The organism is Pseudomonas sp. MF5691 (assembly GCF_016405645.1).
GTDB lineage: Bacteria > Pseudomonadota > Gammaproteobacteria > Pseudomonadales > Pseudomonadaceae > Aquipseudomonas > Aquipseudomonas shahriarae.
This window is the reverse complement of the sequence record NZ_JAEKDC010000009.1, coordinates 1-57,671: the sequence shown is the minus strand read 5'-3', so window position 1 is coordinate 57,671 and position 57,671 is coordinate 1. Positions and strand designations below refer to the sequence as shown.

The 57,671-nt window shown below is 54.8% G+C and carries 49 protein-coding genes, 1 tRNA gene and 4 pseudogenes (1 of these 54 running past the window's edge); 24 read left to right on the top strand and 30 right to left on the bottom strand.

From position 1 onward, the window contains the following. The 11 genes from infC to JFT44_RS14780 form a co-directional block, all read left to right on the top strand. On the top strand, nt 1–287 hold the 3' portion of the coding sequence (gene infC / locus JFT44_RS14830; protein ID WP_169960276.1) for a translation initiation factor IF-3. Its footprint begins 265 nt before the window's first position; only the last 287 of its 552 coding nucleotides appear in the window; the start codon falls outside the window, past its left edge; the stop codon is at nt 285–287. 60 nt (nt 288–347) lie between these two features. Beyond that, nucleotides 348–542, top strand: coding sequence for a 50S ribosomal protein L35 (rpmI, locus tag JFT44_RS14825; protein ID WP_002553160.1), 195 nt, complete (start codon nt 348–350; stop codon nt 540–542). A 29-nt stretch (nt 543–571) separates the two neighbouring features. Beyond that, nucleotides 572–928, top strand: coding sequence for a 50S ribosomal protein L20 (gene rplT / locus JFT44_RS14820; RefSeq protein ID WP_003174975.1), 357 nt, complete (start codon nt 572–574; stop codon nt 926–928). Nucleotides 929–1,036: 108 nt separating this feature from the next. Further along, nucleotides 1,037–2,053, top strand: a complete 1,017-nt coding sequence (gene pheS / locus JFT44_RS14815) for a phenylalanine--tRNA ligase subunit alpha (RefSeq protein WP_057438636.1) — start codon at nt 1,037–1,039, stop codon at nt 2,051–2,053. Between the two features lie 26 nt (nt 2,054–2,079). Next, nucleotides 2,080–4,458 (top strand): phenylalanine--tRNA ligase subunit beta, encoded by a 2,379-nt coding sequence (gene pheT, locus JFT44_RS14810; protein ID WP_057960164.1) that lies wholly within the window; start codon nt 2,080–2,082, stop codon nt 4,456–4,458. 3 nt (nt 4,459–4,461) lie between these two features. Beyond that, complete coding sequence (ihfA, locus tag JFT44_RS14805; RefSeq protein ID WP_002553164.1) at nt 4,462–4,764, top strand: integration host factor subunit alpha; 303 nt, start codon at nt 4,462–4,464, stop codon at nt 4,762–4,764. Beyond that, entirely contained in the window at nt 4,745–5,101 is a 357-nt protein-coding gene (locus JFT44_RS14800) for a MerR family transcriptional regulator (RefSeq protein WP_003174972.1), read from the top strand. The genes ihfA and JFT44_RS14800 overlap by 20 nt, the downstream gene beginning before the upstream one ends. Before the next feature lie 90 nt (nt 5,102–5,191). Further along, nucleotides 5,192–5,268: transfer RNA gene (locus JFT44_RS14795), tRNA-Pro, on the top strand. Between the two features lie 802 nt (nt 5,269–6,070). Beyond that, a complete protein-coding gene (locus JFT44_RS14790; RefSeq protein WP_233098364.1) occupies nt 6,071–7,108 on the top strand; it encodes an ABC-three component system protein in 1,038 nt (345 codons plus the stop codon). Continuing rightward, entirely contained in the window at nt 7,101–7,583 is a 483-nt protein-coding gene (locus tag JFT44_RS14785; RefSeq protein WP_198830856.1) for an ABC-three component system middle component 2, read from the top strand. Before JFT44_RS14790 ends, JFT44_RS14785 begins: the two co-directional genes overlap by 8 nt. After that, nucleotides 7,580–9,385 (top strand): hypothetical protein, encoded by a 1,806-nt coding sequence (locus tag JFT44_RS14780; RefSeq protein ID WP_198830855.1) that lies wholly within the window; start codon nt 7,580–7,582, stop codon nt 9,383–9,385. Before JFT44_RS14785 ends, JFT44_RS14780 begins: the two co-directional genes overlap by 4 nt. A gap of 309 nt (nt 9,386–9,694) precedes the next feature. Here the strand turns inward: JFT44_RS14780 and brxL are convergent, their stop codons facing one another. The 12 genes and pseudogenes from brxL to JFT44_RS14720 form a co-directional block, all read right to left on the bottom strand. Next, the gene (gene brxL, locus JFT44_RS14775) at nt 9,695–11,734 is read right to left on the bottom strand and encodes a protease Lon-related BREX system protein BrxL (protein ID WP_198830854.1); all 2,040 of its coding nucleotides are present in this window, start codon (nt 11,732–11,734) and stop codon (nt 9,695–9,697) included. A 14-nt stretch (nt 11,735–11,748) separates the two neighbouring features. Next, entirely contained in the window at nt 11,749–14,373 is a 2,625-nt protein-coding gene (pglZ, locus tag JFT44_RS14770) for a BREX-1 system phosphatase PglZ type A (RefSeq protein WP_198830853.1), read from the bottom strand. 109 nt (nt 14,374–14,482) lie between these two features. Continuing rightward, entirely contained in the window at nt 14,483–16,273 is a 1,791-nt protein-coding gene (locus JFT44_RS14765) for an Hsp70 family protein (RefSeq protein WP_198830852.1), read from the bottom strand. Beyond that, nucleotides 16,258–17,469 carry a hypothetical protein gene (locus tag JFT44_RS14760; protein ID WP_198830851.1) on the bottom strand — a complete coding sequence of 404 codons (1,212 nt, stop codon included), beginning with the start codon at nt 17,467–17,469 and terminating at the stop codon, nt 16,258–16,260. Before JFT44_RS14760 ends, JFT44_RS14765 begins: the two co-directional genes overlap by 16 nt. A 3-nt stretch (nt 17,470–17,472) precedes the next feature. After that, the gene (locus JFT44_RS14755) at nt 17,473–18,537 is read right to left on the bottom strand and encodes a hypothetical protein (RefSeq protein ID WP_198830850.1); all 1,065 of its coding nucleotides are present in this window, start codon (nt 18,535–18,537) and stop codon (nt 17,473–17,475) included. Nucleotides 18,538–18,597: 60 nt separating this feature from the next. After that, nucleotides 18,598–22,155, bottom strand: a complete 3,558-nt coding sequence (gene pglX, locus JFT44_RS14750) for a BREX-1 system adenine-specific DNA-methyltransferase PglX (protein WP_198830849.1) — start codon at nt 22,153–22,155, stop codon at nt 18,598–18,600. Between the two features lie 85 nt (nt 22,156–22,240). Next, on the bottom strand, nt 22,241–25,912 hold the full coding sequence (gene brxC, locus JFT44_RS14745) for a BREX system P-loop protein BrxC (RefSeq protein WP_198830848.1): 3,672 nt from the start codon (nt 25,910–25,912) through the stop codon (nt 22,241–22,243). A gap of 18 nt (nt 25,913–25,930) precedes the next feature. Next, a complete protein-coding gene (locus JFT44_RS14740) occupies nt 25,931–26,506 on the bottom strand; it encodes a DUF1788 domain-containing protein (protein ID WP_047303169.1) in 576 nt (191 codons plus the stop codon). Nucleotides 26,507–26,528: 22 nt separating this feature from the next. Continuing rightward, nucleotides 26,529–27,140, bottom strand: a complete 612-nt coding sequence (locus tag JFT44_RS14735) for a DUF1819 family protein (RefSeq protein ID WP_073844629.1) — start codon at nt 27,138–27,140, stop codon at nt 26,529–26,531. Nucleotides 27,141–27,142: 2 nt separating this feature from the next. Then, entirely contained in the window at nt 27,143–28,012 is an 870-nt protein-coding gene (locus tag JFT44_RS14730) for a WYL domain-containing protein (RefSeq protein ID WP_010656372.1), read from the bottom strand. Between the two features lie 231 nt (nt 28,013–28,243). Continuing rightward, nucleotides 28,244–28,516, bottom strand: a pseudogene (locus tag JFT44_RS29155) (hydrolase or metal-binding protein); the annotation flags it as partial. A gap of 17 nt (nt 28,517–28,533) precedes the next feature. Further along, nucleotides 28,534–29,406 (bottom strand): WYL domain-containing protein, encoded by an 873-nt coding sequence (locus tag JFT44_RS14720; protein WP_073844631.1) that lies wholly within the window; start codon nt 29,404–29,406, stop codon nt 28,534–28,536. 118 nt (nt 29,407–29,524) lie between these two features. Between JFT44_RS14720 and JFT44_RS14715 the strand changes: the two genes are divergently transcribed. Then, on the top strand, nt 29,525–29,782 hold the full coding sequence (locus tag JFT44_RS14715; RefSeq protein ID WP_073844633.1) for a hypothetical protein: 258 nt from the start codon (nt 29,525–29,527) through the stop codon (nt 29,780–29,782). A gap of 10 nt (nt 29,783–29,792) precedes the next feature. Then, complete coding sequence (locus JFT44_RS14710) at nt 29,793–30,845, top strand: ADP-ribosylglycohydrolase family protein (protein WP_073844635.1); 1,053 nt, start codon at nt 29,793–29,795, stop codon at nt 30,843–30,845. Nucleotides 30,846–31,077: 232 nt separating this feature from the next. Here the strand turns inward: JFT44_RS14710 and JFT44_RS14705 are convergent, their stop codons facing one another. The 11 genes from JFT44_RS14705 to JFT44_RS14655 form a co-directional block, all read right to left on the bottom strand. Further along, nucleotides 31,078–31,389: a YkgJ family cysteine cluster protein gene (locus JFT44_RS14705; protein ID WP_073844637.1), complete on the bottom strand. Its 312-nt coding sequence runs from the start codon at nt 31,387–31,389 to the stop codon at nt 31,078–31,080. An 83-nt stretch (nt 31,390–31,472) separates the two neighbouring features. Continuing rightward, entirely contained in the window at nt 31,473–32,501 is a 1,029-nt protein-coding gene (locus tag JFT44_RS14700) for a hypothetical protein (RefSeq protein ID WP_106118409.1), read from the bottom strand. A gap of 10 nt (nt 32,502–32,511) precedes the next feature. Beyond that, nucleotides 32,512–33,147 (bottom strand): hypothetical protein, encoded by a 636-nt coding sequence (locus JFT44_RS14695; RefSeq protein ID WP_073844641.1) that lies wholly within the window; start codon nt 33,145–33,147, stop codon nt 32,512–32,514. 49 nt (nt 33,148–33,196) lie between these two features. Next, a complete protein-coding gene (locus JFT44_RS14690; protein WP_073844643.1) occupies nt 33,197–34,762 on the bottom strand; it encodes a hypothetical protein in 1,566 nt (521 codons plus the stop codon). Beyond that, nucleotides 34,759–35,829, bottom strand: coding sequence for a YafY family protein (locus tag JFT44_RS14685; protein WP_073844645.1), 1,071 nt, complete (start codon nt 35,827–35,829; stop codon nt 34,759–34,761). Before JFT44_RS14685 ends, JFT44_RS14690 begins: the two co-directional genes overlap by 4 nt. Before the next feature lie 120 nt (nt 35,830–35,949). Continuing rightward, nucleotides 35,950–36,093, bottom strand: coding sequence for a hypothetical protein (locus tag JFT44_RS14680; protein ID WP_155678135.1), 144 nt, complete (start codon nt 36,091–36,093; stop codon nt 35,950–35,952). A 510-nt stretch (nt 36,094–36,603) separates the two neighbouring features. Further along, nucleotides 36,604–37,101, bottom strand: a complete 498-nt coding sequence (gene radC / locus JFT44_RS14675) for a DNA repair protein RadC (protein WP_073844647.1) — start codon at nt 37,099–37,101, stop codon at nt 36,604–36,606. Nucleotides 37,102–37,148: 47 nt separating this feature from the next. After that, the gene (locus JFT44_RS14670) at nt 37,149–38,075 is read right to left on the bottom strand and encodes a hydrolase or metal-binding protein (protein WP_073844649.1); all 927 of its coding nucleotides are present in this window, start codon (nt 38,073–38,075) and stop codon (nt 37,149–37,151) included. 106 nt (nt 38,076–38,181) lie between these two features. Further along, entirely contained in the window at nt 38,182–39,186 is a 1,005-nt protein-coding gene (locus tag JFT44_RS14665; protein WP_073844651.1) for a YqaJ viral recombinase family protein, read from the bottom strand. Between the two features lie 115 nt (nt 39,187–39,301). Further along, nucleotides 39,302–40,270, bottom strand: a complete 969-nt coding sequence (locus JFT44_RS14660; protein WP_198830847.1) for a DUF932 domain-containing protein — start codon at nt 40,268–40,270, stop codon at nt 39,302–39,304. Between the two features lie 71 nt (nt 40,271–40,341). Further along, nucleotides 40,342–40,671, bottom strand: a complete 330-nt coding sequence (locus JFT44_RS14655; RefSeq protein WP_032902032.1) for a hypothetical protein — start codon at nt 40,669–40,671, stop codon at nt 40,342–40,344. Between the two features lie 355 nt (nt 40,672–41,026). Between JFT44_RS14655 and JFT44_RS14650 the strand changes: the two genes are divergently transcribed. Continuing rightward, on the top strand, nt 41,027–42,079 hold the full coding sequence (locus JFT44_RS14650) for an HlyD family secretion protein (protein ID WP_052673020.1): 1,053 nt from the start codon (nt 41,027–41,029) through the stop codon (nt 42,077–42,079). After that, nucleotides 42,076–43,716 carry an MFS transporter gene (locus JFT44_RS14645; RefSeq protein ID WP_127882194.1) on the top strand — a complete coding sequence of 547 codons (1,641 nt, stop codon included), beginning with the start codon at nt 42,076–42,078 and terminating at the stop codon, nt 43,714–43,716. Before JFT44_RS14650 ends, JFT44_RS14645 begins: the two co-directional genes overlap by 4 nt. 414 nt (nt 43,717–44,130) lie before the next feature. Here JFT44_RS14645 and JFT44_RS14640 read toward each other — a convergent pair whose 3' ends face one another. Next, nucleotides 44,131–44,994: a TetR/AcrR family transcriptional regulator gene (locus JFT44_RS14640; RefSeq protein WP_233098363.1), complete on the bottom strand. Its 864-nt coding sequence runs from the start codon at nt 44,992–44,994 to the stop codon at nt 44,131–44,133. Between the two features lie 50 nt (nt 44,995–45,044). Between JFT44_RS14640 and JFT44_RS14635 the strand changes: the two genes are divergently transcribed. After that, complete coding sequence (locus JFT44_RS14635) at nt 45,045–45,452, top strand: carboxymuconolactone decarboxylase family protein (protein WP_010562376.1); 408 nt, start codon at nt 45,045–45,047, stop codon at nt 45,450–45,452. 222 nt (nt 45,453–45,674) lie between these two features. Here the strand turns inward: JFT44_RS14635 and JFT44_RS28685 are convergent. Both JFT44_RS28685 and JFT44_RS14630 read right to left on the bottom strand, forming a co-directional pair. After that, a pseudogene (locus JFT44_RS28685) lies at nt 45,675–45,830 on the bottom strand (IS5/IS1182 family transposase); the annotation flags it as partial. Between the two features lie 439 nt (nt 45,831–46,269). Further along, nucleotides 46,270–46,893: a glutathione S-transferase family protein gene (locus JFT44_RS14630; protein WP_169878815.1), complete on the bottom strand. Its 624-nt coding sequence runs from the start codon at nt 46,891–46,893 to the stop codon at nt 46,270–46,272. A gap of 403 nt (nt 46,894–47,296) precedes the next feature. On the opposite strand from JFT44_RS14630, the gene JFT44_RS14625 reads away from it, so the two are divergent. The 8 genes from JFT44_RS14625 (at nt 47,297) to JFT44_RS14585 (ending at nt 55,944) form a co-directional block, all read left to right on the top strand. After that, on the top strand, nt 47,297–47,890 hold the full coding sequence (locus tag JFT44_RS14625; RefSeq protein WP_010562379.1) for a TetR/AcrR family transcriptional regulator: 594 nt from the start codon (nt 47,297–47,299) through the stop codon (nt 47,888–47,890). 119 nt (nt 47,891–48,009) lie between these two features. Further along, nucleotides 48,010–49,044: an NADP-dependent oxidoreductase gene (locus JFT44_RS14620; RefSeq protein WP_010562380.1), complete on the top strand. Its 1,035-nt coding sequence runs from the start codon at nt 48,010–48,012 to the stop codon at nt 49,042–49,044. Nucleotides 49,045–49,506: 462 nt separating this feature from the next. Next, nucleotides 49,507–49,968, top strand: coding sequence for a (2Fe-2S)-binding protein (locus tag JFT44_RS14610; protein WP_010562382.1), 462 nt, complete (start codon nt 49,507–49,509; stop codon nt 49,966–49,968). A 1-nt stretch (nt 49,969) separates the two neighbouring features. Further along, nucleotides 49,970–52,162, top strand: a complete 2,193-nt coding sequence (locus tag JFT44_RS14605) for a molybdopterin cofactor-binding domain-containing protein (protein WP_010562383.1) — start codon at nt 49,970–49,972, stop codon at nt 52,160–52,162. Between the two features lie 10 nt (nt 52,163–52,172). Further along, nucleotides 52,173–53,393, top strand: coding sequence for a cytochrome c (locus JFT44_RS14600; RefSeq protein WP_038443637.1), 1,221 nt, complete (start codon nt 52,173–52,175; stop codon nt 53,391–53,393). 13 nt (nt 53,394–53,406) lie between these two features. Further along, nucleotides 53,407–54,612, top strand: coding sequence for an XdhC family protein (locus JFT44_RS14595; protein ID WP_038443635.1), 1,206 nt, complete (start codon nt 53,407–53,409; stop codon nt 54,610–54,612). Nucleotides 54,613–54,640: 28 nt separating this feature from the next. After that, on the top strand, nt 54,641–54,979 hold the full coding sequence (locus JFT44_RS14590) for a putative quinol monooxygenase (protein WP_038443633.1): 339 nt from the start codon (nt 54,641–54,643) through the stop codon (nt 54,977–54,979). Beyond that, the gene (locus tag JFT44_RS14585; protein WP_045057437.1) at nt 54,976–55,944 is read left to right on the top strand and encodes a GTP 3',8-cyclase MoaA; all 969 of its coding nucleotides are present in this window, start codon (nt 54,976–54,978) and stop codon (nt 55,942–55,944) included. Before JFT44_RS14590 ends, JFT44_RS14585 begins: the two co-directional genes overlap by 4 nt. Here JFT44_RS14585 and JFT44_RS14580 read toward each other — a convergent pair. The 4 genes and pseudogenes from JFT44_RS14580 to JFT44_RS14565 form a co-directional block, all read right to left on the bottom strand. Then, nucleotides 55,922–56,521 (bottom strand): NTP transferase domain-containing protein, encoded by a 600-nt coding sequence (locus tag JFT44_RS14580; RefSeq protein WP_038443632.1) that lies wholly within the window; start codon nt 56,519–56,521, stop codon nt 55,922–55,924. The two genes, JFT44_RS14585 and JFT44_RS14580, sit on opposite strands and share 23 nt — an antisense overlap. A 412-nt stretch (nt 56,522–56,933) precedes the next feature. Then, the gene (locus JFT44_RS14575) at nt 56,934–57,239 is read right to left on the bottom strand and encodes a helix-turn-helix transcriptional regulator (RefSeq protein WP_010562390.1); all 306 of its coding nucleotides are present in this window, start codon (nt 57,237–57,239) and stop codon (nt 56,934–56,936) included. A 138-nt stretch (nt 57,240–57,377) separates the two neighbouring features. After that, nucleotides 57,378–57,548: pseudogene (locus tag JFT44_RS14570) on the bottom strand (LLM class flavin-dependent oxidoreductase); the annotation flags it as partial. Continuing rightward, nucleotides 57,545–57,671: pseudogene (locus JFT44_RS14565) on the bottom strand (IS5/IS1182 family transposase); the annotation flags it as partial. The pseudogenes JFT44_RS14565 and JFT44_RS14570, both read right to left, overlap by 4 nt.

Sequence of the window (57,671 nt, the reverse complement as noted above, 5' to 3'; positions counted from 1 at the left end):
AGAAAAACCAGAAGCAGATCCAGGTTAAAGAAATCAAGTTTCGTCCAGGGACGGAGGAAGGGGATTACCAGGTAAAACTGCGCAACCTGGTACGTTTCCTGAGTGATGGGGACAGGGCCAAGGTATCCTTGCGATTCCGCGGCCGTGAGATGGCCCACCAGGAGCTGGGTATGGAACTCCTCAAGCGGGTTGAAGCTGACCTGCTGGAGTACGGTTCCGTCGAACAGCATCCTAAGATGGAAGGACGCCAACTGATCATGGTCATCGCCCCGAAAAAGAAGAAGTAATCAATAGGGCACGGCAGGCCTTCTGATTATGTTTATCAACTGAATGCGGAGTATCCGAACATGCCAAAGATGAAGACTAAAAGTGGTGCTGCTAAGCGGTTTCTGAAAACTGCTAACGGTATCAAGCACAAGCACGCTTTCAAGAGCCACATCCTGACCAAAATGTCGACCAAGCGTAAGCGTCAACTGCGCGGTAGCAGCTTGCTGCATCCGTCTGACGTGGCAAAAGTCGAGCGCATGCTGCGCCTTCGTTAATTTTGGATCAAGAATAGAGGAAGTAACTCATGGCTCGTGTAAAGCGTGGCGTCATTGCCCGTAAGCGTCACAAAAAAATTCTGAAACTCGCTAAAGGCTACTACGGCGCGCGTTCACGCGTATTCCGTGTTGCCAAGCAAGCGGTAATCAAGGCAGGCCAATACGCCTACCGTGACCGTCGTCAGAAAAAACGTCAGTTCCGCGCTCTGTGGATCGCTCGTATCAATGCTGGTGCTCGTGTTAACGGTCTGTCCTACAGCCGTTTCATCGCTGGCCTGAAAAAAGCGTCCATCGAAATCGACCGTAAGGTTCTGGCTGAACTGGCCGTGAACGAAAAAGCGGTGTTTGCTGCGATTGTCGAGAAAGCTAAAGCCACCTTGGCTTAAGTACCCCCGACAGTCACCCTGGGCTACTCCGTAGTCCAAGGTGGTAAACGTCATAAATAGGGGAAGAGCCTTCAAGCTCTTCCCCTATTTTGTATCTGGAGTCTGTACATGGAAAACCTGGACGCGCTGGTCGCTCAAGCTCTTGAGGCTGTGCAAAGCGCTGAAGATATCAATGCCCTGGAGCAAATCCGGGTTCAATACCTTGGCAAGAAAGGTGAGTTGACTCAGGTGATGAAGACCCTGGGCAATCTGCCGGCCGAAGAGCGCCCGCAAGTCGGTGCGCTGATCAACGTTGCCAAGGAGCGTGTCACAGAGGTTCTCAATGCGCGCAAGGCGTTGTTCGAGGAGGCCGATCTTGCGGCCAAGCTCGCCGCCGAGTCCATTGACGTGACCCTGCCTGGCCGCGGCCAGACCTCTGGCGGTCTGCATCCGGTGACCCGGACTCTGGAACGTATCGAGCAGTTCTTTACCCACATCGGCTACGGCATTGCCGAAGGCCCTGAGGTCGAAGACGACTATCACAACTTCGAGGCGCTCAACATCCCAGGCCATCACCCGGCCCGGTCGATGCACGACACCTTCTATTTCAATGCGAACATGCTGTTGCGCACCCATACCTCGCCGGTACAGGTCCGCACCATGGAATCGCAGCAGCCGCCGATCCGCATCGTCTGCCCAGGCCGTGTGTACCGTAGCGACTCCGATATCACCCACTCGCCGATGTTCCACCAGGTCGAAGGCCTGCTGGTTGATCGCGACATCAATTTCGCCGATCTCAAAGGCACCATCGAAGAATTCCTGCGGGTGTTCTTCGAAAAAGAGCTGGCGGTACGTTTCCGCCCGTCCTACTTCCCGTTCACCGAGCCATCCGCCGAAGTCGATATGGAGTGCGTGATGTGCAGCGGTAAAGGCTGCCGTGTCTGCAAACAGACCGGCTGGCTGGAAGTCATGGGGTGCGGCATGGTTCACCCCAACGTGCTGCGCATGTCCGGGATCGACCCGGAAGAGTTCTCGGGCTTTGCCTTCGGCATGGGCGTCGAGCGTCTGGCCATGCTGCGTTACGGCGTGAACGACTTGCGCCTGTTCTTCGACAACGACTTGCGGTTCCTCGCGCAATTTCGCTAGTCGTAACGAACCTTTAGGAGAGCAGGATGAAATTCAGTGAACAATGGCTGCGTGGCTGGGTAAGCCCGCAGGTAAATCGCGATGAGCTGGTTGCTCGTCTGTCGATGGCCGGTCTTGAGGTCGATAGCGTTACGCCGGCCGCCGGTGTTTTCAGCGGTGTAGTGGTGGGCGAGGTGCTCAGCACCGAGCAGCACCCGGACGCCGACAAGTTGCGTGTGTGCCAGGTCAGCAACGGCGCGGAAACCTTCCAGGTTGTGTGCGGTGCGCCAAATGTGCGCCCAGGCCTGAAAATCCCGTTCGCGATGATCGGTGCCGAACTGCCCGGTGACTTCAAGATCAAGAAAGCCAAGCTGCGTGGCGTCGAGTCCAACGGCATGCTGTGCTCTCAGGCGGAGTTGCAGGTGGGCGAAGGCAATGATGGCTTGATGGAGCTGCCGGCTGATGCGCCCGTGGGCCAGGACATCCGTGCCTACCTCGACCTGGAAGACGCCAGCATCGAAGTCGACCTGACTCCGAACCGTGGCGACTGCCTGTCCCTGGCCGGTCTGGCCCGTGAAGTCGGTGCGCTGTACGGCGTGCCTGTCACACGTCCAGTAGTGACCGCGGTCCCGGCAGTCCACGACGAAGTGCGTTCCATCGAAGTGCTGGCGCCAAGCGCGTGCCCGCGCTACCTGGGCCGTGTCATTCGCAATGTCGACCTGTCCCGGCCGACCCCGCTGTGGATGGTTGAGCGCCTGCGTCGCGCCGACGTGCGCAGCATCGATGCCGCCGTCGACATCACCAACTACGTGATGCTGGAGCTGGGTCAACCGCTGCACGCCTTCGATCTGGCCGAGATCAACGGCGGGATTCGCGTGCGCATGGCCGAGGAAGGCGAAAAGCTGGTCTTGCTCGATGGCCAGGAAGTCACCCTGCGTAGCGATACCTTGGTGATTGCTGACCACTCCCGCGCCCTGGCCATTGCCGGTGTGATGGGGGGTGAGCACAGTGGCGTGTCGGCGACGACCCGTGACGTGTTCCTTGAAAGCGCGTTCTTCGACCAGATCGCTGTGGCAGGCAAGGCCCGTTCCTACGGCCTGCACACCGATGCCTCGCACCGCTACGAGCGTGGCGTGGACTGGCAACTGGCCCGTGAAGCCATGGAGCGTGCCACCGGCCTGCTACTGGAAATCACCGGCGGTGAAGCTGGCCCGATTACCGAGACTGTCAACGAGCAGTACTTGCCGTCGATTGCACCGGTAACGCTGCGCGCCCAGCGCGTCGAGCAGATGCTCGGCCTGGTGATCGAAGAAGCGCAAATCGTCAGTCTGCTGACCGGCCTCGGCCTGGACATTAGCGCTGATGGGGCAGGGCAGTGGCGCGTAGAAGTGCCGAGCCATCGCTTCGATATCAGCCTTGAAGTCGACCTGATCGAAGAACTGGCCCGCCTGTACGGCTACAACCGTCTGCCGGTTCGTTACCCGCAAGCGCGCCTGGCCCCACAGCCCAAGACCGAAGCCCGTGCGCACCTGCCGGAGCTGCGTCGTCTGCTGGTCGCCCGCGGTTATCAGGAAGCGGTGACCTACAGCTTCATTGATCCCAAGCAGTTCGAACTGTTCAGCCCGGGTGTCGAGCCGCTGTTGCTGGCCAATCCGATCTCCAACGACATGGCGGCTATGCGTTCGTCCCTGTGGCCAGGCCTGGTGAAAGCACTTTCCCATAACCTGAACCGTCAGCAGGATCGCGTGCGCATGTTCGAAAGCGGCCTGCGCTTTGTCGGCCAATTGGACGGCCTGAAGCAGGAGCCGATGCTGGCCGGTGTGGTCTGCGGCAGCCGTCTGCCTGAGGGTTGGGCCCAGGGGCGCGATCCGGTGGACTTCTTCGACGTCAAGGCTGACGTGGAAGCGGTGCTGGGCTTTGCCGGCGCGCTGGATGCCTTCGCATTTGTTCCGGGCAGCCACCCGGCATTGCATCCAGGCCAGACTGCGCGCATCGAGCGTGAAGGCCGCCTGGTCGGTTTCGTTGGCGCTATCCACCCTGAACTGTCGAAAACCCTCGGTCTTGACCGTCCGGTGTTCGTCTTCGAGTTGGTGTTGGCGGAAGTCGCTGCGGGCAAGATGCCTAAATTCAGCGAACTGTCGCGTTTCCCGGAAGTGCGTCGTGACCTCGCCCTGGTGGCGGATCGTGATGTGGCGGCCAGTGCCGTGCTGGAAGTAATCCGAGAAAATGCAGGCGAATGGCTGACGGACCTCAGGCTATTTGACGTCTATCAGGGTAAAGGCATTGATCCGCATAGAAAAAGCCTTGCAGTTGGCTTGACCTGGCAGCATCCATCGCGCACTCTTAATGACGATGAGGTGAATACCACGACGCAAAATATCCTCACCTCGCTCGAACAAAGGTTGAACGCCACGTTAAGGAAGTGACGTATGGGGGCTTTGACGAAAGCTGAGATGGCGGAACGTCTGTACGAAGAGTTGGGTCTGAACAAGCGCGAGGCCAAGGAATTGGTCGAGCTGTTTTTTGAAGAAATCAGGCACGCTCTGGAAGACAACGAACAGGTCAAATTGTCCGGTTTCGGCAATTTTGACCTGCGGGACAAACGCCAGCGGCCTGGCCGCAATCCAAAAACGGGAGAAGAAATCCCGATCACGGCTCGCCGTGTGGTCACCTTTCGTCCAGGGCAGAAGTTGAAGGCCCGAGTTGAGGCTTATGCTGGAACCAAGTCATAACGACGAGCTACCCGTCATCCCAGGCAAACGCTACTTCACCATTGGTGAAGTCAGCGAGCTATGTGCGGTAAAACCGCACGTGCTGCGCTATTGGGAGCAGGAGTTTCCTCAACTCAACCCCGTCAAACGCACCGGGAACCGTCGGTATTATCAGCGCCAGGATGTGCTGATGATCCGACAGATCCGCGCGTTGCTGTACGACCAGGGGTTCACCATCAGCGGCGCACGCCAGCGTATGTCCGGTGATGAAGCCAAAGACGACACCACCCAATACAAGCAATTGATCCGCCAGATGATCTCCGAACTGGAAGATGTACTGGTGGTTTTGAAAAAGTGAAACAAGCCTTTAAAATACTTCCACATTTCAAATGCTTGCGGTATATTCCTGATCGCTTCGTTACGAAGCGAACCCAGTTTCACGCCTAGTCGGGGCGTAGCGCAGTCCGGTAGCGCACTAGCATGGGGTGCTAGGGGTCGAGTGTTCGAATCACTCCGTCCCGACCATATATTTCAATGACTTAGCCCGGTTCGGAAACGACCGGGCTTTGTTGTTTCTGGGTTATGTTCGTTTTGGTCACCGTTGGGTCACCGTTAGCAAAAAGCTCGTAAAGTGCCTGGCAGGGCTTCGTCGCGTTGAAACCTGTCAAGGCTGATCAGTTCTGACTGTATTGGCTGCGATCTGTTCCTTTTCGCGAACTTTCTCTTGGTGGGCGCTGGCTGGCATCGACACGACGAGCTGTCTTCATTTTTTTCTGATCACCACCAGAAGGATATGGCAAATCAGGGCGAGGCCGAGCACCAACTGCTTATGGTGGGTGTTTTTGTGCAGCTGGTAGAGTTTCCATACCTGTCGCAACAGTGAAAGTGGATGGCGCCAGCCAGATGGTCTTAGGAGGCGGTGCAAGCGCGAGCCCATCACGTTGCATTACTTGAGCGGAGATCGTCGCATGAAGAGCGTTGTGGGAGGTCAGTTTTTCTCTTGTTCGGAGGCAGGCCCGAACTGGGTAGTCAGGCAAAGCTCGAAGCGACTGGCAAAGTAAGGCTTTCTCGAAGCTCGTCACATTGAGTAGATTCGATGTAGCTGCTCGCCCATCCATCGTCAGTGCCTGCTTGCTCGAAGATGCGTCGCTACCTATCACCAAGTCCGTCCGTTCCTGCAGCGACGCTGCCTTTTCACCGATCTGAACGAGCCAAGTCGAATTGTGTTAAGCAAGCGTCTATGGACGCCTGGATAGCATCTGTATATGGTTCAATCAATCTTGTGATCGCGGTGTAATTCGCAATGGAGTTTACCCAGGAGGGGCCCGTGTCTTCGAGTAGTGCTTATCATCCTGGTCCGGTAGAACCAACTCCACAACAGCGCTTGCTACTGATGGATGACGTGCAGTGGGAGTCGTTTATAGAGCGCTGCGCACGCCAGCTCGAGAAGGAAGGCCAATACGCGCAGGTTCTGAAGCTAGGAGGCGCAAATGACAAGGGGCGAGATATATGTGGGTACACGGTACATCCACCTGCTTCGGATACTTGGGACCTATACCAAGCTAAGTATTACAGCAGCACTCTCTCCCCGAGCCAAATCGTAGGCGAGCTGGCCAAGTTTCTCTCCTGCGTGCAGGACGGAAGCTATACCTGTCCAAGACGCTATTATCTTTGTGCACTACGAATTGGGGCGACTTTGCTCGATTACCTTCTGAATCCAGAGAGCATGCGCACCTGGATACTGGCGCAGTGGGAGGAAAAAAAAGGCGAATTCGGTACGTTCAAACGGAGTCTAGATCCGGCGCTAAAGTTATTTGTGCAGACATTTCCCTTCGAAATTATTGGCCGCAGTACTCCCGAAGAACTGCTGGAGATTCATTCGAGGAATCAGACGCAGCACTGGGAGCATTTCGGCGTGCTCGACGCGCGTGGATCGAACCCGCAAATGCCCGAGGAGCCAGACCCCATTGAACAGCGGTATGTTGATGCGCTACTGCTGGTGTATGAGGAGCAGTGTGGAAACTGCGTTGCTGTGGTGCCTGAGATCCCTCGGAATTTGAAGAGGCATTTCGTGGCACAACGTCGGCTGTTCTACAGCGCCGAGGGGTTGAACCGCTTCAGCAGAGATAAGCTCTCCGGTGCCTTTGATGGGCTCCTCACTGAGGTCGAGATTGGTATTGGCGGTATAGTGGCAACCCCTCACGATAGCGGCATGATTAGACTAACGGAGACATTGGCCATCGCCAATGCACTTCAAGTCGTTAACAACCCCTTGCATGCTCGGTTGCAGGCCGGTGACCTCCAAGGTGCCTGTCATCATCTTGCCAACCAAGCTCGCCTGAGCTGGATAGACACCGATGAGTAGCTCAGAAGTCTTCAATACCCCGTTCGAGTTAGGACTGCGAATGGTCTTTCTGCTGAACGCGCTGCATCCACGGAAGGCCGATTTACAGACCCTGATGTATCTGGATTACGCAGTCATCTACACCGGCGACTTGAATGGACCGCCAAGTCTGCACACACCGGTTCCGCTGCGTGGTGCCGAATATATTAGTCGGCGAGAAATAATTGAGCATGGTCTGTCTCTCATGGCATTCAGAGCATTTGTCGACGCTATGGCTACACAAGAGGGAATCAAGTATGGCATTGGTGAGAGTGGACCGGCCCTCGTCGACCTCCTAGGAGGTCAGTACACCAAGGATTTACGTGATCGATGTAACTGGGTTTCGGAACACTTTGGGGGGCACACCGATTTTCAGCTAGAAGAAGTTTTTGGAGCTAAGGGTAGACTTTGGCGAACACATTTCATTGGGAAGGAAGGCTTGCCGAGGGCAGTATGAGAATCGCAATCCATGGACTGGTGCTTACCGGACCCGATAAGCCCAATGCCGAACTGAAACCCGTCGGGGAGTCGCACCTTGTATTTGGTCCTACTGATACGGGCAAGTCTTACATTGAGGAATGCATAGCCTACTGCTTAGGTGGCGACGAACATCCGCGAAATGTCGGCTTTTCAGAGGGCTATACGCGCGCGGCTCTACAAGTCCTCGGACCGGATGGATCTGAGTACACTTTCTTTCGGGATCTCTTGGAGGCGCGTCAAGTCGTTTACTCGGGCTTCCATTCTTTGCCACCGCTGTCGTCTCAATCCCCTGTCGCAGAAGAAATTGGCCCATATCTAATTGAATGGGGTAAGGCGTCAGGGAACAGAATTCTCGTTAAAGCCGGAACTCTCGGTAACGTGACTGCGAACGACCTGCGCTTTTTGAGTCTTTTTGACGAAATTCGTACCTTAGATAAGGTCCCGTTGAAAGGGAAAGACAAGCTTCTCAAAATGCGCTTTCAGTCCGTGATTATGCTGGCTTTGATTGGAGTGGATGATTCGGGAGCGACTCTCACAGTTAAAACTGATCAACGTAATATCGCTAAAGGTCATGTGCAGGCGATCGAAGACGAATTGAAAGCGCTACATGCCGATATTCCGAGCACATGGTCCAAAGAGGACTGCGCAGAAGGACTTACGAAGATCGAGCGTGAACTTCGAGAAGTCGGGACATTCCTTAGGACTAATGCTCAGGAGTTAACGGAGCTAAAGACAGCGCACGAAAGTCTCGAAGACGGCCTTAGGGATGTTCAGGCAGAGCTTACCGAGGTATTAGAAGCGAAGGGCCGGTTTGTGCTTCTGGACGAGAAATATCAAAACGACGTACATAGACTCAGTTCGTTGATCACGGCCTCGGAGATTGTCGAGACCTTCGAATCCCAGCCCTGCCCACTGTGTCGGACGGATCTGAATCATAAGCGTAACCATGTCCATCTAGAACAGGGCGACATGCTACGGGAGGCGGCTCGCGCGGAGGTATCAAAGATCAATGCTCTGAGGCAGGGGCTTGCGATCGCACTATCAGATATCGATGATGACATCGAGAGTTCGCGCTGTCGGGAAACGAGCTTTCAGCGTGAAGCCGCTGCCAATCTGAGCGAGCAAGCTAGGCTTCTTCGCCCGGCTTCGCCCAATATGGAAGCCGACTATTTAGGATCACTTACCGCACGACGAACTGAGATGGCCATGGCAGCCAGGAACTTCGAGCGGATTGATACGCTCAATGCGCGTCTTGTTGGTATGAAGGCAAAGACGAAGCGACAAAAACAATCTATTTCACGCGACTTCTCCACCAGCGCAACTGAGCTTTGTCGCCGAATTTCGGAGCTGCTGACGGCATGGGGTGTACCAATGGTGGAGTCGGTCCATTTTGACGAAGACGACGCTGACATCCACATCAACAATCGACAGCGCGTGTCGTTCGGAAAGGGTAAGCGCGGGATCTTCCTGACCGCGTTGGCTGTTGCATTAATGGAACGTGCACTCCACCAAGGAAATCCTCACCTTGGATTGATCGTCATCGACTCCCCAGTGGTTACTTACAAAGATCCAAAGCATGGCAGCAACAATCCGGAAGAGGCTCTTGATCCGACCGTTAAGGACAAATTCTACACTTGGCTCGCGGATCGGCAGGAGTCTGGTCAGATCATTGTGCTAGAGAATGAGGAGCCAGACGGTCAGTTGCAGATGCGTCTCGCTCATACAGAGTTTGTTGGCGTAGGTGAAGCAGAGGGTCGTCGTGGCTTTTTCCCGATTTAGCATCGTGCCAGTCCCTATAGCGGCACTTTGCTAAGGATAATACGTAAATTGGACTGGTCATTCCGTCTGCGGTGTTACCTTTTGAACGCAATATCATGCTCAATCCGTGCGGCCCGGCGATCAGCCGGGTTAACGACCATATCGATACCACCCGGCTCAGTGAGTTTGGTGGCGTCGGCGTGGTGGAGCAGCTTTCTGTGCAGCACCAGCAAGTCAGGGCGGAACCAAAGCCGATTCTGATTCCGCATTGCAGATAATGCACAAGCAGCCCACCTCAAATCCGTAAACGGGCTATTAGATGGCCTTGTTTCAGTCTACGCCCATTGCCTTAAATACAGCCTCTACTGGTTCGCCATAAAAGCTGGTCTGAAACTTGGTGAACAGTTCGGCTGGGATGCTTGGGATGTCCTTGGCACTGCTCATAGGAAGCGCAACGCGCTTTCCTCCCGCGTCGAAAGCCACTTGCAGGCACTCGGCGATACTTTCAACTGGCGTGATGCTGCCGCCCAAGCTCATATCACCGAGCACGACCATTTGACCTTGCGCAGGCCTGCCCATTAGGCCGGAAGCAAAAGCTACTAGGCTGGGTAGTGCCATATGAGTAAGAGGGCCGGTGTTTTGCAGTTCAACCACATGTAAATGGAAGTCGTGCTCCAGCACCTTAGCCGAGGCGCTGATGCGCGAGGCGTTGGCCTTGAAGTAGTCAAAGGCAATTTTCACCTGTTCTTTGGCAGAGCTGGAGTTCCATAGGCCGGAGGTAGCTAGCTTGCCAGTACCCTTGGTCACCTGCAGTTCGATCCGATATAACCCAGGCATGCCTTTGCCGCTCAAGCCTATAGTGTGGATGAAACCGGGCTTTCCCGGCCCTTCTGGGATAAGGCCACCACCGCCTTGCTCTTTCACAGTGACGAAGTGTTCTTCGAGGGTTTCGTTGTCGATGTAGCTGAAGTGAACATCGTAGAACTCCATTCCACCGATCTTCTTTAGCTGTTCTTTCACACGCCGGCGGACCTGGAGTGCGTATTCGAGGCACTGGCGCACGTCTTCTTTGGTGAATACGTCGTGCGGGTAGAGCAGCTTGAGCAGGCCGGATACTGTTTTGCGTACTGCGATCACATCGCGCTGGTTTAGGTTGTTACCCAGTTTGAAGTGTTTGTCGATGGCGTCGGCGAAGCTGCGCTTGCGCATTTCGCGGAAAAACTCTGCCAGGTAATCGACGATTAGCCCGTACCTGTTGGTGAAAAATTCCGGGCGCATTTTTGGGATTTCCCAGCCAGGAATGTAAGCGTGAAATCGGTCGAAAAAGGCTGCGTCGATCATCTGCTCAGGGAAGGGGGCAAGCAGGTGACTGGTTTTCACCAGCGATTCGACGCTCTGATTGATGTTGCCGACGAAGACCATGGAAGCGGAGGCTTCCATCTGCTCACGGCCGCGACCGAAGGAGCCAGAGGCCATGAAATCCTTCATGATTTGCACGCCGTCCCTGTCCTTGAAGTTGATGCCTGCCACTTCGTCGAAGGCCACCACATCCCAAAGACCGACCAGGCCGATGCGGCGACTGCTCATGTTGTAGAACAGGTTAGCGACGGTGGTTTGGCCACCAGACACAAGCATGCTGTTTGGTGAGCATTCCTTGTAGATGTGACTCTTTCCGGTGCCGCGGGGGCCGAGCTCGCAAACGTTGTAGTTGTTCTCCACGAAGGGAATCATCCGGGCTAGCAAATGCCACTGTACGGACTCATCCAACGTCGATGGCTCCATGCCGATGGAGCGAATCAGTGTCTCGCGCCAGTTTACGGTACTCAGTGCTGCGCGCCCTTCGAACAGCTCCTGCATGTTCATGTTTGGCATCTGGATAGGCTTGAGCAGCGTGACGCCAAAAGGAGATCCCGATTGGCCTTCCTCGTGGTAGTAGCTCAGCGTTGCGATCACCCAGATGCCGCCCACAAGGAGCTTTTCGTATTCTTTAACGATGCCAGCAGAGATTTCAGCGTCCTTGATGCCAAGGTTGCTGAAAGAGGCTTCGTATCGGTCTTTTTTTTCATTCAGTCGCACGGTGACTCGGTCGATCACCTTGTACGTGCCGCGCTCGCGAACTAGAGACTTGACCTTCTCGGCTTCATCGGGTCGAACATAGTTCTCCGCTAAAATTTTCTTGACGTTCTTCAGGCCCTGTTCGATCACCTCTGAGTCATCGGACGCGCAGTACATACCCAGCAAGTACTCAAGCACGTAAACCGGTACGTTCGCGCCTTCCTTTATCAGCTTGGTCAGATCCTTGCGCACCACGCGACCGGCAAAGTGCTCGTTAAGCAACTGATCGAGATCTTTATCCACTTGGGTTTCCATCTAGTGTAGTGCTCTCAAAAAAAGTCGTCGGTGAAGGCCAGGTCAATCGTCACACGGTAGCGCTCAAGCTCAGTGTTCAAATCTTTATCGCGGATCACCAGGAAGTAATCTTTCTGCCGGTCGAAATCGCTGCCTGATAGTGACAGGCGTACCTGCTTAAGGCGCGCGCTCATGGAGTCCGTCGCACAGTCAAACGTCACGACCTCCTCACTGGAGACCGGCTGCTCCCCTTCGTAGATCGACACAGCAACCGTAACCGGCAACACCTGTTCGCTTACCGACTCGGTCTGGATCAGGTCAAAGCGCTGGATATTGGTGACCATCTTCAGGGCTGACTTCGGCGAGATCACCCCGACTTTGCGCTTAGTGCGTTTCTCCGCTTTCTCACCGCGCAACTGGTTTACCGTCAGCACAGGTACAACGATTTCCTGAGGCATGGCCCCGCCATGAACGAAGCGAGCACCGCCGACAAAGTGGAAACGATTCGCGCCTTTGGGTATCCAGAACTGAGTGTCCGATGTTGTGCCCGCGGTCTGCTTGGTCGATCCCTGCCAGACATCCTTGGCAACAGGCAGAGTATGGCCAATGACATAGCGTTTCTTACTCTTGATCGCACTATCCGGTTTCTCTGCGAGTGAGGTGCGATCCGCCGCCTCAAGCTTACTCTGCTGAAAGAGGAACCCATGATCGGCCGTGATCAATACCGTGCTGGTGTTGAAGTGCATGAGGATCTTGCGGGTCAGCTCGGTCAGCTCCTCAATGGCGAACTCGACGTGGTGGAAGGTATCCACCTCGGAGCCGCCGCCTTTGTCACTGCGGTCATCGATCACGTTGTGATAGACGTAAACCAGCTGCTGATCCTTCAGCGCTTCACGCCCAGCGTCACGGGACCACTCTTTGACTTGAAGTGCGGTCACGGCCATGCCGCCATGCTGGGCAAGAACCTTGTCGCGAGCGATGGTGTTGCCAGTATTGAGTCCGTTTACAAAAACACCATCACTGCCCTCGCGATACTCCAGCGTCTGGTGTGGCAGCAGGGACGCCATGCCCAACGTGGTGTAACTCGGCAGTACGCCCAACTGGCTATTCAAGCTGGCCTTGCTGTAACGCTTTTCATTGATGCGCTGACACAGCTCGACGGCGGCTTCATAGCGGAAGGCATCGCTGATGATCACCACAACGCGCTTGCTACGATGCCCCTCCAACAAGGGCGCTACCCAACGCTCATAGAAGTTATGCTGGTTAGGAATGCCAGGTATTTTCCAGTGCTCAAAGCGTTGTTCGGCCTCAACGCGGCCGCCCCAGGAGCGTCCGAGCTGATCGAGATACCAATACGCATAGCACTGCTCGACGGCCTCATCCAGCTTCTTCAGCAGCTCGACGTGGGCGCGCTGGGAGGCGGCGAAATAATGGCGGTAAGCCGTGTCAAAGCGATACAACTCGCTCTCATAGGCTTTGTACAGTGCCTCTGAACTGGTGAAGTGGAAGCCAGCTGCGTACTGGTGGCGCTGCGTAAACAGGTCGATCGCAGCCGACAGCGCCGTGTATAGCAGCCGGTACTTGCGGCGTGTCTCATCGTCCTTATGGCGAGTTGCCCAATAGTTATCCAGTCGCTCGGAAATGATCTTCGCAAACAGACTAAGGTCACGCGGATCTGCCTCGGGAATAGCCTTGGTCAGATCGACAATGATCTGCCGCTCGACGGCTTCGAAGGTTGCAACATTGGCCAAGTTCTCCAACGAGATTTCACAAATTTTCTGAGTGATATGCAGGGCCTCACCGACCCAGCCGGAAATCTCATCATAGGCTTGGTAAAACCGTGAGCTGTCACGCCAGCGGGAAAGCAGTGCACGTGAAGTAGCGCGTGCGCTGGCTGAGGGGATAGCAATCGCTGAAGCCCAGTTGGGCATATCGCCGATACTTTCGCAGAACCCGGTTGCCAGCAGTCGAATTAGGAAATGCCCAAAGCTGAAGGGTTTATCGCCACTGATTTCTTCGATGGAGGCTGGATAGCCTACCTCTTCACGCAGGGCCTGCAGTAACGCAGGCATTAGGTCGAGCTTGTATAGTTCATCGATGACCGCTGGATTCTGCTCAAGACCCAAATCGTCACGTACGGCACCATCGGCCAAGGTGCAAAGCAGCGTCATGACGTCACTGCCACTTGCACCCAGCACAACGGCAATCATCGCCAGATCCAACTCATGCTCAGTGTCAGTTGGTTGGATCAAACGCTTCAGGCTAGCTAGTCGAGCCTTACTGCCAAGGAAGCGCTCACGCTTGGTTAGATGTTCACGGAGCACCTGCTGGTGTAAGCCCAGGTCATTGAATATCAGTGACATTTTGTCTGCGTAGAAACTGCGCGAGTACAGCTTGATGTCCAGCAGCCAGTCATCATTCGCGTCTGGTTCGGAGCAAGGGAAATAGAGCAGGTACTTACCTTCAGTGTCCTCAAGCTCCAGCTTGAGCTTGGTACCGAAGGTGGAATGCCCCTGCATGTTCAGCACCTGGACGCCAGGTAAATCAAGCTGTCCGAGCACATCCATGAAGCCTTGCTCAGGGTCGTACCAGAAAACGATGCGATGGTCTTCTCTGAAGAATGCCTGAGTCAGGCCTTGAGTCAGTTGTTGGGTGTTCATTCACTTATTCGCTTTTTCACCGAGGCTTAAACAGGAAATGAGAGATCAGCCAGAGACATGCTGCCGTACTCCATAGTCGCGACGCAAAAATGGGATTTTTAAGTACTTTTTATGGGTTGAAGGAGCCAGTAGAGCAGCAATTCTTCATCCATTTCGCGCCACATGCCGAACATGGCTGATAGCGGATGTACTCTTCGTCCTGCAATCTGGTCATAGGCTTCTGCAGATAGACATATTTGACGTTGTATTCTTTGAGTAGCTCACCTGGAACGGCTTCCCAGCGTTCCTTGTCGTTCGTGACGTTAGCGCGAACAAGCAGCTGCTTTGGGTCATTCTTGTTAACGGACAGCCTTAGGCGGTTTTTTTTTTCGATTGAGTCATCAGCCGTCTTTTTCACCACTAAAGAAAACTCAAGATCGTAGTATTCCTCTCTTACAGGTTCTCTGCGGTCTTCAGCAATCGCGTGGGTATGCAGAATCAGGTTGTCATCGATGGTCACGGTAAGTTGAATACGTTCCTCAAGTGGTGGGAAATCCGGATTCACCTCAACAACAAGACTGCCATAAGTGGTGCGAGGATCGGCCGCGGCTGACTTTTGAACCATCTGCGGGCGCTTGAAGGTAAAAATGGCCTTGCCATCCCGAGGATCGGAGCAATACATCGATTGCAGCTTCTGTATTGACTCTCCCCGCTGAGGCAAGCGAGTGCCCTCATGAATCACTGTGAGCAGTGAATTTCTGGCTTCAACCAGCTCAAAAGGTTTTGCCAATGCCAACTCAAGATTGTCATGTGCAATCCAGGCTGCACCCTCGGAAATAATCCGGTCACCCTTCTCGGAAATGTGCAGCGAGGAGACGCCAAAGATTTCAGTAAGCTTGTTTTTGATCAATGGCATATTGACCATGCCACCAGTTGCAAGGCATAACGCAAGCGTCTGAGGATCTACATCGGCCTTATCTGCGGCCAGCAGACTGTCGATTTCATTGATGCCCTGATTGATCAGGCGGGCGCAAATTTTCTCCAGATTTTCCCTGGTCAACCAGATATCAATTTCAGACTCTTCATCTGTACCCTGAAAATAATCGGGAAGAAATATATTCGTTTTGTCGCGTGTAGACAGCGTGATTTTTGCCTGTTCACACTGGGTGATCAGCTTCGCGCGCATTCCGGGGTTAACCGGTAGCTTGCTTTCAGCGCTCCAACCGAATTTGTTCGCATGCTCGTCGGTGACATGATTGAGAATGGCGTCATCCAGATAGTCACCACCGACCAGGTTGTTGCCGCGATTGAGCACCTGAACAATGGAACCATTGATTATCTTGCACAGTGTCAGATCCAGCGTGCCACCACCCCAATCAAAAACCAGAACCATCTTGCCGTCGTAATACGCGAGAACGTCCCTGGTATCAGGCTGATCCTTGAAATAGCCATAGAGCGCGGCCAAGGGCTCGTGCACGAAGGTTTCAACGTAAACGCCAGCACTGAGCATTGCTTCGCGCAGTGCTTGTCTGCCACGTCCGCCCAGTGCTACCGGTATGGTCACTACGGCACGTGTCAGATCTGCAATCTGGTCAATGTCGTTATCACGAGCATGAGCTACCAGATATTTAATGTAGTCAGCAATGACCTCGACCGGCGTCATGACCCGGCCATCGACGTTAATGTGCTCATTACCAAGCAGCTTTTTCGGACCGCGTACTGTGTTGCCCAGCACACCAATACCCAGCTTCTCCAGCTTGTCCCGCGCTTTCTTTCCGCAGATGACCTGCTCACCTTCATAACGCACAACTGAAGGATGTGGGCGCTGAGTATCATCAAAGCACTTTGCTCGACTAGCTCGTGTAATCACAGAGATGAGACTGTTGGTGGTGCCGAAGTCAATGCCTACTCGCTGAACCATTTGATTTCCCTTTCAATGCTTTCCACCGCCAACTCGATATGATGCGCGGCAACTTCTATTTTTGGTTTTTCACGCTGCAAAGCTGCCAGAGACAGTTTTAATGGCTCAAGAACAGCTTCTGATAGGAGATTGAATGCCTTAGCCTTAGCCTGCCCTGCATTGTCACGTAGATGTGTTCGTGTGGCCCGTTCATCAAGCTGCTGCTCTTGCAGTGTGTGCTTCAGCTGTTCGGTTTCGGCCAGTAGTTGAGCAATTAGCTTATCCTTGTCAGCGATCGTCGAATGCTGATCCATCACCATAGCTTGCAGCTTATTCAGCTTAATTTCTTGAGCATGATGTTTCGACTGCAAAAATTCGCGCTGGTCGGCCAGCTCGGTGAACTGCTTTTTAAAGTAATCGATGGTGTCTGCCAGCAAGCTTTCCTGATTGGCATATTGCTCGGCAAGAAAGAGCGCAATCGCACGGTTGCTCTGGATGCGGGAGGTTTGCTCTTTGAGCAGACTTGAGAAGAGCTCGATAGCCGCGTTGGGGTCTGCCTTACTCTGCGCCATCAGCCAGAGCGCACCTATCAGCAAAATGTTATTTCTCTGCGTGACCAGCTCTGCTTTGGACAGCGTATCGAGTGCTGTAGGCACCGTTACCTCAGCCTTATCGGAGTTAGAGGTTGCGTCTCTTGCCTGACTTCCGACAAACTCAATTCGCTTGCGGTATAGCTCAGTTACCGAGTTGCGCAGAAAGGTCAGCGGCGCGGTGTCTAATCCCTTGTCTGCGTCCAAAATGTCGCGATACAGATCGAATGATCCGCGGTGGCGTTGAATCCACAGCGAGCTGGCCAGTCGTACACAGAAAGTCAGCAACTCATGGCGCTGCGCATCGTGCTGGCACTTGACGGCTGCTAAGGTGATGAGTGACAGACATTTGAGTTCCGGATCAGTCTTGCGCGCGACGGTGACAATCTGCTCGATAAACCCGTTGCTCATACTCATATTTTGCTGATAGGACAGCAACGATTTCAGGTCAGCCTTGCTGATGCTTGCCGGTTTAATGTTCTGATCTTTATCTGTCGTTATTGCAAATACCTCAGATAGGATCTGCTCAACAGACTTTGATTCAGCTGCGGTCTTTGGCTTGCTCTGTTTGCGCTTTTTTACATCGTCCGGTTTGGGTTTGGCGATTTCATTCTCAATGTCAGTCATCTGTCATTGCTCCCCAATAAGCGTGTTGAAAACATCGTCAAACCTGAGTTTTCTTCGGTACCTATCCATCCCAGAAGCATCATCTTGCTCAACTGCCTTTCTATAACAAATGTAGTCAAATTTGCTTCTGTCCTGCAGCGACAAATTGCTTGTCGAGAGGGCCGATATCCTCAGTTCCATATCCTGCAGCGAGGCCTGCTGATATCCACCCAGTAGCTCCTTGAGACTAAACTCTGTAGAGAAGTCCACCGGCATTTTTTCGCTGCTGCCGACCAACCCGGACGCCGCATATTTTCCGCCCTTGAAGAACTGCATGGCAGCTTCTATTTCAGGCAGACCAGAGGCTTGGAGCGTACTGAAGTCATTTCTATTGAATCTGATTACAGCCCTGACAGAGATGGATAGGTTAGTGCGGTATTCCTGCAATGACTGCAAGGCCTGATTGAAGCGAGTATCAAACTCTTCAAAAGGAGTCGTGTCAGAACGCCTGTCCTTGGCCATTACGCCATGCAAGTAGCGAACCAGTCCGTTGGTATACTCGGTAACAGTCATGTTCTGCTTTACGTTGTCGATAAACGCAGCGATATCACTGCTGGTGAAGTCGTCCTTAGAGAAGTGCAAGCAGAAAGCCTGGTCGACGTGTTTCAGCTCTTGCTTATCCGCGATGCATACCTCGATCTTCAGCGCTTTCTGCAGTGCTGAATTGCCATAACTCACATCAAAGTAGCCTTTCTGGACAGCTTGTATACGCTCAAAAAGTCCCCCCACCGACTGGTTGTTCTCGCCGTTTATGGTCAGGTTGCTAACGTTGCGTTCGCCCAGGTCACCGTGTTTTAGAGGTACGGTGATCCGTAGATGCTTCCCGGCAATATCCCGACCCTGAAAATGCAAGGTTGGATTCTGCATCGGGTGGGCAATCTCGTGCCTTTCCCGTTGCGCAAGGGAGTCAAAGGACAAGTCGCAGTAGCGGCACGAGTAGCTCACAGGTACGGCTGAGAAATCCAGCGCACTCCCGGTTTCCCAGTACCTATCCAGTCCCGTTTCTTGTATCCAGCCAACTGTTGGCATCGTTATTTCCCACTCAATCCATGTGAACAGAGCTAGTTTTTACACAGGTTTGGCGCAGCCTTAAGACTCTGCCTTATCCCCAGTCACCGCTTTCACCTCCGCCAACAATTCCCCAAACTTGCCGTAGTTCACCTTCACGCCGTCATCCAGATCCAGGCTGATGCGCTGGTCGGCGTGGTGACGGAGTTTTTCGTCGAAGGTGGTGAGTTCGGCTTGTTGGTTGTGCAGGGTGGCGAGCTCTTTTTCCAGGCGCTTTTTCTCGGCGGTGCTGGGACTGGCTTCGATGTCCTGCTCAAGCTTGTTGGCGTAGGTGTTGAGCTTGGCGGTCAGCGGAATAACGTACTCGGTACGCATGCGCGCCAGGGTACCTTCGTGGTAGCGGTGCAGGTACACCAAGCACTGGAAGGCCTTTTGCTTGCCACTGCTGAACAGCCAGTAGATCGGGCGCTTTTTGTAGGTTTGTAGGTGATCCTTGAAGTAGTTTTCGCAGAGATAGCGACGCAGGGTCTCGCGACTTGACTCGGCCTTTTTCGGTGACATGTTGTCCGCGAGAAAGTGCAGGTTGGCTTCGAGGTGGGTCTTGCCCCAAGCCACTGAGACGAACTCGATCAAGCGATTGACCGCATCGTCGGCAAACCACTCTTTGTCGGTAAGCGGGATGATGCCGTCGGCATCGGCTGGAAAGGTGACGTAGCGGCTGGAGTTGAACCCCTGGTTGCCACTGTTGGCGTAGATAAGACCGGGCTCGTTCAGGCTGTAGCGTCCGAGCATGCAGCCGATGGCGTAGGAGATCAGCTCCGCACAGGTGTCCTCGCGAAAGCGCGCCCACAGCTCGGATTCATTGAGCTTGCCGCCGTAGCGGTAGGACGGGTTTACTGTAAGGGTGATCTGGTCGATGGGGACGTCGGGGGTGAGCTCATCCGTCAGGCCGTAAGCGTCGATGAAGAGGCGGTTGTTCTCCTCTTCGAGGAGCTTAATCTCGTCGATAGTGGCGCGGTTTTGGGTAATCCAGGCGGTATAGCTGGATTCGAGGGTTAGAGCTTCCTCAGAGGAAGCCGTCAACAGGGGCAGGGATTGGAATCCCCAAGACACCTCATAAGCGTCCCAATCTTTCCGAGCAACAGCCACACATGCCTTCGCGATCTCTTTGCTACCGCTGGTCCAGGCTTTCTTTGCGTAGGGCAGGTTGTTGAAATAACCCACATCGAAATGCACGGTCGGGCTGAGAAGCTTCGTTGCTAACCCGACAAAATTTGTATTGCAGTAAGCGAGTAGGGAGAGGCGCCAATCGGAGTCGCCACCAAATGCAGAGTGCCCCACATTGGAATGGATAAAGCCAGCATCATATTCTCGGAATGAATTGTGCGAGATAGTGATGTCAGACCAGCTCACCGACGGTTTGAAGTAGAAGGAAGAGTTTCGGAGGACGGACGACTTAAAGCTGTGCAACTCCCTGCCGTCATCCTGCCAATTCACGACGAACTCTTGATTACCGAACCACTTACGAAATGCTCCACCTTTATTTAGAGGAAACCACGTCTTCTTTGACTGTTTCGCGTCGTCGCGACTACCCAGGTCAAAACCAGTTTTGAGGAGTGATACTTCGTGCCATAGGCGTACGAATCGATCGTTGTCAGCGGTTGACAGACCTTGCTTGGCACTAGCTATGCAGCCAAGGGAGCTGTTGACTTCAAAGACGCCGCGAACGCCTTCGCTAGCCCAATACGCAACAGGTATACCGGGGATCTTCTCAAAGGCAGTATTCGGTGTGCTAAATCGCCGATTCGAGTGGAACCGGCGCTCAAGCTCTTCGTTGCTAGCTACGCTTCCTTGCTTGTCAAATAGCCTAAGAAATTGTCCCTCTAGCTTCGTCAATGATGAACGTTCGAGAACATAAGAACAACTGCCGAAATCTGATCCCCAAACGCCTCTTCCGATATGGACCAAGCTAGAAATCGGCGCAGACCGGAAAATTGCGCGTCGGACTAGCTCAAAGGACGAAAGGAACATCCAGTTAGGAATGGTGATCATCCCAATACGGCCGCCGTCACGTGCTAATTCAATGTTCCGAAGCGTGAATGCCGCATAGAGGTCAGATTTCCCCGCTTCATAGACGGAATTCACAAACTCCTTGAGCGCTGGGCAGTAAAGCTTACTTCCCATGTATGGCGGATTAGCCACTACCGCGTCATACCGCGTCGCCAGCATCTCGGCCTGCTGTACCAGCACCCTCAAGCAATTGAGCTCATCCTTAACAAACAGGTCTTGGCTGAACGCCACGCTCAGCCGCTTCAACGCAGGCAATTTGTCCGCCAGTCCCTCCGGCACTTGAATCAGAGAGCCAAAGGTAGTTGCGTGCTCGAATAGCCGCTTCAGCTCTTTTAGATTGCTCAGCTCAAGCCCATAGTCCGCTAGCGTTACGCCGCTGGCCAATACATCAGCGTCGAATCCCGCGCTGTCTACCAGGGCCATCACAGAGAGCTTCACCCCCCGTTCGAACAGTCGACGATCGTCGCCCCGGCCCTTCATCATCAATGCAAATCCGGTCAACTGCGCCGCACGCTCGTCGATATCAAGGCCAAACAAGTTCTTCTCAAGGATCAGCTGCGCCACGTCGCGCTGACGATAGCCTCGCTCCAAGTAGATGGCCTTCAATAGGTCGTAGGCCACCACTAGTATGTGCCCTGAACCACTGGCCGGGTCGATCAGGGTCAGCTCCTCTGGGTGGAGGCTTTCGGGTGTGAAGGCCGCGAGCTGCACCTTAACTTCGGCGGTCTGTTCGGTGGGTTGGATGTAGTACTCCATCTGCGCCCTAAGTGGCGAGTTGGGATAGGTCGCCAGCCACTGAGCACCCAGCGAATTCTGGACCATGTACTTGACGATCCAATTTGGCGTGAACAATTGTGTCGCCGCCGGAATGTCTTCCGACTTCACCACCTTGCCGATGACTTGGCCTTTTTTCTCGGAAATGTAGAACTGGTAAAGCCAGCCGATGATCTCGATGTTGGCCCAATCTTCTTCGGGAATGGCGCTGACCAGCTCGCGGATTAACGAGTCGGTCTTGGTCAGGTTGTCCGGCAGCAGCAGCTCGGTGGCGTCATCCACCGCCTCGAAGAGGAACGGCATGGCCTGGTGCAAGGCGTGACACTGGGCGAGCAAGAGCTCGCGGTAGAGCTCTTCGTCTTTGTTACCGTCTAGTTTTAGCTCGGCAATGCGTTTTTTGTCGAGACCCGGCAGGTTGATATCCAGGCAGTCGTCGAGGATTTGGAAGCTGCCTTGCTGCGCGGGGTGGCTGAGTACCCGCAGGCCGTGGTCCAGGTAGTCCTTAAGCTCCATATAGCGGATGGCGCACAGGCGGTTGAACCAGCTGTAGGCAGCCTGCTCCATGGCCTGGGCAAAACCCAGTTGCTCGACCTTTTTCACCAGTGCAGCGCGGGGGCCGATAATACTGGCCGGAAAGGCCTGCTCGCCGATCAGCGCCAGATCGCCCTTTTGCTCCACCGGCGCGATGCCCATACTGGATTCGCGGATGCCAAACAGCGCGGCGCGCTTGGTCATGGCGGCGATAAAGGCAGTGCGTGCCTTGGGGGCGTAGCTTTTTATGTTGCTGGTATTCATCTCGACTTTCCCTAACTCTTTTTAATCTGGCTTTGGCGCAGTTTGCAGCTTGGAGAGGACACCCCCTTTTCCAGGCTGCAAGGGGTCAGCGAATGCGAATGCGATTATCTTGCTGAATAGCGCTGTCCAGTTCGCCCTTGAGGGCCTCGATGAAACGGTCGATATCGTTCTGGCTTTCCAGATATAAGCCGTTGCCCAGCTTGTTGAACACACTGGTCGCCACAACTTCCACCACAGGCTTTGGCGGAGCTACAGGCTTGGATGTTGGCACCAAAGCAGGCGCCCGGTCTTCTTTGGCGCCGTTTGCCGAATTGGCTGCCTGCGCAGCCTTGGCATGCTCCTGCTGAATTTTCTGCTGACGTTCGGCTTCAGCCTGGATAGCACGCTCTAACTCAAACACACCATCGTGTAGGCGCTCGTCGGCAGTCTGGGTTTGCAACATGTAGATGTTGGCGATGCTAGTTTCGGTCTCCAGATCCGCTTTGACGAGCTGTATCGGACGCAGTAGGCGGTTACTCAGCTCGGCGGTTTCGATACCACTCTTGGCAATCTCGGTCTGCAATTGGGTGATTTTCTCGTCGACACGGGCCAGGGCATGTTGACGCTTTTCAGCTAGGGTGGCGGCGTTTATGGCTTCTACCGTGTCAACCAGAGTGGCGACTTGGTGCAACTGACCGTAGGGCGTGGTGTTTTGCTCAATAGCTTTCAGCTCGGCCAGTGCTTTGCGTGCTTTCTCGTCTTTATCCAGCGCTGGTTTGTTCTTGTCGAAACGACGTAAGGCCTGCTGCAGTTGCTGCCAGGTATGCACCTGGTTGGTGAAGAACTCGTGTAGGTCACGGTAGTCCTCTTCCAGATCCAGGAAGTCATCCTTGTTGTCGACCACGGCCTTGAAAAAGTCAACGCTGTCGGTGTTGCTCAGCAAGCGCTGCAGGCTGAGCAGGGCCTGTTCTATGGCATCTTTGCCAGGGAAGCGTCCGGCGCTAACCGTTGCTTTGTATTTTTCAAGGTTGCTGCGCCAGCTGTCGAACTGCACGCAGTAATACTCGAATAACTCCTTCTCGCCTGCAGGGCCGAGGGCATTGAACAGCTCCTGGGTAAGGTTGCGTGCTTGCTTGAGCAGTCCTTCCTCGGTCTGGCGCTTCATCTGCACCGAAACTTCACGACGCTTACGGCTGTTGGTAAGGTACTCGAATGCGTCTGGCAGCGGCATGCTGGGGCCGGCGGCGTGGAACGAAATACGGCTGGAAGCGGCCAGGCGACCGAGAACAAGCAGAATCTCTCCGTCCGGCCAACCATAGGGGCGCTTACTGAAGCGTTCGATGATGTCTGCGACCAGCAAGCGCTCGTTACCGGAGGCGCGCAGCGAGATGAACTGTTCAACTTCCTTGATGGCCTGCGGATTGCCTTCGTCACCATCGAGGGTCAGACCTAGTTGGCCGATGTCGCTGGTATGCAGAATGGCGTGGAGTTCACGCTCGGGCTCCTGCTGTAGCACTCGCAGGTAGCCCAGTTTGGTGAAGGTGTTTTCAAGGAGGTACTGGCACGCCTCGTCGAACTTGCTGACGATATTGTTGCTTTTGAGCTTCAGGTGCTGCCCCTGCGCATAGACCTCTGCGCGTTCAGCCAGCTCTTCCAGCAGCAAGCGCAGGCGCTTTTTACGCTCCTGGTTCTCACGGCCGCGTTCGGCGAGGATCTTGCTCAGCTCAGGCTGGCTGCCGTCGTCATTGAGGCGTATGAACTTGTTGGTCTTCAGCCAGGTGCGGAGCTCGGTGAAGAAGTCCTTGCTGTCAGGCAGTTTGAGAAGTGCCATACCGGCAGGAGCTTCGTTGCTTTTATTGATACAGCCAGCTTCGCCATAGAGCGCGTAGTCGAGATCCAGTGGCGAGATCACTTCGACACGAAGGTCGTGCTCGTAACGGCCTTCCAGGCTGTGGCCGTCGAGGTAGCGACCAATGCTGTAGTCGGTCTTGTTGACGATGTAGCGGAACTTGTTCTTGTCCTTTAGCAGGTCTTTGTAGATCAGATCCGACAGTGCTTTGTTTTCTTCTGAACCGGCGATCTCTGTGGCCTTGATCTTGCGGGTGATGTCGCGTTCCTCGTTTGTGAGGAAGACAAATTCGTCACCGTTGCGGGTGATCAGGCTTTCCTTTTCAAGGCGCTGGAGGGTTTCTTCAATGCGGCGACGTAGCGCTAGTTTGTCTTCGTCGACCTGTTCAATGGACAGGGTGACGAGGTTGTCGAGGGTGCCCTTGATCAAGTCGACATAGCGGATCATGAACAGGGTGCGCAGGATCTGTACGTCGAAGGCGTCGAGGACGCTGCTTTCGCCCGCCTGGTCGATGGTGCGCTTGACTGCTGTATCGAGGAAGCCTTCGACGGCGCGGTAGAAGCTGTACATGGGAATCAGCGCGCCGAGCGGTTTCTCCGCAATGGCCATGGCTGCCATTTGGAAGGCATCGAGCATGGAACGCTCGCCATAGGCCAGGTGCGCCCCGGTGGCACCGACCTTGCGGATTTCCTCGAAGACCTTTTGCACCAGTTGGAAGTGGTACGGCGCAAACGGGTAGTTGTTGATGAAGCTTTCCGGTCCATCGAAGTTCTTCAGGGTCGGACCGGAACGGTCAAAGGTGATCTGATTGCGCAGGATGTCGCCTTTCTGTTCCCAGAGGGCGCGCAGCTCGGCTTCAGCTTCCGGTGTTTTGCGTAGCAGGCGCTTCTGGATGACTTCGTCAGTGTTGGAGCTGGACAGCGAAAGTCGGGTTTTGAAGCGCCCGGCAATTTTCGAGAAATCGTTGGCCTTGGAGGCGGACAGCTCACCCAGTACGGCATCCATATCGGCCTGAGAGGTGACAATGATCCAGGCTCGGCCTTTGCAGATGGTGCCGAGGTTTTCGGTGATGGTCTGCAGGGTGAGCATTAGTTTGGTGTCGCTGCCGATGAACTGGCCGACTTCGTCCACCAGGAACAACACACGGTGTTTGGCTGGCTGGGTGTCGAGGTATTCGCGCACCCAGTTGCAGAAGTTTTCGACCGAGACGCTGAACGTTTGTTCTGAGTCTTCGAACCATTTGTGCGCGGCCTCAGCAGATAGATCGAGGGCTGCGGCTACCGCTTGCTCAATGTCATCCTGGTAGAACTGATAGCCATCACGCTCCTCGGTCCAGTCCATCCCGGTGGAATCATTAAAGGCTTGCTTGAATCGCTCATAGACGCCGCGCTGGGCCAGATGACGCTCCATGTGGGCGATGTGGGGATGGTCGCCACTGAAACCTTGATGCTCGTTGAACACCCGTAGGAAGACATTGAGGATCGGGTTGCCAGCATCGTTGGAGCTGGCTTTGCTGTCGATGTTAAACAAGATGACATCGGCACTGTTGGCAACGGCCTTGTCGATGTCGGCACGGATGGTGGCATCACGCAGTTTGCTCGCATCAAAGAAGGACACAGCCTGGCGAGCGTTGCCCTGGTCGTCGCGCGCTTCGATGTTGGCCAGTAGGTATGACAAGGTCTTGAGGAAGTGCGACTTACCCGAGCCAAAGAAACCGCTGATCCATACGCCCACGCGGTTGGCGATGGAGGGATCGTTCAAGTCAGTACCGTAGGACTCGAAGAAGCTGCGGAAGTGTTTTTCCAGCTCGTTGGTGACAACGTACTCATCCAGCTCCTGGTGCACGGTTGCGTCGTCGGACTGATCCGCCTTAACCACGCCGTTGATCGGGCGATCGAGTTCCTTGAAGAAAATATCTTTAATGCTCACGGCAATCGTCCTTATTGATCAGGGAACCAGCTTGAAGGCGCGGTAGTAGTTGTTGCTGGGAATGCGGTCGAACAAGGCGAGTGACTGCCCTGAGTAATGGCCGGGGTAAAAAAGAACCAGAGGCTTGTGGCCAAGCAGCGCGTGTAGCTTGTTGAGAAGGTTGTGGGCGCGAAGAACCGGCCAAACTGAGCCCACACCACTGATTAGCACCACGTCGTGTTGATCGGCGTCGCTGTGTTCCATTAGGAAGGGCGCGAATTTGTCCATATGCAGCGGTCCGGACAGCGCCTTGAGCAACGCGAGGTCACCTTTGGTTTGCTGCATCTGAATGGCTTTTTCAGTGAAGCTGCGTTGATCCAGATATTCGCGCATAGCCTGCAGCAAATTGATATGAGCCACTTTGAGCTGGCTATGCTTCTTGGCGAGGAACCCCTGCAGAAAACTGAGGTATTCGCGCACCTGCAGCTCGTCCTCGGGGGCGTAGTCGAAGATCCAGAAACCGAGCTCATTGCCCAATCCTTGGCTCCTCAAGAACTCTTCGGTGAGGATCTTGTCTGGGATCTGGTTTAGCCGATCCTGCAGTTGCTGATTCATGCGAACACTCCTTATTCCACGCCTACTGTCCGGTGGCATTGGATACTTCCAAACAGGCTTTTATGCGATAGCGGTAGCTGTCATCCAGCAATACGCGGACCTCTGACCGAATTATCAGGTTTTGTAGTTTCATGTTGCGGGTGCTTTTCAACAGGCCGACCTCGGCCAGCATGCGATAGACAACCTGCGCCATCTTCTTACGACTGGACTCCGTCCAGGTGGTGATGGTCGAATCTCGATGGCTGCGTTCCTCCAGAAACTCATTCCAGTGGTAGGGTTCGAGCACGTCGGCGCGGGTGACGAAAGCGTCCTTGAGGACGGTCTCGATGAATTCGACGAGGAGCAGGTTGCGCTCCATGGCCGAGCAGAACACCACTTGGGTAGCGAGTTCATCATCTCCATCTCGAATTGCCCGCCAGAAAGGGGCATCCAGTCGCTCCAGACGCTTGCGGATGGCTTGAGCCACACGCTTGGCCGAAGCTGGTGCGCGTTTCTGCAGTCGGTTCTGTTTCTGTATGACCTCATGCCATTGTTCAGGGCTGGCGTCCTGCAGCAGCAGGTCTGCAACGATGCGTGATTCACGCACCTGCAACGAGCCGCCGATTAAGTCAGAGTCGTAATGGAAGCTATGCATGCCTATTCCCCATCACTGCTAAAAAGGAAGGGAGTTAGCTTGGCGCGATCAGCTGGAAGCAATTGCAATGGATGCTCGCGTACTCGCTCGGCTTCTTCTGCGGTGATGGCCGCCTGATAGCGTTGAAGGGTGTAGTGGGCAAGTGCTGTGCGAACAGTCAGCTGTAGGCGTCCTTCCGGCATGCCGAAGTCGCGTTCAACTAAAGACTTTTGGGCATCACTGAGTAGCTCATTAGGGATCAGTGTCAGGTTGACTTGGTCGTGCCAGCTACTGTCTGTACTTGATAATGGGGCGTGAGCGTCGCACGATTTTGGCGTGCGACAGATACGTGAGAGCAAAAAGTCGCGGAAGGCTTGGCGCTTATGGCACCAAGCGCGAACGTGCCAGCGAAAACCGGTATAAACGAGCGTGTGAGGTGATATCACGCGCTCATGAATTTGCGGGTTGGACATGGAGGCGTAGAGCACTTTCAGGCTGCCGGCATTGCGGCAGGCTCTGATCAACTCGCGAACCACTTCAGGGCGGGCTGCACGGTCTGGAAGTTGGACAGTAGTGACGCTGGGGTGAGCTTCCAAAACCTCAGACACGGGCTGATCAGATTGCTCGCCGATTAGTGCCATGTACTCATTGATGTGTCCAGCGCTCAGTACAGGCTGAAAACCAGCCGTCGGCACATAGCCTTTAACTGCAGGGCTGTGGATTAGCGAGCCTGGATTGAATTCGCTGTTATAGCGATTGATGTCGGAAGAAGCTTGCTGGCGGCTGATGCCAAACCATGCCATCAACTGAGTGGTGATCAGGCGACCCTCCCAATAGCTGATTAGCTCTATCGCGCGTAGCCTGAGGAGGGCTTCGTGTTTGGGGAGGGGCATTGGCATTCCTGAATGTGAGCTGGTCCGGATAATGCCTGATACGAGGCGCCAGTGTAAATTTATTTACTGTAAAGTTTTTTGCGTTTTGAATGATTTTGCGTGAATCGCTGATAGCGTCGGCGCCCGGTGCGTGAAAAATAACGTCGATCGATTTTTAACGATCGCAATTCGTAAGTCCTATTTACAAGTTCACTTGGTCGGGCCGCATTGCCAGCAGCTTGAACAGGAAAAAATAAAGCGCACAACACTCATTGATGCTGCCGTGGTGCGGATGCTGTCGAAGCCTGTAGTGCGGAAGACGGAGCTGCCCAGAGGGGTCATCGTCGCCGATCAACACATTCGGTCCGCGGGCTTGCAGGCATTGCCTTCGGCCAGCGAAGGGTAGGGGAGTGACTTGATGCCATCCTCGCACTAGTGTTTGCAGGTTTCGCTACTGCCCACGTAGCGCGGTCGTGCCGTTGCATGGTCGGACAGGCTGTACTCGGCACAGAAGCACAGATCCGGCCTCGCCCATCTGTGGATCAGCTATACAGCCATGGCTCCAGTTCAGTTAGATTTTTCACGATGATCTGCTGGGCTTCAGGTCGGGGCTCCATTTTTGTAGGGTCGATCTGATAACGCTGCAATACATACTTCACCAGCGCCCTGCGAGTAGGGATCAACAGTTGGCCGTTCAGCATGCCGAAATCGGCTTCAATGATCGCCTTCTGTGTCGGAGTCAGTCGCGAGTCGGGCTCGATGACCACTGTTACTTCGGTATTCCAGTCTTCGTCTTCAGTAATGACATTTTCGGACTTGCCGAGCAGCTCGGGCTCACCGCGCAGCCGACTGAGCACAAAGTCGCGATACTGGCCGTTTTTCTCGCAATAGGCGCGTACGTGCCACCGCATCCCGGTATAGACCAAGGTGTGTGGCGCGATGAGCCGGCCTTCCGGAGCGGGATTGTTCAGTGATACGTAGTCAATGTCCAGGCGCAGGTGTTCGCGGCATGCCTTGAGCAGCGGTCGAAGAATCTTCGCCTTGATTGAGCGGTCCGGCACCTCCAACACCTTGGTGTGGGCGTAGGCCAGCGCCAGGCCTTCGATGTGCGGAGCTCGCTCGTTGTTCTGATAAAGCAGGTGCAGATAGGCACTGGCGCTGTCGTCGATGAACAGCGGTTTGAACTGCGTGCTCGGGACGTAGCCCTTGAGCTGCTTGTCATATGTCAAGTTTCGGGGCGCATGTTCGATGATGTAGGTATTGATGTCTTTTGACGCCTGCTGGCGGCTGATGCCGAAACTCTGGATCAAGTGTCCCGTGGTCAGCCGGCCCTCCCACCAGGCTACGGTCTCAATCAAACGATAGCGAAGTGCCAGATCCCAGCGGACGTGTTCGATGGACTGCTTGCGTTTCATAACCTCTCCATGTGTGCGAATACTTTACCTGTATAAGTCTACATTCTAGACCTGTCGTAAATCACTACATATCGTGTGATTGTCTTGAAGGCAAATCGAACTCACGGAGGAAGTGGGCATGAGTATGTCGGAAGCGGTTTCGATGGGTGCATTGGTTATGATGGGGGCAATCCTACTGGTGCTTTTGCTGCAATACCTGAGGTTGCGTGAACTCTGGCGAATGGCGGTTGCCTGCCGAAAGGACGTGCGCTGGGCGCGGATTTGGGAAGTGGAGAACCGGGAACTGCGCTCGGCGCTACGAGCGGAGAAAGCGCACATCGAGCAGTTGCAAAGAAAGCTGGTGATTTTGCAGGAATTGATTCCGGCAGAGGGGTGAGGTAAAGGGCATGAACAGACTTGAACGGATCAAAGGCTGCCTGCTAGGTGGTGCCGTCGGCGATGCGCTAGGCGCCCCAGTGGAGTTTCTCGAATGGTCTGCAATCGAAGCTAAGTTCGGTTCACAAGGAATCATCGATTTTGCCCCGGCTTACGGCATCACCGGAGCCATCACCGACGACACACAGATGATGCTTTTCACTGCAGAAGGCTTGCTTCGGGCGTATGTGCGCGGCAGTTCCCGAGGAGCTTGCCACGTCCCCAGCATTATTCATCATGCGTTGATGCGCTGGTTGATGACACAGGATTACCCGGCAGCGATGCCTGTCAGTCGGGACGGGTGGTTGGTCGAGCAACTTGCGCTCTGGTCTCGCCGCGCCCCAGGCACCACCTGCCTCAATGCACTCAAGGCCAGTCTGCGGCTGGGCGCAGTTGCTGAGAACAACAGTAAAGGCTGTGGCGCCGTGATGCGTGTCGCGCCCTGTGCGTTCTTTGCCAATGCCTTTGACTACGCTGCTCAGTCAGGGCGCCTGACCCACGGGCACCCTACGGGCTACCTGGCGGCCGGACTGTTTGCCGATATTCTCCAGCGCATTGTCGATCGGCAAGACAGCCTTGAGCACGCAGTCACTCAAAGCTTGGCCAATTACGGGCAAAAGCCCGGTATGGAAGAAACACGTAGTCTCATCGAACGCGTGCTTTTTTTCTTTTACGAGGGCTACAAGCCCACCCCGCAACGCATCGGCGAACTCGGTTGCGGTTGGGTCGCCGAAGAGGCGTTGGCTATTGGGCTGTGGTGCGCTCTGGCAGCGCGCTCGTTCGAGGAGGGCGTGATCACAGCGGTGAATCACGGTGGCGATAGCGACAGCACCGGGCTGATCGCCGGGCACCTGTTGGGTGTTCAGTATGGTGCTGCTGCGATTCCTGCTCGGTGGTGCGAAAAATTGGAGTTGCGCGAGGTGATCGTTCAGATTGCCGAGGATATTGAGCGCGTTCCGCGTGAGTACTGTGGGTATGGCGGAGAGTTTGATCAGCAGATTGAGCGGGTATATCCCGGTAATTGAGGGGGTTGATGTGAGGACTACCCGGTTACACAGAAAGCCCCATCCTTAAGCGGCGACCGTCAGCGAGAGGAGGGGGGAGCCCAAAGATCTTCGATGAAGGTACGAACAACGTCCGTGCCTTCGGCTTGGGACTCAATGTGATAACTTTCCGATGCCCACCCACTTGTTCAGCTTCGCGGCGAGGCAGTTCATGTGTGAGTTATTGTCATCAACGGATTGGTAGACCCCCTACTTATGTTTTGATCGTAAGAAGGACGGCCTGCTCTTCTTGCGCCTGCAAATTCGTGCAGACCTGCAAATTCAGAGTGACATACTCGTCCCAGGTGTACTGCTGAGCGTAGCGCATGGTGTATTGCCGATCCACCCGGCAGATGTCCGGGCGCTCTGCATAAATGGTACAGCGCTTGCCAAGTGCATCGTAATGCCTGCAAGTGCCGTCGCCACGATCCAGAAATTGGGTTTCGGCAGCCAGATGAACGAGCTGGCAGCACAAGCCGCATTGGGTGCAAGGGAAGGTGGAGGGGGGCGTAGTGTGGCTATGCATATAAAAGTATCACCGCCTTGAAGCGGTGCCGGTTGCGACTGGGGCATTTGAGGAAGGCCCGCGCGGGTACGCGGGCACTGTTTTTAAGCTGAGGGAGCGTCCAGGCCCGCTTTCTGTCCGTTTGCCACGGCTGCGACGTCTTGGATGCGCTTTTCCGTTGCTAGAACCAGATTGCCATCTTGATCCAGAATCGCAGTGTCGATCATGGCCTTGAGTAACTGAGCAAACTTGACCGAGCGGAAAACGATCTCCTTGCATTCATCCGTGAAGGTCCGGTAATCCACGCCATTATTCTCGATGACTTTTTTCAGCTCGCCCACGGTGCGGCGCAGTTGCGAGCTGATCTTGGAGAACGTGGCGTTCGCCAGGGAGGTTACCTGCTCAATGGCGCGCAGCTTGCCGGTCATCAGCTCGGCTTGATCGTGAATGGTGCGGGCCTGTTCCAGGTTGCTGCGCGCATTATTCAGAGCTTCTTCGCCCTTGTTACCCAGAACATGGCCGAAGATGGCCAGCGCCGGTCCAGCGACGATGCCTCCCAGCACCATCATGCCCCCGGCCATACCGTAGCCACCGGCTGCCAACGAACCTCCGCCCAGCCAGGCCAGCGTGGCGTTGGTGGCTGCCACGCCGCCGAGCGAGGAGATGGCCGTGCCTGTGCTGGCCGTGGCCAGCAGCATGGTGCCGTTGTAGGCACCAAAGGCCAGCGCTGCACCACCGCCCATGCCTGCGCCGAGACCGAGACCCGCATCCTTGAGCGCCTGGTAGTCCTGACGAAGACCGGCAAGGGTTTTATTGGAAAAATCGCCAGCGTTCAGTTTGTCCAGCTCTGGACTCTGACTGAGTTCGATGTTTTTCAGGCGCTCGAAGGTTTCGATAAATTCGGCAACCACTCCGTTGAACGCACGCAGCTTACGCTGGCCATAATCTTCCAATATGGCGTTAGTGGCCTTGCGTTGTTCTTCGACCTTTCGGTTGGCGCTATCGACCATGGAGCGTGCATCGTTATTAATGTCTTTGGCGTTGCTGTGGTCTATCGCGCCGCTGACGCCTTTGGCCGCACCATATATACCGGCAGCGGCTGCGACAGCACCAATGATCAGAGGAATGGGCATGGTCGTTTCCTTATTCAAGAATAATCGAAATGGTTTTGCTGACTTCCTGATTCAGCGTTTCTGCACGCTCCAAGAGATCATCGAAAATGAAGTCTTCCAATTGATGGTGAAGCTGAAATTCTTTGAGGAGTGCCCATTCAACGCTGGTGATCGTGCCGTCGCGGAGGGCGACTAATAGCAGCTCGAAAAGGATGACCTTGGGCGCGGTCGGCAGCTCAAATTTCTTGTCTTTGAGTAATTCTTTCAGAACGGTCGTTGCAGCTTGCACCCGGGTTTCAGGCTTTTCCGCTTTGGAAACTGGATATTTTTTGAGGGCTTCGATGAGTTGTGCCGCCACATCATCGGACGGCTTTCCCCCAAACATGAAAGCAGCGGGGGAAGAACGTCCAAACATGCTACTGGAGGTGGAAGCACTTCCAAACATGCTAGTGGAGAGCGATGGCCGTGTGATGGACTGCTCAAGCTCAGTGATCATTTCGCGCTCTTTTTCGCCTTCTTGAATGGAAAGCGCACTGAGGTCGGTGCTGGAGGTAAATTCATCTGATGTCTTTCCATCCCACAGCAGCGGCTTGTCAGCTAGGGCCAACAGTTTTGCGAGATCAAGTAGATGTTTTTGGTCCGGTTCGGACAGAAGTTTGAGCAGCATGCAGGGTATCGTCCTTTTTCAGGTGTATCTTCAGGGCAAGTAAGGTTGGTTACAGCATCAGAGGGCTGTCGGAATTCATGAAGTCATCGAATTCCTCAATAGATTGGAATTGCAGTTCTTTTCCCAGCAAGGTGGCGTATCGATTGATAGTGGCTGCCAAGGCATCAACGCTGCCGCTACCGGCGGCATCCACAATGGCAAACAAACGTTTAGTTTCTTCCTGCAATTGAGGGATTTCACGACGCGTGAAGTCATCCAACTGCGCTTGTTCTTCGGCAATTTGGTCGCGGGCGGCGGCCTCAATGGCACGGATGCGCGCCAGTTGCTGACGGGAAAGCTCGACGCCACGGGCGGCGTCCAATGCGCTTTGGTAGAAGAGCGAAGAGAGGGTGTAGCCGATCATCCCGCCAATGGCAGCACCGACAAAGGGCACGGGAATGGCCAATTGTCCGAGTGCAGCCATCATGCTGCTGGAAAGCATGCCTGCGCCTTTCTCACCCACTTCGCTCAGTAATTGTGCCTCGCTGATCTCGCCGGTGACGTAGCGTTTCACCGAACTGCCCAGTGACAGGCAGATGTTGATCGCCAGCGCTGGAGCGTTGGTGCCGGCGAGCGTGCGCAAGGTTTGGTTGCTTGATTGTTGCATGCCACCTTTGAGCGCGGAGCCAGCGAAAGCCGTGGTGTATCCAAGGGCACCGGCTTTAACTGTGTCGAGGGCTAAATCCTGGGCAGCTTCACCCAATTGCTTTTTGTCTTGGGCGACGTTGAACGCATTGGTCAACAGCGAAATAACACCACCGATAACAGCGCCGTACTTCGCGCCCTCTATACCGGCCCGGTGGCTTGTACCGGCGATATCTTTCACCGTCTCGCGCAGCGGCTTTTCAGCGTAGTCGATGGCCTGCTTGGTAGTGATGCCAAGGTCAACGATGTCTTCTTCGGCAAGCTTGTCGAATCTGTCGGCACGGTCGCGGAATTGTTCGGCGAGCTCCGGTTTTCCCTTCTGTTCCGCCAGCAGTGCGTGTTTTCTCAAGCCTTCTGCACGCTTGTGACAGTAAGTCTTGGCGTCTTCGACCTGTTCGCTGGGTAGCTCCAGCTTTTTACCGAAGTATTTACTGTACTTGTGATCCTCATGACTAACCTGGTTGGCAACCTTGTTTCCGCTGGCCTCCAACTTGGTCTGGGCTTCGTAAATGATCTTGCCGTTTTCATCCACGCGGACCCGATCCACCGCTTCGCGGTACTTGGAATCGGTATCAATGCCGTAATGCTTCAAATCATCGCTGCGAATCGTGCGCTCAGAAGATTTGTTGATGATGGCTTCGGCGTTGTCACGACTGGTACCGGCAACTTCGCCAGCCCAGCCCGCTCGTTGTTTGACGCCGGTTTTTTCCTGGCTGATGCCTTTCAGGCCCTTGCTCAGTACTTTCCCGGCTTCATTGTCGACGCCTCTATAGGCTTTGACGAACTCGGCATTGGCACTGCCATAGCGGCTGACGGTTTCACTCGTGGAAAGTGCCGTTGCGGTGCGCCCGATATCCCGCTTGATTTCGTCTCTGCTGTCGTCTTGCACGCTCGCGGTTGAAGTAGGCGTAAAAGTGTCGTGGGACTTCATGGAGCCTCCTGGCAGGCGTGTGCATCGGTAATGGTGGCCGAGTGGTGTTGCATGGGTTGCGTATACAGCCCACTCATTTTTGTCAGCTTCTCTTTGATTACATCTACCCAACGTTTGGGCTCATGCAGGTGAACGCTCTCCCCCAACCCGAACACCCACCAAAGCGTTTCCTGATCGTCCGGCACTCGCGCGCGCAGGCGTTGCCAGTCGCTGCCTGGCAACGGCTTCAGGCTTTGCTCGGGGCTAAGCGGGGTTTCGTTCAGCAGCCAGGCGATATGCGGGGATACGTCGGCGATCAGTTCGTGGTGTTTGATCGGGCCGGGGCTGTTGAAGCCGCCGCTCTGGATGTAATGATCGATCTCGAAGTCGGGTTGTTCGCGGGTCGGCGCATCGAGGCACGCAGCCTGCTGGATGCGGTGCAGGGCGAATTGGCGAACGTCTGTGTAGCCTTCGACAGTACCTATCAGGTAGCTGACGGAGTGGCGCGAGATCATGCCAGCGGGGTGTATGCGTAGGGTCTTGTGCTCGCCTTTGCTGCGGCTGAGGTAGACGATCTCCAGTTGTCGCATTTCCAGTAGGGAAGTCGCCACCTGGGACCAGATGGCCGAGTCCACTTCGGCGGGCTGGAGCGCCTTGCCGTTGGGCAGAGTGCGTACGCGTTTGGCCCAGTGCGCCAGGTTATTATGTTCCAGCCCTTGGAGTTGCCGGTGCGCCAGGTCGAAATGGTGCGCCAGCAGGCTCAGCACACTGGGCGGCAGCAGCTTGCTCAGGTGGCTTTCGGCGAGGACGAATGCCAGTGCGGTGGGGGTGTCCAGTGCCGGAAAGTCGAATTGTGGAGTGTCCTTGGGAAAGCTCCAGAGATACGGGCGTTGGCTTTCGTCACAGAGCAGTGGAAAGTCCAGGGCGAGGCGGCCGATGAGGTCCCGTTGCAAGGTCCGACGGTCAATGTCGAAATTCTCGGCCTTGAGTCTTTGCAGCAGTTCGGTGGTGGAAATTCTCTTGGGCGCGCGCGGGATGAGGCGCAGCAGGGCCAAGTGCCTGAATAGCCTGTCTTTGGGATCTGACATGAGGGAACTGTGCTCGAATCAACCTTGATGGTTCGCTGGCGTCACATATCTGGCGAACATTCCATTAATGGCTTTTTAACACTATTTTGTTCTGCCCGCCAAGAGCGGATGGCCGAAGCTTCATGTCTGCTCAGTCCCGTTCGAAGGTCTGTTACGGAATTTTTCGCGGTCTAGTTCCCTCTTCAGTTCGTCGATCGCCTGGCTTTTCTTCATCACCACAGCACCAACAACCAATCCAATGGTAAAGCAGACCAACTCTTTCATGGGGAGCTCCTAGGGTGCTGACTTGGGGTGTTGAGAGCTATCCTCCACCAGCCATGCGACATTCTGTGTCGTTTAATGCATGGCGTTGTACCTAATCGACAGTGGCTATGTGGGGCTCCTCTTCGCTTGGTACACCTCTAGACCTCGCCATTTACTCGGCGTCATATTCGGGCAAATGCAGTGCAGTACAGCTCTACGGTCGCATAGCAGCCCCGGCTCGCCATAACGTGGCCAACCGGGGGCGTGGCAGCACTTGGTCGGAATTCCGAGTAATCCTTACTACCACTTAAATCGTGAGGACCTGGTTGGGCAGCTGTGTTCTTCCACCGAACAAGTTTTCTCTGCAAGTCGGCTACCAAGGGCTTTGTGGATGGCGGCCATGGTTTTGAATAAAGCCGAGGTTAAGTACAACCGCTGGATCACGACAAAAAATAAGTGATCGGGTACCGTGCCGATGACTGCCCAGGCATCAGCCAAGGGCAGTCTAATCGGGCGGTGTGAGCCTAGGAGTTACAGGTAACCCCGTTCCGCCAACGACACGCAGCCTTCATGGCCCACTACCACATGGTCCAATATTCGTGTGCCGACCATGTTCAGAGCGTTCTTGAGGATGTTGGTGAGCGTGCGGTCGGCTTGGCTGGGCTCCGGATCACCGGAGGGATGGTTGTGAACCATAATTACGGCCGCGGCATTATGTTCTAGAGCGATCTTGACCACTTCCCGTGGGTACACACTGGTACCGTCCAACGTGCCTCTGAACAGCTCCCTGAAGCCTATTACCCGGTGCTTGGTGTCGAGCAGTAGCAAAGCAAAGACTTCGTGCTCGTGGTACTGCAGCAGTGTTTGCAGGTGGCTGAAGACCTGCTTGGGCTCAGTCAGTGCCCGGCCTTTAGACAGGCGACTCATTGCCAGTTGTTGAGCCATCTGCAGGATGTCGGCCTCGGTGACCGGTGATTCCATGACATAGGTGCCGGTCGTTTCACCGGCTTTGAGCTTGTGATATTTCATGGGTATTCTCTTGAATTGGAGGACATTGGGTCAGGTTGGACGCGTAATCAGTGGGCGCGAGCAGAGTGGTCGCTGCCGCTTTGGAGGGATTTGGATTCCAGTTTTTGTACCAGTGAGGTTTTGGCAGGGGCCGCTGGTTTGGGGGCTGCTTCTGTCTTGCTGGTCTGATCTTCAGCTGCGGGAAAGAACTCCTCGACGATGGCCCCGGTGTCCTCATCACTGTCTTCAAAAGCTCCGTTGCTAAAGCCCTGTTGTGCCGCGTGATCCAAGGCGGTCTGATCAAAGCCTGCGGCTTGCCGGGTTTCCTCCAGTTGTTTGGCTTCCAGCAAGGCGTCTTCTAGGCTAAACCCGCTGCGCACGGTGATGTCCACGTAGAAGATCGGCGTGCCGTGGCTTTGGCGGGTGGACTTGCCGCGAAGACGCAACTCCAGCGGCAGGCAGGCGAGACGGTCTCCGGAAATGGCTTGTAGGTAATGTAGGCGTGCCGCCAGGGTACGGATGCTGTTGTAGCCCGTGGTACGAAAGACAAAGCTGCCCAACGGATCGTCATCGCCAATCACCACGTTCAGCCGGCCGTAAGGCTTGCAGGCATTGCCTTGAGCCAATGAACAACCATCCGGTGAAGGGCAGGGCAACGACTGAATGCCGTCCTTGGTCAAACGCTTGCAGGTCTCACCATTGCCTACACAGACTGGTCGTCCGGTGTTACGGTCGAACAGGCTATAGTCAGCCCGAAAGTTGAGGTCGGGCTCGTTGAACAGCAGCCGGATCGGAATGCTGCGCAGCTTGCCGTCCTGGCCATTGCGCAGTTCCTCGTTGAGTGGATGCAGTAACCAGCCGTCGCGGCTCTGTACTTGGGAGGTGAGGGTGAATTGATCGTCCTTTTCCGGCAGACGCTTGCCGTTCTTTTCGACGACCTTGCCGATGGAAATGCGGCCCAAAATCGGGGGCGTGATGGCTAAACCTTTGAGCATGGGAGTTCCCCTGTATCTGAACTAAAAACGCCACCGAGACCGCGCAAACGGCCAGGGTGGCGCTGGAGAGAAAGGGCATGGGAATAAGGGAGGAGCGAACAAACGTTCAGGCCAGCAGAAAACGCCGACTGCCGGTTTTGGTGGTCGAGTAGCGCACTTGCAGATGGGGCTTTTCTTTCAGCAGACGGGGGATATCCAGGGCCACGCTGTCTTTGGCTTTCTTCCAAGTGATGTAGCCAGTTGCGAAGATCGCCCGACTGGCATCGCCCATGGCCTGTTGCAACGTTTGCTTGAGCTGAGCTTCCTGCTTCTCCTGCAGAGCAATCGATTCTCGCACGCTCTGTAGTTCGGTAAAGGTCGTACAGAGCCTCGTGTCATGGCTGAAGTCCAGGCTTTGCCCACTGTCCTGCGGGTAAAGGCAGCGCAACGCCTGCTCCGCCGAGGCAGATCCGTCTGCCGGCGGCGGGGTATCACTGACGACGTAATCCCAGAACAACCGCTCCAGGTCGATCAGCCGAGCAATCAGTGGTTCATCGCGTTCAATGCGATGGATTTCCAGGTGCTGACCACCGAGCAGTACCGCCACATCAGCGGCCTGCTTGCCGGTGACGGCGAGCTGGTGCATGACTTGCAACTGCACATACTCGGGCACACCCTCCTTCCAGAGGCGTGCGCCGTTTATGCCGGCGGTTTTGCATTCGAGAATCTGCACTTCTGATGCGCCGATCACCTCACGGTCGATATTGGCCAGCATCCAGTTCAACTGCGGAGCCGGGTGTTGCAGCACGGCATTGATCCGTCGCACCCGGTGACCGCTACGCTTGGTGTAATGCGCAGCCACGATAGGCTCCAAAATGTTGCCCCAGTAAGCCGGGCTTTCCTCGTCTTGCGGATCGAGCTTGGGCAGTGATTCATCACGCCCGGTTTTCTCCAGCCACAGCTCCAGCTGGGACTTGTAAGGGTTCAGGCCCACGGCAGCGGCAGCATCCGAGCTGCCGATGCCTTGTTTACGCACGGCCAACCAGTCCTCACGCGGCAGTTGTTTAGTCCCCACCAGGCGTAAGGCAGGACGGGGTTTGCTGCTGGGGTGTCGCAGAGTTTGTGTGCTCATGATGTTTTCCTGTGCGGCATAAAAAACGCCCGGCCAGCACGAGGCTGGCCAGGCGTTTTAAGGAGTGAGAAGAATGAGAAGGGGGTGAGGTTGATGAAGACAGCGAAAACAGGGGCTAAGCTGCAAGTTGTAGCGCAGCCTCCAGCGCCCGTTGCTTGATCTGTGCACCTTGACCGAACCAGGCAGAGTCCATGCGGTATTCGTTACTACGAGCCCTGCGTTCGTGATCGACATACTCGGTCACAGCATTGAGCAAGCCCCACGCAGTTCCTTGGGCCGATTCCAGCGTGGCGCCGCGACCTCCGCCTTCGTACAGGCTTTGAACCTTGCGCAGTGCGCGCTCGTTCGGCAGGACTTCCGGCAGTTTGCTATTGGGGGTTACGTCACACAAAACGTTCATGAAGAAGCCCATCGCTTCATGCCACTGCACCTTGCGTTCAGCCAGTGCTCGCATGCGGTACATGAACTCGTCCCACTGGGAGACGGCGATGCCCAACTGTTTTTTCACTGCCTGCGGATCGAAGCGGGTGTTATGTGGCACCTTGATCGCCTTGGTCGTACCGTCCAGGGCAATGGTCAACGTGTTGTTGCAGACCACGCGCACGGTGGTCGGGGTGGCGGTAGTGGCCAATGTGCCGTCACAGGACGTGGCCAGCAGCAGGTAGCCATTCACCTGGTCGCTGCCCTTCAGCGCCATGCCTTGTCCTGTACGGGCCAGCGCCCAGAACTTGCGACCGCCTTTGAGCACTCCAGCGGTTTCCAGTTCGTAGCCCGAGACTTCGGTGAGATCGCGATAGAACTCCAAGACCTCACGCGGCTGCACGACCTGGTAGCGCTGAGAAACCACCGACAGTGGGGCCTTGGTGTCGGAGCGATACAGCACCTTCTGTTCAGGGAAAGTGTGAATTGAGCCCAAAGTACCGATGCTGTCGGACTTGAAGTGCACCGGGCTGTCCTGAATCCGCCAGTCCATGCCCGCTTCGTGCTGCCAGACTTCGAGCGGTTGTTTGGGGGAGAGGCGACTGCCCAGACCATGCCAGGGTGTGGCGCCAACGTAAGCCATTTGTTCAACGAGATGAGCCATGGGAATGATTCCTTGCGAATGAAGGGAAAAGCGCGTCGTTTCATTAACCAACGACGCCTGTTCACAACGACTTAACGGTTGACGCTGAAGCTGTAGCCACACGCCAGGCACTGATAGTTGAGAAGGATTTTTTCATCGATCTGCTCGCCCAGCGTGGCCCCGGCAATGCCACCTGCGACCCCACCGAACAGACCACCCAAAATCGCCCCGGCGATGCTGCCGATAGCGATTCCCACCGGCCCGCCGACTACTCCCAGCACCGCGCCGGCTTCTGCGCCTGAAAGGGCGCCGGCGGCACCGCTGGCCACACCGCCTGCCGCACCAATTAATCCACCCGTTTGTTTACCGATATTTTTCGTGACGACGCGTCCAGAGTTACAGCTTGGGCACGGGTTATACATACGCAGATCCTCTCCAGTGATGAGCGTGCTGAGCCAAAAGTGAGCACGCCAAATCCCCGACAGCAGTCGATACCGTGGGGCGTTCACGTAGGTGATATAGATCTGAAATATTTTCGGATGTGATTTCGATCGGTAACAGCTGGTGCTTGCGGTAACTGAACTCGGGTTGACTTGCCGATCTCAAGACCTATAATTACCAAATGGTAATTAATGGTGGTTGTAGATGCTCCGACAATCTGCGGCAAAAAGTGGGGATGCGACGTGCAGATCTCGTCGCAGAATAAAAAGTAGATGGGCGTTAATAGTGGGTTGGCCGCTTGTTACAACCAGAGTGCGAATGTCAAGGCGCTTCGCTATGGCATCGTCCGTGCTGTTCGCTTCTGCGGTGGCAGTCTGGTACCCGATTCCGTACAGGGACAGTGTGACTACTGATGATGCCTACGTCCGGGCCGATCTGACCCCGCTAGTATCACACGTTGAAGGATATCTCGTGGATGTGCCGATCCGCGACAATCAGAGAGTGCGTTCTGGCGATTTGTTGGCATTAGTGCAGGATGCTGATTATCGAGAAAAGGTCGCCGAAGCTCAGGCTAAGTCTGATTTAGCCGCTGCCGCGCTGGTCGAATCTCTCAGCCAAAAGCAATATCAACAGATTCAAGTAGAAGCGGCTGCGGCATCCTTACGGGCTTTACACGCTGAGTTGGATCGCGCAGTTGCTGATCACAGTCGCTATCATGCTTTACTGCCAAGTGGATCTGTGTCTCGCCAGCAGGTTGATGGTATTGATGCAGACGTTAAGCGTTTGAGCGCTAATCTTGCCCAGAGGCGCGCCGAGTGGATGGCGGCGCAACAGCGGGAGAAAATGAGCAATGCGAGTATAAACAAGGCGAGAGCCAATCTTCAGGCTGCACAGTCGAGTCTGAATCTGCGCAATATAGATCTTGGCTGGACACGTATCACGTCTCCGGTTGATGGCGTCATTGGCGAGCGTCATGTGCGTCCTGGTATGTATGTGCGCACCGGAACGCTGATCGCCGATGTAGTTCCGCTGCCACATGTTTGGGTGGTCGCAAATTTTAGGGAAAGCGAGATAACGCATATACGCCCAGGACAGCGCGTTACTATTTTGGTTGACAGTCTGCCTGGCCGAGCATTCGAAGGTAAGGTTGACAGTCTTCAGCCTGCCAGCGGGGCGCAGTTTGCTTTGCTTCCAGCCGACAATGCGACAGGTAATTTCACTAAGGTAGTTCAGCGTTTTCCGGTGAAGATCACACTTGACCCGAGTCAGGATTCGCAGTCCTCTCTGCTCCCGGGTATGTCCGTTACTACGACCATTCACACATCAACCGGACTGAGTTCAGGAAATTTTATTGATTGGTTAACCGGCTGGCTGCGAGGGCGGGTGTGAGTGACTCTTTAGGCCTTGCCGTATCAGAAGTGAATAGTCGGCTGAAGTCGCGACTTTTTCCCGGATCTTTGATTCGATGGGATCGTCGGCGTTTTTCGGCCTGCGTGGCCGCTATTGCTGCAGCCTGGATGACCGTGCTCGGTGCCCGATACGTTGTGCTGGGATTTGCCGATGTACGGGGTGGTTTAGGCCTGGGGGTTGACGAAGGTACTTTGCTTTCTTCAGCTTATGCCGCTGGAGATGTAGTCGGCGTGGTGATTGGCTGCTGGTTGGCAACTGCGTTATCACTTCGACGGGTGTTGTTAGGGGCAACGTTGCTCTTTATGGCTACCTCGGTATTAATGGCGTTCAGCCCTCCTTATGCTGCTCAGATCATCGTTCGCTTTGCACAGGGTATGGCCGGCGGGGTCCTATTACCGATGGCGATAGTTGCGCTATTGCGAACTCTACCGGCTAGGCATCGTGCTCTTGCTTTGGCACTGTATATCTCCGCCTCGACTCTGGCCCCGCAGTTGGCCGCTGCAATCACAGGCTGGCTGCTCGACCACTGGGGATGGCGCGCACTGTTTCTCGCAAACCTTCTGCCTGGCATATTCGCATTGATCGCGGGTTTCTATGGTCTGCCGCGCGAAAGACTGCGTTTGCGGCCTTTGCTTCATATGGATCGGTTTGGAATGCTCCTGTTCGTTGGCGGGCTTGGCATGCTCGCCTGTGCTTTCGATCAGGGTAATCGGCTTGATTGGTTACAGGCAACCCCAATTAGAGTGTTGCTATTCGCCGGTACGGTTGCCATATGCGGATTTATATATCACGTGGTCAGAGTGAGGCATGATCGCCTGCTTAATGTAGAACTGCTGTCGAGACGCAATATAGTACTGGGCATTTTGGGAATTTTGCCTTTCAGTGTCGCTGTGACAGGTTGCAGCTATGTGATTCCCCAATTCCTTATACAGATACACAGCTATCATCCGCGCGAATTGGGAGCGGTGCTGTGGGATGCAGGCTGGCCGCAATTGATTAGTTTTGCGGGCGCGGTAGTGTGCTTGGATAGGAAATGGTTGGGAGGTCCCCGTCGTTTACTTGTATTGGGGGGCGTATTGGTCGCCACGGGTGCTCTGCATGACAGCTTGAACATCGACGGCTCATGGGAGGGCGATGAGTTGCGCATTGGGCAGATATTGCAGGGCTTAGGGCTGCCCCTGATCTTGTTGCCACTACTGTATTTGTATGTTGGTGATCTTTTGCCGCGCGAGGGATTGCATGCTGCTATGGCATTCAATGTTATGCGCAGTATCTGCGGTACGGCGGGTTTGGCTTGGGTTAGCACTTTGGATCGAGTACGTGAGCAAACCCGATCTAATGTACTTATGGATCATGTGAGCACATCCTCGGCCGCTGTTTCAGCGAGGCTGGATGCCCTTATCTCGGCAGTCAGTATGCGGTCCAGCGGCAGTGATCAGGCGACGGAACAGGCATTGCATCTACTAGCTAGTAATGTGCGGCTTCAATCTCAGATTTTGGCGCATGCCGATACCTTGGCAGCGATCGCTGTGGTTACATTAATAGGTGCAGTGTTGGCGGCATTTATGATGCCCTACGGATCGGGACATCCCAGTTCTAATGTCCGCCACGCTTGAGTACCGTGCTTATTAGCACTCTCGCCAGAGTGTATGATATTTAATGGTATCCATACTCAAAGGACTTCATTGATGTTGAGTCTGAATAATGCCCTTTAGTCTATTGCGGCGGCGCAATTTAAGACTGAGCGAATCAATCAGCCGATGAGGATTGCGGTGGAGGACGCTGGAGAGGATTTAATCGCGCATATCCGGATTGGTGAGTTCGGTATTAGCCCTTTAGATATGGCTCGATATATTCAGTCAGGCGGACCACTCTTCGCTATAAATAGTTCGAACGGGGAGGGGGGGCAGTTGCGATATATTCTTGGCGAATACAGTTGCTTCGCGACGGTACTGTTATAGGAGCCGTCGGAGTGATTGGCGGTGCGCGTGAGCGGGACGATTTAATCGTGTGAGCTGGCGTCGCAACTTTTAGTTAGCTCCGTCGCGCGTCAATGCCTGCATGGCAGCAGGTGCTCCATGCAGGAAGCGAATGATAGATATTTCGATAAAACGATCCAGATCTTCCGGAACTGTCATGTCATATACCCAGCGACGTTGGGCAAGATAAAATAATTCACCGTGTAATCCCCATGCAACTTCAAGCTCAGCCGACGATAAGGTCTCACCGGGTGGCTTTTCGCAGGAAAGCTCACGTAATTCCATCGCCACTGGTTCGATCACTTTGGTCTGGATTAGGGAAAGATAACGTTGACTGATGCCGACGCCCTTGAGTCCTGCAAAAATAAAAATCCTAACCCAGTCATATCGAAAGATCGCAGGCAAATATGCCTTGTAAAAGTCGATTAATCGCGCTTCCAAGGTCTTTCCAGGCTGCTTTAGCATTGCCTCCCATTCAGGTTGCCAGCGGCTAAGGTAGACCTCTTGGTACACTCTATCTATCAACGCCTCTTTCGTTGCGAAATAACGAAACAGGTTCTGGTGTGTGATTCCAAGGCGTTCGGCTAACTCGCGTAGGGTACCTTCGAATCCGACCTCGGCGAAAAAGCGTACCGCCTCTTCAATAATCTCCCTCTCACGCTCTTGGGGGGGCATGCGTTTGCGTTTGTTTGGCGTTGGCCTCGAGGAGTCGTCGATCGTCTCGGCGGGGGCACATTTGCGTTTCGATTGTGGTGATCTGATCATGCTTTCAGCATAACGATAGACAATCGCTTGGTAAACAAGGTGGGACGCTTTGCAGTGAAATGTCGCACCACGCTCGCTAATTACTGATTGGTAAATAACTATTGATCGGTTGATTTTTTGCCCTATAATTACCATCCGGTAATTATTCATGTTGCGGACAAACTGAAGCGCATTTCAAATCAATTAGGAGGATTTCTGTAATGGCTAAAGCCCCCGAAACTGTATCAGTCAACGATCAGCGTTTCCTTGCTGGCCAGGCGGCGTTTGAGGAGATCACTGGGCTGCGTTCTAGTGAATTCTTGGACGGGCTAAAGGACCTTGCTCCTGCTATAGGCCGATTTGTTATGGAGTGGGAATTTGCCGATGTCTATGGGCAGAGTTCGTTAGATCTGCGTACCAGAGAACTCATTATGGTAGCTGGATGTGTTGCGCTAGGAGCAACTGCTGCTCCCATTCTGAAACTGCGAATTGGCTCAGCCTTGCGTGCCGGTGTTTCGCGTCAGGAAATTATTGACACAATTATCCAAATAGGTATAGCTGCCGGAGTTCCTGCTGCACTAGCGGCGATTCAGTCTGCTGGAGAAGTATTTGCAGTGCTCGATGCTTAAAGTGTTATCTGTTGCTTTTTTAGTAGGGAGCTCGAGAATAAAACAAGGCTCTGCGATGTTTGGAAGGCCCGGCTAGGGGTGGTCTGAGGTAGTCATATTTTTTTGTAAAATTCGGCTGCCTTCAATTTTGAAAGTGCCGATTTGATCCAAAACGCTCAGATCACTCACTCATTCCTATCTTTATTAGCCGCCGTGAGAACCTCGCGGTGGCTATTCCCTATATTACAGGCACACCTCTCCTGTATCGCTCGCTAAATGTCGGAATGCCATCCACAGATTCGACATTGCAAATCGCGTCGCCAGATGTGCCGTGTCCTTTGCCAGGCTAGGGAAGCGTGTTTTCACAAAACTGAACTGGCTATTGATCATTGGAAAGGGTGTTAGAACTTATTCAAAATTACTTTACCGCTCGCTTCTGTAGGCTCGTTATATACGTCGCTCTGAATCGCATGCCTACCTGCAGTGGGTGTCGATGCGACTTCAATCGGGATACTACTGCCAAGCTTATCCACTGCCACTGGGACACAAAAACATAAATTTTTCTTGGGTCATTTTTCAATAAGCTCCAACATGTAAGCCTGTGCTTGCTATTGTGTAGCTGCGAAGCGACGCCCGGTCTGGCTCTGACGTAACAGCCGTATTCATCGTTAGCTGAGTAAATTTTTAAGCCTGGTTACTGACAAGCTTTTAAGCAGGTTGATCATCACTCCAGTGTTCCGTCACTTGAAGGATGTCAGCTTTGGTGGTCTTAGCTTCATGATGGTGAGAGCCATGGCAGTTTGAGAGTCTGCCACAGCTATTTGTTAAAAAGCTAAACTCACTTCGCGTCTATATCCAGCGCTAGCTTGTAACTTTTCTGGTTTTCAAGGTTTTTAATGTAGGTTTCAATATGTGGAAATTCGCTCTTGGATTTGAGCAGGTTGAGCGCGCCTTTCACCACAAATCCCAGCATGAAGTCTGCTCCTGTGAGTCTCTCCTCGATTAAAAACTTTTTGTTATTCAAGTGGTTGTTTAGATAGGAAAAAACTTTATTGAATTCAGCTTCGGCGTAGTTGTTAAGGAATTTTAGTTCGGTTCCAGATTGTGTTTCAAACTCATTAAATATTTTCAGTAAGAACGGAAGCATTGCCGAGCTTTCTGAGAAATGGATCCATTGTAAGTAGTCAAGGTATTCTGCAGAGCTTTCTGTTGGTGCTAAATGAGGTGCGAATTTTTTTATCAGGATTTCTGCGATCGCGCCTGACTCCGCAATTATTTTTCCATCAAGCTCGATAACTGGAGATTTGCCTAGGGGGTGAATGCCCCTCAGTGTCTCGGGGGCTAGATGTGTTTTTTTATCACGCTGATACCGAATAATTTCATATGGTTGGCCTATTTCTTCCAGCAGCCACAGAATACGAAACGACCTTGAGTCATTGAGGTGGTGAAGTTTTATCATCATTTTTACGCCTTCTGAGTGATCTCGGTAAGGGAAATGTGCATTGTCTGAGGCTATCGATAGTTAATTTGCGGACTCGCAACGAGTAGGCAAGAAATTGTATCTGTCAATATGCGACCAGTCTACTATTCTGGTGGGCTGAATGCTCCGATAGCACTTACGGTCCGCTCCGAGTCCTTTGAGATCTGCATCTCGATGCTTGTCTTCTAGCGAGAGAGGAGTGCGCCCACAGAAATCCAAGGAGCTTTGGGAGGCTTAGGATTGGTTCTTTGCGTGTACTGCGGCGCTATGAGGATGCCGAGCGTGGGTTGGTGTTTAGACCTGCGGCGGCCATCAACAATTGCTACAATCTCTGGAGCAAAAATCTCACATAGACGACTGGTCTATTTTATGGTAGCTTGCACTGATGAAACCACGTTACGATGATACGCGCCAACATTTGCTCGATACGGGTCACCGAATGATGGTGGTTAAGGGGTTCACGGGTGTTGGGCTTAACGAGATTCTGCAAGCCGCAAGTGTGCCAAAAGGTTCGTTCTATCATTACTTCAAATCCAAGGAGCAGTACGGGCAGTGCTTGCTCGAGGATTACTTTCGCAATTATCTGGCGAACATGGATGAACGATTTGCCGCTACCGGCAATACAGCCCGTGAGCGGCTTATGGGATATTGGCAGAAATGGCTTGAAAGCTATTGTAAGCCCTGCGATGAGCAAAAGTGTCTTGTAGTTAAACTGAGCGCTGAGGTTGCAGATCTTTCGGAGGTTATGCGCCTCACTCTCCGTGACGGAACAGATCAGATAATTGAACGTATTTCTGGCTGTCTTGAGCAGGGTCAACTAGACGGTTCTTTGCCGCAAGGTGATGCTTACCGAACGGCCTTGGCGCTATACCAGCTTTGGCTTGGTGCAAGCCTGCTGAGCAAGCTGCACCGTAACAGTCGGTCGCTAGAAAATGCCATGGCTACTACTCTGATGATGCTGGTCCCTGAGGAGGCGTGATTACGAGATCGCCCACCCTCCCGCCTCGGTAGGGTGGCTTTTTTATGTGAAAAATAGCAGACTGGTCTAATTTTTCCGTTGATGCGGTTGTTTTTCCCCGCCATCCAAGGAGTGTGAAGATGTCTCAATCAAAGCAAATCAATCGAAGCGTTGTTCTGGCATCGCGTCCACATGGTGCGCCTGTCGAAGCGAATTTTCTTATTGAACAAGGTCCAATTCCTGAACCCGCAGAGGGGCAGGTACTTCTGCGTACTATCTATCTATCGCTAGACCCTTACATGCGTGGTCGCATGAGTGATGCGCCGTCCTATGCCCCTCCTGTCGAAGTGGGCGGAGTAATGGTGGGGGGCACTGTATGTCGTGTGGTTGCCTCAAAGCATCATGCCTATAAAGTGAATGACTGGGTGCTGTCTTTTAGTGGTTGGCAGGACTATGCGCTGTCTGATGGCAGCGACCTGACCCCTTTGGGCGATTCGCCAGCGCAGCCGTCTTATGCATTGGGCATATTTGGAATGCCAGGCTTCACCGCATACATGGGCTTACTGGATATTGGTCGGCCGCAGGCGGGTGAAACGCTGGTGGTGGCGGCTGCTACCGGGCCGGTCGGTGCGACTGTCGGGCAAATCGGCAAGATCAAGGGCTGTCACGTGGTCGGTGTGGCCGGAGGGGCGGAAAAGTGCCGGCATGCTGTCGAGGTGCTAGGTTTCGACGCCTGCCTCGATCATCGAGCGCCGGACTTCGCCGAACAACTGGCCAAGGCCTGCCCGTCGGGTATCGACATTTACTTCGAGAATGTCGGTGGAAAAGTCTTCGATGCTGTGCTGCCGCTGCTCAATGCCAAGGCCCGAGTGCCGGTCTGCGGAATTATTGCGCACTACAACGATACCGCTTTACCCGACGGGCCAGATCGCTCGCCTGCCTTGATGGGGGCTATTCTGCGTAAGCGTATTAAAGTCCAAGGCTTCATTATTTTTGATGATTACGCGCACCGCTACGACGAATTCTTTAACGATATGTCAAGCTGGTTTGCGCAGGGCCGGATTAAGTATCGTGAAGAATTGGTGAGTGGTCTAGAGGAGGCGCCTAAGGCCTTTATCGGCCTGCTAGAGGGGCGTAATTTTGGCAAGCTAGTGGTTCGGGTAAGTGAAGACTGATTGCCTGTTGTTGGAATGACAGTGTTTTTTGCTCTGCCAGCTCAAGCTCCTTGCTGGTAGGGCTTTTTTATTTAAAAAGATCCAGGCCACTAAGTACAAGTAATGCCTGTGGGGGGATTATGCACGCACGCAGTAAGCGCTCGCATCAAATAAACGCCGCGTTCTGGCGTGTACTGGTTGGCTGCTTGGGGCTTTACCCAACGCTTTTGTTGGTGCTGAGTATATTAGCCCCGCTGACCCGTGATTTGAGTTTCCCAGTAATGGTATTGGTGGAGGTGCTGGTATTGGTACCAATCACCCAGCTTGTCTCCTTTCCGCTGGCCGGGTGGTTGGTTGCCCGTTTAAGGCGGATTAATTCGTGAACGTATGAGGCTGTTTTGGCCTGCTTCCCATACCGCACCCACATGATTAAAGCGATAACTAAGGTTGTCGGCATTAAAAATACTAGTCTGAGGAATGAAGATGCAAACGCTAATCATCAATGGACAGTCGCACCAAGTCGACGTGCCGCAGGATATGCCTCTGCTTTGGGTCTTACGCGATGTGCTTGGCCTCACCGGGACAAAATACGGCTGTGGTATTGCTCAGTGTGGCGTTTGCACCGTGCATCTTGATGGTCAGCCGATACGTTCGTGCGTGACCCCTGTTGCTGCTTTGACGGGCCGCTCAATCACCACCATTGAAGCCATCGGTGAGACTGCTGTCGGTCAAGCCGTTCAACAGGCTTGGCTGGCGCATGAGGTGGTGCAATGCGGTTACTGTCAGTCAGGGCAGATCATGGCGGCCACTGCTCTGCTGCAGAGCCAGCCCGCGCCAGACGATCAGGCGATTGATGCTGCAATGGCAGGCAATCTTTGTCGCTGCGCCACCTACACCCGTATTCGCACAGCCATCCACAGTGTTGGCCGTGTAGAGGAGGCGTGAGATGAAGAAGACAATCGAAATGAATGTTGATATGTCCCGTCGCCGTCTCTTGCAAGGCAGCGGTATCGCGGTCGGCGGCTTGGTGTTGAGTACCTGGCTACCGCCGTTGGTGTCCAAAAGCGCTGCCTCCGAGGCTGCTGCCTTAGGCCGGCTGGGTGATCGCTCCGCTGAGGGGTTCGGGGCCTTTGTGCGGGTGGGCCCAGATGGCGTGGTCACGGTGATCTCGCCGAAGATTGAAATGGGTCAGGGCGCGCAAACTGGTATTGCAATGATGGTGGCGGAGGAGCTTGAGGTCGATTTGGATAAGGTAGTAATCCAGGAGGCCCCACCGAACTCCGCACTGTATACCGATACCCTGCTTCAGTTTCAGGCCACTGGTGGCTCGACCTCTACCCGTTACACCTGGGAGCCGCTGCGTCGGGCGGGCGCTACAGCGCGCATTCTGTTGATTCAGGCGGCAGCGCTGCAATGGCGCGTCGCGCCGAGCCTGTGTCATGCGCAGAATGGCCAGGTGTTTGGCCCCAAAGGCCTGCAGGCTGACTACGGCGATTTGGTCGAGGCCGCTGCGACGCTGCCGTTGCCCGACGCGGTGCCGCTGAAAACCCCCGAGCAGTTCAAGCTGTTGGGCACTCCCGCGCAACGCCTGGACACGCCCGCGAAGGTCAACGGCAAGGCGCGCTTTACCATTGACCTGCAAATCCCTGGGATGCTGGTGGCCTCCAGCATCACCTGTCCGGTGTATGGCGGACGGCTGCGTTCGGTTGATGAAACTGAGGCGCGACGGGTGTTAGGGGTGCGCGACATCGTGCGTTTGGACAATGCCGTGGCCGTTACCGCAAGTAACTTTTGGGCCTGCCAGCAGGCCATCAAAGCGTTAAAGATCGAGTGGGAACTTGGGTCGAACGCTACTATCGGATCAAAGCAACTGGACCAGGAGCTGCTAGCCGCAAGTAGCCGTGATGGCGTGGTCGCTAAGCGCACAGGCGATATTGAGCAAGCCAAACAGGGGTCTTCCAGCCAGTTCGAGGCCGTTTACGAGCAAGCGCTGTTGTCGCATTCGCCGCTTGAGCCCATGAGCTGCGTGGCCCATGTGCGTAAAGATGCGTGCGAGCTATGGGTGGGCACCCAAGTGCCGGTCTTCGCCCAACAGACGGCCGCCCAAGTCACCGGGCTGCCCTTGGAAAAAATCCAGGTGCACAATCAATTGATCGGTGGGGCATTTGGCCGGCGTCTGGAGTTCGACTTCATCACCCAAGCAGTGGCCATCGCGCGTCAGGTCGATTACCCGATCAAGCTGGTCTGGAGCCGTGAGGAGGACATGACCCACGACCTCTATCGGCCGCTCTATGCCGATCGTATGCAAGCCGCCCTCGATAAGCAGGGGCGTCCGCTGGGCTGGGAACACCGTATCGCTGGTGCCTCGATTCTCGCCCGCTATGCCGGCAGCTTGCCTCCCAGCGGCGTGGATGCCGATGCCGTTGAAGTCGCGGTGGAACCCATCTACCGCCTGCCGCATTTGCAGGTTCGCTATATCCGCCAGGAGCCGAGTGTCGTGCCCGTGTCCTGGTGGCGAGGCGTCGGCCCTCTGCGGGGGACCTATGCCCTTGAGTGTTTTATTGATGAGCTGGCGCACAATGCCAAGGCCGACCCGGTGGTCTACCGTTTGGAGCTGTTGGCGGACCAGCCACGTGCCCAGGCGGTGCTGCGCTTACTTGCTGAGAAGAGTGACTGGTACCAGTCTTTACCTGCTGGGCAGGGTCGGGGTGTGGCAGTAAGTTCGGTGTTTGGCAGCTATGTAGCAACTCTCGTTGAGCTTGAGATGCAGGGTGAATTTGGCTTGCGCATTAAACGCTTGATCAGTGTTGTGGACTGCGGCTTCGCGACTAACCCGACGTCGGTCTTGGCGCAGGTTGAAGGTGGGACATTATTCGGTCTGTCTGCTTCGTTGTTCAACGAAATTCTTATCGAGAACGGTCAGGTTCAGCAGACCAACTTCCACAACTATCGGCAGCTGCGCATAAGTGAGGCGCCAGCAGTTGAGGTGCACCTGCTGCCTAGCCTGGAAGCACCGGGCGGAGTCGGGGAAGCCGGTACTGCGCTGATCGGTCCAGCTTTGGTTAACGCTCTCTACGCTGCTTCCGGTACGCGCATTCGTCGGTTACCACTTAGCCGTGCTGGCTACTATCCGGTTTGAGGAGTTACTCATGAATTTGATAACAAGTTGGCTATTGCTCGCTAGCGGATTCCTGGTGGCGCAGTTTGCGTATGCGCAGGAGGACTTACTTGCCAGGGGCGAGTATCTTGCGCGCGCTGCAAATTGCGTGGCTTGCCATACCGTGCCCGGTGGTAAACCCTTCACCGGTGGTGTCGAATTTAAGCTGCCATTCGGCTCGCTTTTTTCGCCCAATATCACTCCAGATAAGCAAACTGGCATCGGAGCCTGGACTGATGATGAGTTCGTTAGCGCGCTGCGAACCGGCGTGGGGCGCGATGGCAAACACTACTATCCAGCATTCCCTTATACGTCCTACAGCAAGATGTCGCGTGACGACATCCTGGCCATCAAAAGCTATCTCGATAGCCTGGAGCCAATCGAGCAGGTGGCTCAAGAGAACCAGCTGAACTTCCCGTTCAATCAGCGTTGGGGGATGTTTTTCTGGAATATGCTGTTCCTGGACGACAAGCAATTTGAAACCGAGGCCCAGCACTCTACCGAGTGGAATCGAGGCAAATACCTAGTGGAAGGTCCTGGCCACTGTGGTGAGTGCCATTCGCCTCGGAACCTGTTCCAAGCTGTCAGCAAAGACCGTTCGCTTGCCGGTAACCTGATACAGGGTTGGAACGCTTACAACATCAGCTCTGACCCGATACATGGCGTCGGTGCCTGGCCCACGGACGTGCTGGCGCGTTACTTGAAGGACGGCGCGGCGCCAGGATTCGGGTTGTCCACCGGGCCGATGGCGGAGGTGGTGGAGCACAGTCTGAGCCATCTGACCGACGCCGATCGTCACGCGATCGCCGTTTATCTCAAGGACTCACCGGCGCGCAGCGAAGGTGTGGCTCGTCCGCAGCAGGCTAAGCTTGCACCGCAGGGGGGCGACAATGCCCTTGGCAATAAACTGTTCGCCGAAGCCTGTTCTAGTTGTCACCGCTGGGACGGGACCGGAAACCAGAGTCAGACTGCCATGCTACGGGGTCTAAAGACGGTCAACGATCCTGCCGCCAGTAATTTGCTGGGCATCCTGCTAAATGGGCATGGTTCGACCGACACCCGGGTAGATCGACGCATGCCGTCGTTCGGGACCATTTACTCCGACCAGGAATTGGCTGCGCTGAGCAGCTTCGTACTGAAGCGCTTTGGCGAGACTGGTGCGCAGGTATCGGAGCAAGCTGTGGCTAAGCGCCGTACCGAGTCCCTTCATTGAGCCGAGGTGCCTCATGTCTTGTCTGATTCCACTGCTGGATGTACTCCTGGCGGAGCGCAATGCTGGCCGAGAAGCGGTGCTTGCGACCGTGGTAAAAGTCGACGGCTCTGCGTATCGGCGACCAGGAGCGCGGATGCTAGTCTCGCGCTTCGGCAGGCCCGAGGGGACCATCAGTGGTGGCTGCCTGGAGGCGGAAGTCGCCAGAAAAGCCTGGTGGTTAACTGAAGCTGGGCCTGCACTGCGTAGCTACAGCACCTCCGAGGCGGATGAGGGCAGTGAGGAAGCGCTTAGTTTCGGGCTGGGCTGCAACGGTAAGGTTCACGTATTGTTCGAGCGGCTGCCTGCCAGTGGTCCTTGCGCGTTGATTACTGCGTTGCTTGGCGTTCGCGACACCCAGCAACCGGCGGCCATCGCCACGGTGATCGCCAGCTCGGCTGATGGTTCACACCGGTTAGGTGATCGCCTGTTATTAGTGTCAGGACAAAGCGCCGAGGGCGAGTTGCTGCAGTCGGCGCTGGCTGAGCAGATCAGGATTGATCTCCAACAGACCTTGGTGCGTGGAAAGTCATCCCGATATCTTTACCCGAATGGCACCGGCAAGATTGAAGTGCTTATGGAGTACCTGCCGCCCGTGCGGCGTTTGGTAGTGTTTGGTGCGGGCCATGATGCCCAGCCGCTGGTGCGCATGGCCAAGCTCTTGGGCTGGCATGTGACAATCATCGATGGGCGGTCACACTTTGCCCGAGCAGAGCGTTTTCCCGACGCTGACCAGGTGCTGGTTGGCGATGTTGAGCAACCTTTCGCCTACCGTGAACTTGTACGCGGCGCAGCGGTGGCGGTGATGACTCACAGCTTGGTGCAAGACGCGCACTGGCTGCAGGGAGTGTTGCACAGTGAGCCCTGTTATGTAGGGCAGTTGGGCCCGCGTGAGCGCACCGAGCGCCTGCTGGCCGGTATCCACGAGCAGCAGGGCGAGTTGCCAGGGCTGGCGTGTTTGCATTATCCGATTGGCCTGGACCTGGGCGGCGACACTCCGGAAAGCGTGGCTATGGCGATGCTGGCGGAAATTCAGGCGGTGCTCAATGGTCGCAATGGTGGCAGCCTGCGTTTCAGGTCCGCGAGTATCCATGATAGCGACCCAGTGCTGATCGCTAGCGAGACCGAAACCGAAATCGCTTTTGCTGCAGAGGCTTATCGGCGGTTCGCCGTGCAGCCTTGACGACTGATCAACCGAGGAACCTATCAGCGTGAATCAAACCATACGCGTTGTAGCGATACTGACCGCCAAAGGCGGCAAAGAGCAGCAGGTCGAGCAGATTCTGCGAGCTTGCGTGCAGCCCTCGCGGGCCGAAGACGGTTGCCTGTCTTACGTCCTGAGTCGGTGCATTGAACAGGTCGGACGGTTTGTCTTCGTCGAGCGCTGGGCAAGCCATGAGGCGATAGCGCTTCATCGGCAGATGCCCCATTACACGACCATGGCCAATGCCCTTGGCGAGCTGCTGAGCGATCGTCAGGTTTATGTGCTGGAGGCGTTGGCTGAGGATGGCGAGTCAGCCACTGGCTTCGACACGGACATGGCAGGGTGATCGTCGATCGACAGGGTCGGCGTTTCCGCAAACTTCGCCTGAGCCTCACGGCTGCCTGCAATTACGCCTGCACCTACTGTGTGGCCGATGGCCGCCGCTTGGTGGCCGCGCGTGATGAGCTGGCGGCCGCGTCGATGCTGCGCGCCGTCGAACTGCTCAGGGATGTCGCCGGTATCGACGCGCTGCGCATTACCGGCGGTGAGCCGCTGCTGAGTGATCGGCTGGAGCCTTTTCTGCAGGGCATCGGTGCGCTAGCGTTGCAGGACATCAGCCTGACCACTAATGGACAATTGCTGGCCGGCAAGTTGCCGTTATTGCGCAGCGCGGGCATCCAGCGGGTCAATGTGTCCCTCGACACACTTGACCCGCGCGCCTTCCGCAAGATCGCAAAGGGCGGCGATCTGCAGACTGTGCTTAACGGCATTGAGCTGGCGCGTCGATCTGGTATGAGCATCAAAATCAATATGGTGCCGATGCGTGGCAGCAACCTCGACCAGGTCATGCCCATGTTGGCGTTCTGCCTGGAGCAGGGCTACGAATTGCGCTTTATCGAGCTGATGCGCATGGGCCATCTGGCCCAGCATGCAGAGGCTTTTCGTACCCAGTTCGTCGGCCAGCGCGAGCTGCTGGAGCTTATCGGCGAGTGTTATGTCTTCACACAAACCGAGGCAGCGCTAGATGCCACTGCGCTGCGTTATAGCGTGGGCGAGCGCGGGGCGTTCGGTATTATTGCCAACGAAAGCGCGCCCTTTTGCCGGAGCTGCAGTCGTCTGCGGTTGTCGTCTACGGGCTGGTTATACGGATGCCTATCATCCAATCGCGGACATTTTATGGGCGCGCTGTTGGATCTGCCGACTGAGCAGGCGCAGCCGCAACTGAAAGGGTTGCTCAGTCGTGCGCTGCAGGACAAACAAGACGCCACTTTTACCGGCAGTGCCCTGATTATGAAATCGGTGGGTGGCTAAGGTCGGCCGGCTTGTCGACGTCCAGCAGGATGCCCCTATCAGCAAGCGTCACTTCTATCACCTGTTGCGCATGGGTGGCGATTAAAGCCTTGGCCCCATTCTCCCCTTGCAGTTGCATCAGCTCCGGCCAAAAGCGCCGGCCGAACAGCACGGGGTGTCCGCGCTGGCCATCGCAGTAAGCGACAACAATATGTTCAGCGTGCGCATGCGCGCGCAACTGCAACAGCGTTGCGAGAGTAATCCACGGCATATCCCCGAGCAGCACCGCCACCGCAGTGGCCTGCGTATTTGCCAGGCTCTGGATGCCGGCGGCCAGGCTTGAGCCCATGCCCTGTTTGGCGTGGGCCGCACGTACCAGATGAATGCCATGCGGAATAGCCAAGGCCTCTGCATCATCCTCAGCCTTTAATACGACTCGAACATCGCTGAAGGCTTCTTTCGCGCGCAACAACGTCGCGCGCAAAAGGCTGTTGCCGTCTGCCAGCTGGGCAAGGCGTTTGTCGCTGCCGAAGCGTTGCCCGGAGCCGGCGGCGAGAACTAGGCCGACATACTCAGGCTTGCGGTGCGGTTCTGTCATGTTGAAAAAATCCTATGCTGCCCCCTGAAGAAGAAGGTCGGCCGTAAAAGACCACTAGGAGGCTTCGCGCTTCTCTCTGGAATGTGCAGTATTTTGCGTATACCGCTCCGGTTTCAGAGTGATTAAGTGACAGTTTGGCGAAACCAAAGTGCGTTTCCACTGGGTAGTGAAGAACGCCGCGCCACAGGTCAAGTTGTTCGATCTGTCGAACCTGCACATGTCCTGGCTGGCCGGTATTTGCTGATCACCCCAGGCGAGATGGGGGCGTAATGCAGAGTATGCCCGCTACCAAATGCTCGCTGCGGCTAAAAACTCATAAATGAACGGGTTAGTTGATCGTTACTTGGTCAGATTGCTGTTTTTGAAATCGGCAAGCACTGAAATCAGCCAGAAATACAAGGTTTCTTCAGCCTTAGATTTTTTCTTGCAGCGCTTTGAAAAAGGCATCGATATTTTCGTCGTGGCGTTTGTAGTAGGTCCAGGGGCCGATCCGCTGCGATGTCACCAATTGCGCGCGCTGCAGAGCTGCGAGATAAAGCGATGTGGTGGACTGCGAGAGGCCCGTGCGCTCTTGGATGATACTGACGCACACGCCTACCGTTTCTGGGTCGACCTCCTGCTCTGGAAAGATTGTCCTGGGATCCTTGAGCCAATTGAGGATGGCAAGGCGCATCGGGTTTGCCAATGCTTTCAGTGCTTCGTTGACGTCAATGGTCATGGAATGTTGATACCTGTTTTTTGCGATATTTAGATATCTTCCGGGTTTGCGCAGAAAAATGGAAGGTATTGACGTGACCTCTGCGCCCGCCGTCTGTTGCAAGGACTGGCCGCTCCTGGCTGAAGTATTGTTGCTCTGTCAGGCAGCACTATCAGAAGCCTGGACGCCGAATTGCGGGACGATATGCTTGCCAAGTTCCTCGATAACCTCTGCTGCGGGGCGTTTACCATACTTGAGGTTCAGGATGACGTGATCTACACCGATTTCCTGAAGTGTATCCAGCAAGGCCCGAAGGTGGTTACGTCCTAGGCTCTGTACGTAAAGTATTGTCGCAAGCACCGCATAGCGCAGGCCAATGAGACCATCGCCGCAAAACTTGTTGCGAGCTTGTCGAAGCGCGTCACGATGCGACGGTTCTCCTTCAGCCAGCCA

Bases quoted from the DNA above. Each gene is read 5' to 3' on its own strand.
- rpmI (WP_002553160.1), top strand. From the start codon at position 348: ATGCCAAAGATGAAGACTAAAAGTGGTGCTGCTAAGCGGTTTCTGAAA.
- rplT (WP_003174975.1), top strand. From the start codon at position 572: ATGGCTCGTGTAAAGCGTGGCGTCATTGCCCGTAAGCGTCACAAAAAA.
- pheS (WP_057438636.1), top strand. From the start codon at position 1,037: ATGGAAAACCTGGACGCGCTGGTCGCTCAAGCTCTTGAGGCTGTGCAA.
- pheT (WP_057960164.1), top strand. From the start codon at position 2,080: ATGAAATTCAGTGAACAATGGCTGCGTGGCTGGGTAAGCCCGCAGGTA.
- ihfA (WP_002553164.1), top strand. From the start codon at position 4,462: ATGGGGGCTTTGACGAAAGCTGAGATGGCGGAACGTCTGTACGAAGAG.
- JFT44_RS14800 (WP_003174972.1), top strand. From the start codon at position 4,745: ATGCTGGAACCAAGTCATAACGACGAGCTACCCGTCATCCCAGGCAAA.
- JFT44_RS14785 (WP_198830856.1), top strand. From the start codon at position 7,101: ATGAGTAGCTCAGAAGTCTTCAATACCCCGTTCGAGTTAGGACTGCGA.
- JFT44_RS14780 (WP_198830855.1), top strand. From the start codon at position 7,580: ATGAGAATCGCAATCCATGGACTGGTGCTTACCGGACCCGATAAGCCC.
- brxL (WP_198830854.1), bottom strand. From the start codon at position 11,734: ATGGAAACCCAAGTGGATAAAGATCTCGATCAGTTGCTTAACGAGCAC.
- pglZ (WP_198830853.1), bottom strand. From the start codon at position 14,373: ATGAACACCCAACAACTGACTCAAGGCCTGACTCAGGCATTCTTCAGA.
- JFT44_RS14765 (WP_198830852.1), bottom strand. From the start codon at position 16,273: ATGGTTCAGCGAGTAGGCATTGACTTCGGCACCACCAACAGTCTCATC.
- JFT44_RS14760 (WP_198830851.1), bottom strand. From the start codon at position 17,469: ATGACTGACATTGAGAATGAAATCGCCAAACCCAAACCGGACGATGTA.
- JFT44_RS14755 (WP_198830850.1), bottom strand. From the start codon at position 18,537: ATGCCAACAGTTGGCTGGATACAAGAAACGGGACTGGATAGGTACTGG.
- pglX (WP_198830849.1), bottom strand. From the start codon at position 22,155: ATGAATACCAGCAACATAAAAAGCTACGCCCCCAAGGCACGCACTGCC.
- JFT44_RS14740 (WP_047303169.1), bottom strand. From the start codon at position 26,506: ATGAATCAGCAACTGCAGGATCGGCTAAACCAGATCCCAGACAAGATC.
- JFT44_RS14735 (WP_073844629.1), bottom strand. From the start codon at position 27,140: ATGCATAGCTTCCATTACGACTCTGACTTAATCGGCGGCTCGTTGCAG.
- JFT44_RS14730 (WP_010656372.1), bottom strand. From the start codon at position 28,012: ATGCCCCTCCCCAAACACGAAGCCCTCCTCAGGCTACGCGCGATAGAG.
- JFT44_RS14720 (WP_073844631.1), bottom strand. From the start codon at position 29,406: ATGAAACGCAAGCAGTCCATCGAACACGTCCGCTGGGATCTGGCACTT.
- JFT44_RS14715 (WP_073844633.1), top strand. From the start codon at position 29,525: ATGAGTATGTCGGAAGCGGTTTCGATGGGTGCATTGGTTATGATGGGG.
- JFT44_RS14710 (WP_073844635.1), top strand. From the start codon at position 29,793: ATGAACAGACTTGAACGGATCAAAGGCTGCCTGCTAGGTGGTGCCGTC.
- JFT44_RS14705 (WP_073844637.1), bottom strand. From the start codon at position 31,389: ATGCATAGCCACACTACGCCCCCCTCCACCTTCCCTTGCACCCAATGC.
- JFT44_RS14700 (WP_106118409.1), bottom strand. From the start codon at position 32,501: ATGCCCATTCCTCTGATCATTGGTGCTGTCGCAGCCGCTGCCGGTATA.
- JFT44_RS14695 (WP_073844641.1), bottom strand. From the start codon at position 33,147: ATGCTGCTCAAACTTCTGTCCGAACCGGACCAAAAACATCTACTTGAT.
- JFT44_RS14690 (WP_073844643.1), bottom strand. From the start codon at position 34,762: ATGAAGTCCCACGACACTTTTACGCCTACTTCAACCGCGAGCGTGCAA.
- JFT44_RS14685 (WP_073844645.1), bottom strand. From the start codon at position 35,829: ATGTCAGATCCCAAAGACAGGCTATTCAGGCACTTGGCCCTGCTGCGC.
- JFT44_RS14680 (WP_155678135.1), bottom strand. From the start codon at position 36,093: ATGAAAGAGTTGGTCTGCTTTACCATTGGATTGGTTGTTGGTGCTGTG.
- radC (WP_073844647.1), bottom strand. From the start codon at position 37,101: ATGAAATATCACAAGCTCAAAGCCGGTGAAACGACCGGCACCTATGTC.
- JFT44_RS14670 (WP_073844649.1), bottom strand. From the start codon at position 38,075: ATGCTCAAAGGTTTAGCCATCACGCCCCCGATTTTGGGCCGCATTTCC.
- JFT44_RS14665 (WP_073844651.1), bottom strand. From the start codon at position 39,186: ATGAGCACACAAACTCTGCGACACCCCAGCAGCAAACCCCGTCCTGCC.
- JFT44_RS14660 (WP_198830847.1), bottom strand. From the start codon at position 40,270: ATGGCTCATCTCGTTGAACAAATGGCTTACGTTGGCGCCACACCCTGG.
- JFT44_RS14655 (WP_032902032.1), bottom strand. From the start codon at position 40,671: ATGTATAACCCGTGCCCAAGCTGTAACTCTGGACGCGTCGTCACGAAA.
- JFT44_RS14650 (WP_052673020.1), top strand. From the start codon at position 41,027: ATGGCATCGTCCGTGCTGTTCGCTTCTGCGGTGGCAGTCTGGTACCCG.
- JFT44_RS14640 (WP_233098363.1), bottom strand. From the start codon at position 44,994: ATGAATAATTACCGGATGGTAATTATAGGGCAAAAAATCAACCGATCA.
- JFT44_RS14635 (WP_010562376.1), top strand. From the start codon at position 45,045: ATGGCTAAAGCCCCCGAAACTGTATCAGTCAACGATCAGCGTTTCCTT.
- JFT44_RS14630 (WP_169878815.1), bottom strand. From the start codon at position 46,893: ATGATGATAAAACTTCACCACCTCAATGACTCAAGGTCGTTTCGTATT.
- JFT44_RS14625 (WP_010562379.1), top strand. From the start codon at position 47,297: ATGAAACCACGTTACGATGATACGCGCCAACATTTGCTCGATACGGGT.
- JFT44_RS14620 (WP_010562380.1), top strand. From the start codon at position 48,010: ATGTCTCAATCAAAGCAAATCAATCGAAGCGTTGTTCTGGCATCGCGT.
- JFT44_RS14610 (WP_010562382.1), top strand. From the start codon at position 49,507: ATGCAAACGCTAATCATCAATGGACAGTCGCACCAAGTCGACGTGCCG.
- JFT44_RS14605 (WP_010562383.1), top strand. From the start codon at position 49,970: ATGAAGAAGACAATCGAAATGAATGTTGATATGTCCCGTCGCCGTCTC.
- JFT44_RS14600 (WP_038443637.1), top strand. From the start codon at position 52,173: ATGAATTTGATAACAAGTTGGCTATTGCTCGCTAGCGGATTCCTGGTG.
- JFT44_RS14595 (WP_038443635.1), top strand. From the start codon at position 53,407: ATGTCTTGTCTGATTCCACTGCTGGATGTACTCCTGGCGGAGCGCAAT.
- JFT44_RS14580 (WP_038443632.1), bottom strand. From the start codon at position 56,521: ATGACAGAACCGCACCGCAAGCCTGAGTATGTCGGCCTAGTTCTCGCC.
- JFT44_RS14575 (WP_010562390.1), bottom strand. From the start codon at position 57,239: ATGACCATTGACGTCAACGAAGCACTGAAAGCATTGGCAAACCCGATG.